Raw genomic sequence first — 57671 nt, forward strand, 5'->3', positions numbered from 1 at the left:
GATTCTCGGTAGGTTGCGTCATCCACGCTCTTAAAGGTGAAGGACTTTCCGGTCACCTTCCACAGGGTTTCCGCCAGGTCCGCGTAAGTCCGGGGTTCCCCACCGAATTCGTACACGGCCTTGGGGTCTGCCATCGTCATGACCCGCGCGGCACCTTCAGCATATTCCCGTTCGAGTGCGAAGCTAATCTTCCCATGACCCGCCGCGTAAACCGCGTTTTGGCCATGAACACCGGCCTTCAGGTAGTTGGTTTCATTTTCCAAGTACCAGGCGTTACGCAGAAAACTGTAACGCAGGCCACTGGCCTTCAGAAGTTTTTCCGTGGCGACGTGATCCACGGATAGTGGCGACTTCGCCGTGTCAGCGTGGGCAAAGCTGGTGTAGGCAACGAAGTCCACCCCGGCCTTTTGTGCTGCGGTGACCACGTTGGCGTGTTGCTGTTGCCGGGAGACCTCGCCCCCAGGGACGGATGAAATGAATAGGAGCCGGTCAATACCCGTCAAGGCTTGTTCTAAAGCAGCTTCGTCGTTGTAGTCGGCCTGACGAACGGTGACTTCGGCTGGTAAGACCTGTTGCCCCTTGCTGGCGTTACGGACAATGGCAATGATATCGCTAGCATCGACAGTCTTTAACAAGTCATTGATGACCAACTGACCAAAGCGGCCGGTTGCGGCTGAAATTGCATATTTCATAATTGATGATCTCCTTATTTTATTAAAGACTAAGCAGAAAACCTGCGATTTTAATCGCGGGATGAATGCCAGAACTTAATAATCCTCCTCGAAACATACGTTCCCCTGGGTAGCTAAATATGGTATACTAAATCCAATCTACAGGGGAGGTTTCCATTGGTTAAATTAGGGCGAACAATTAAGCTGAGACTCTATCCAGACACGAATCAAGCAAAACAATTTTTGGCAATGAGCCAGGAATACCAACGTGTAGCTAATATTGTCAGTCAATGGATTTTTGACCATGAATTTCAGTTAAGCTGGTTAAAAATCAACCACCAGCTGTACAAACAATTCAGAAAAGAATCACCGCTCAACAGCCAGATGGTCCAATCCGTTTTTCGGACAGTTGTGGCTCGCTACAAGACAGTTCAAGAACAGTTGAAACAGCATCCTTACCGTTACAAGAACGAGGAAAAAAAGTGGGTTCAAGTTCCTAGAGACCTGAACTGGTTGGTGACCCCCATCCAGTTTCGTCGGCCACAAGCAGATTTGGTACGTCAGAGTAATTACTCTTTTGTAGACAAGATGCAACAGATTTCAATCACCACTCTAGGCAAACGAACTAAGTTGGGGTTCACTGATAAAGGATTCGAGAAGTACTTCACTGACGACTGGAAACTGGGTACCGCTAAGCTAGTCCACACTCAGGGTAAGTGGTTTTTGCACATCGGTATCACAAAGGAAACTAGTGATTTCAATCCCAAGGATAGCCCTCAAATTGTGGGCATTGACCGTGGCCTGCGCTTTCTAGCGACTATCTTTGATAGTGAAGGCAAGACACTATTCTTTGATGGTCAAAAAATCTTACTTAGGCGAAAGAAGTTCCTGGAGATTCGTCGACAACTACAAAGTAAGGGTACTAAGTCTGCCAAGAAAAAGTTAAAACGGCTAGCGCAACGAGAGAACCGCTGGATGACCGATGTGAATCATTGGTTAGCTAAGACACTCGTTACACGATATGGCTCACACACACTTTTTGTCCTGGAAGACTTAACCAACGTAACATTCAACACCGATGATCTGCCTAAGTCCTTACGAAACAGCCATCGTTCCTGGTCTTTCTTCCAGCTAGAATCATTCTTAACGTACAAGGCTCAGGCTATTCAGAGCACCGTCGTAAAAGTGAATCCAGCATTCACTTCGCAGAGATGTCCGAAGTGTGGCCTAGTTGAGAAGACTAATCGTCATCACGAAACTCACGAGTATTGGTGCTCTCAATGTCAGTATCGTTGTAACGATGATCGATTAGGAGCAATGAATATTGAGATGCTTGGTCGAGATTGGTTGAATGGTGTCAAACGACCAAAGATTAAAAAGTTAACAGCTGCTGGGTAAACCTAGTAGTTAAACGGGTAGCCGTCAATTACCCGATGATGTTGCCACTACGAGTAGGAATGCCTAACCGGCATGTTGGACTACTGTGTCGCCAGACACGTGAGCGACAAGCCTCTGACTTCATTCAGAGGCAATTGACAAATAACAGAGATTAGTATAGTTACCTGTTACTTTAAAGTCAACAAGTTTGTCTCACCCAATTTTCTGGCCTGCTAAAAAAGACTGGAACTCCCCAGTCTTTTGTCATCAGTTATTTATGATACCAGCCCAGATAATCGTATTTACTGGACCAGGCATTCTTGAATTCGAGTTTTTTATTTTTCGTCACGATTTGGAGGCGGGCATCATTATCGGTCAGCTCCCCATTTTTGTAAATCCCCTTCAGTTTGTAAGTGTTCTTACCAACCTTTTGGTATTTTAGATTTGTCCAGGAGGTCTCCGCAGACTTCGCCCGTGACAGGTGGATGGTCTTGGCACTCACTTTGAAGTGCATGACAATCTTCGTCCCCTGGTCATGGTACTGTCGTTGCCAATTGCCCCGTAGCGCTTTGGGAGTGCCGGAGTGCCAGGCCGCCGCGTTCGCCGTACTAGACGCAACACCGCCGACCATCACCGTAGTTAAGGCAACCACCATCATTTGTCCCAACTTTTTCATGTTCTCATCCTCCAAGAGAATTCAATTCAGCTTTTAGTGACTTCCGTTGACTGGTCTTCGCCATTAGTATACCCCGAGCGGTTAAAAATTTCCGCTATTAACTACCACAAATTTTGGACAGAAAAAAGCGCGTTGCCCCTGGGAGGAAACGCGTCGACGTGATGCTTAGACCACTGTTAAATTTAGTGATTGTTGCCGGAGAAAATCAGCGGTTGCGGGCGCAATCCCGTCATCCGTAATGACCGTAGAAACGGCAGTCAGCGGAAACTGCTGAATCAGGCTCGGCTTTTGAAATTTGCTGGCGTCGGTCAGGACAATCAGGTCATCAGCCCGTTGCGCCATCTCTTGGGCCGCCTCGGTCCGGAGAATGTTAGCCCCCGAGAAGCCATTGGTCTGATCAAAGCCATCGGTGCCGACAAAGAGCTGTTCCACGTGGAAGGATTGGAGCAGTTGCTTGGTCAATGAGCCCACCACGACCTGGGATTCCGGCTGGTACTTGCCACCCAGGACGAAGACGTCCAGGTTCGGATAACTCGACACAAAGTTCGCAATATAGTAGGAATTGGTAACGATGGTCACCCGCTTTTCCTGCTGGCCTAACGTGTCTGCTAGAAGCGCGCAGGCCGAGCCGGATTCGATCATGATGGTCGTGCTATCGGCGACCAACTTAGCTGCAGCTACTGCAATGTGCTGCTTCTCCTCGTGGTGCTGAGCCAACCGGTAGTTCAAATCATCCGGATTGTTGACCACCGCAAACCCGTGCTGTCGCTGCAATAGGCCCTCCGCTTCCAATTCCGTGAGGTCCTTACGCATGGTCACCAGCGAGACCTGCGTCCGCTGGGCCAAGTCGGTCACCGCCACCTTGCGCTGCTGATTTACGATTTGAATGATCTGTTCGCGCCGTTCGTTGGCCATTAGGAAAAACTCCTTTCGATAGAAAGTAAAATTCGTCGTCTTTCCTTCTAGTCTACGCTAAAACCGGCGAGAACGGTAGGCTGGATTGACCGGCACCTATCACGCTAAGTGTCGCGAAAAATATAACCCGGGTTAATTTCTCGGACTGGCTCTCGAAATTTTGGCCGATATAACCTGGGTTAACTTACCAACCTCCATGCTGACCGGCGTTCCACCCAGCCCGGACGCTCCCCGGAATTGCGGCCATCGCGGCCGAAACGTCCATACTGATCATCGGTAGAACCATTAACGCGATTAGTCCAATGCTTAACCAGATGACGACTCGAGATAGTGGGACCCGGTGCTGCTTTTGATTGGCGTAAATGGCCAGTAATAAGCTCACAAAGACAATTATGAGCGGCAGTTGGACCAATTCCTCAGCATCTTCGTAACCAATGCCTAGCGCCCAGGTGATCAGAAAACCAATGGCCCCCCAGAATAGACCACCATAGATAATTCGACCCACCGGACCAATATCTTCGTCCTTTTTAACGGTCAACTTGGTCATCAACTCAGCGTCCCCACGAATCAGCTGGTCGATGGACAAGTGAAAGAGGTCGCTGATGGCAACCACATTGGCAAAACTTGGTAAGGCCGCTCCCCGTTCCCATTTAGAAATCGATTGCCGAGAAATTTGGAGTTGGTCGGCGAGTTCCTGCTGTGACCAGTGCCGCTGCTCCCGTTGTTGCTTTAACGCTTCACGAATTTTCATGATGCTGCCTCCTCTGAACATCTCCATCATACCAAACATTCCGGGCACGACACCGAACCGTCTAGTTGTCAGCAACATCACCCGTCATTTTGCTAAATATAACCCGGGTTAACCCGCCAATTCACCCCGTATTTCCGGTGCATTTCGCCCATTTTTCAGGTATACTAGGCGTATTAGCATTTTCGAAAGGAGCCGGTTCCCATCCACAAAAAACTCATTAAAAGTAGTCTCGGTTTGTTAGCCTTAGGCCTGGCAATCGGCAGTGGCTTACTAGCCGCCCGCGCCCAAACGGAAAAGCCCAGCGCCCTGGTCAAGGTCGGCGACTACACGGCCAGCACGGACTTTTTGAACCTCAGTGCTTACTACCAGACCACCCGGCCGGTGACGGTCAAGGTCGCCTACTTTCCAACCTACAAGTCAGGACACCCGATTCGGCAAAAGCTCACCCTGCCGGCGGGCATCACGGTAGCCGGTAACCTAACGACCACGAAGTCTGGCAGCTATCTAGTTCCTAGCCTCCAATTATTCTTAGCACGACTGAGTTACGCGGCGCTGGCCAACAGCGCCAAGGCCGGCTATACGATTGATCCCGGCGATAGCGCCTACGATCCCCAAGCCACCATCACCGATACCGCCAAGCTGTCCGCATTCAAGCGGGTCAAGGCTCCGGACTACATGCCGGGTTACAGCCACGGTGATCTCTACATTGGCGGTGCCGACGCGGCGTTGAGTCCCATTGAACCGGATAGCCAGAGTATTCGGGTCACCCCGGATGGCTACCTGGAAGTCCTAAAGTATGATGCCAAGGCCAACGCAGGACTGGGCTTCTACCAGAAACCCATTGGCATGGCCAAAATCACCAAGACAGACTTTCACGACCCCTACCGGACGTTGTACTTTAGTCATGATATCCAGGGGGTCAAGACGACTCGGGTTCACCACTCGGGTAACGCGCAATACAAATTAACCTTAAAGAACCTCCACACGCCACAGCATACCAAGGGCAACCCGGAGACGGGGACCGCGGGAACGTTTGATAGTCTCTACCGCATCGGCGGCCAGGCCTACTACACATTCATTGGTTACGATGGCGTCAGTGATTAAGCTCTCAACTGAGGGCTTTTTATTTTGCCGTCAACCGCTTCACAAAATAGGTCGTGGTGATCCCGGCAAACGGGAGATCTGCCAGCGTGCCGTAAATTTGGTACCCGCATTTTTCGTAAAAGCCGACCGCCTGATAGCTCCGAGTAGACAGCGTGATATTGATGATGTGCCGGTCACGCGCCACTTGTTCGGCGGCTTGAATCAACTGCGTCCCCAATCGTTGGCCGCGGTAGTCCCGAGCGACCGCCAGCTTGGCAATGTCCAAATGAGCGTAACGCCGGCGCATCAGAATTCCTCCGACCAAACGCTCGCCGTCATAGGCCCCAATGGCGAGGACCTCCCCGACCTTACCCTCATAATCAAAGTGATTCTCGGCAAACTGCTGGGTGAAGATGCCTTTGAGAAAGAGGTCTAGTTCCAGTGAATCGATTCGCTTGAGTGTGGCCATGGTGGTTCCTCCTTAATTGATGATGCCCCTATTTTAGCGGATTAGTCTTAACATTGCGATAACGGCTGTTTGGGTCAGCAGTCTGAACAGTCGACCAATTGATGGGTAAAACGATTCTTTCCCGCTGAGCCGCTGTTCGTGCTACACTCACAGCAAGTGAGCGAACCCACTCAACAAGCCTTCCTAGCCACTCGAAAGGAGTCCATTCCTATGCTGATTAAACTTATCACGTCCTTTGCTGCTTTATTTATCACAGTTTCCCTCGTGACGTTGGGTAGTTGTGGCAATGTGACAACCGCTAAGAAATCAAAGCCAAACGCCTAGCCTGCCACACCATCAAAAAGCCTCACCCCGACTTGTTATTGTCGTGGTGCGGCTTTTGCGTCTCTATGACTTTAACCAATCACTAATTAACGCTTCATACGTCTGGATCAACTGCTCCTGTTCCACGAATTTACCCAACAAGTTAATCGAGTTCATTTCCTTTTGGAAAACGGGATTCTGAACCGTGAGTTGGCACGTCCGCTGTGTATCCGACTTTCCCGCTAGCATCAGCCACCTAACCACATTTGCCGGTGACTGCAGGGCGGTAAACGTATCAATCGGCGTGGTCGTCAGCAGGTCAAAGAGATGATCCGCCATTTTTCTGTCGGTGATTGCCCTCAGTTGCTGGTCGGGTTCGCCAACGCCTTAAATATAGCAGAGCTTTCTTTCAGCCACCACATGCAGCTGCCTTTTAGTGGCTATATCATTGATATGCCACGGATAGTAACGTTATCACAAATCGCCAACAATTCTACGACCTATCCATGGTAACTGACTAAGGAAATTGTTGGACTTAACTATTGCTCTGTAAATGGACCCCAGATGACAGTCAGTTACCCATTATGTCCAACTTTTCTGGAAAAATCGGGCAATGTTAGCCGCCCAAAATAGCTTTTTACCGGATACCGGTCCCTTTTCGTGGTATACTCACTGCCAAAGAAGGGCGGCCCTCATGAAACGAATCCTTAAGATCATTCTTGCTATTTTGATTCTGGGCGCCACGGCTAGTGTGGTCCTGACCCATCGAACCACCACTACCGCGGTTAGTCCCAATGACTTGACTCAAAACGAAAAGGTCGTCTGAAAAAAATTCAGACGACCTTTTGTTTCACGTGAAACACTTTTAATTAATTTGACCTCGGCGCCGCATGCTCCAAACGTTTGGTAAAATTACCGCGCCAATGATGACCAGTACCCCTACGATTTGGGGCCAATCGACCGTCTCACCCAACAGGATAAAGGCCACCGTGATGGATGATGGCAATTCTAGTGACGACAGGATTGGGCCAATTCCTAGCTCCAAGTACGGCATAAAGATGGAGTAGGCCACCAGCGGAAAGACCATCGAGAACAGGGCAATCAACACGCCCCACAAAATGGTATTGCCGGTCACTTTGGCCGTCACAATCTGCGGTCCCCAGACGATGGAAATCAGAATGAATGCCCCAATACATAACAGCCAGGTCTTGCTCAAGGCATCCAAGTTATTGCCCAGACTGGCCGTAAACTGCATGGTGCAGGCGTACGCGCACGCCGCTAGGAAGCTGAAGAACAGCCCCAGTGGCGACAGCGCCTGCGTAATCGGGAAGAGTCCCGCCGCCAGGACCGTCCCTATCAGAACCAGGACAATGCTCAGTACCTGGACCCGTGACGGCCATTGCCGGTGAATCACCGCGCCCAGTAGAACGGACAACCAAACGGCCTGCATCAACATGACGGCCGCGGCCGCCACCGGAATTAATTTCAACGACTGGATATAGAACGTATTGGTAAACCCGGAAGCTGTACCCGCCGCAATCACCAGCCCAATCTGTTTCCAATTGGTGTGCTGATACCGCAGCCACTGCCGCCGCGCAAAATGAATCACGCCGAGAATAATGACGGCACTTAGAAACGACCAGAACAGGAGCGGTCCGTTGACCACGCCTTCACGCGCCGCAATTTTAAATAATGATGCTGGAATCCCAAAGCTCACCGCGCCTAACCCGACAAACAAGGGTGCTAATTTTTTCAAAAACTCACCTCATCTAAAAAATCTCACCTATCTATTATACATCACCAGCGCCATGCTATAATGGTGTCAGAATAAGTGAAGAGGCGAGCGTGATGGGTAAGATCAAAACACTGTTGATCATCTGGTTCACGGCCATTGCCGGAATCTGCGGGCTACTGAACGCCCAAGCGGCTCCGGTCGTGCGGGACCAGGCGAACCTGTTATCCCCCCAGCAGAAAAGCGAGATTAGACGAATCAATCATCAGTGGGCCCAGACCCGCCACCAGCCGCAACTTTGGGTCTACACCTACAGCCACCTCAGCACGCCCCTCGCCGGTTTTGACTACCAGGATCCCTTTAACACCGCGGGAAATGAGCTGGGCGACCGCGTTTTACACCGATTAGCCCAACAACAGTTAGCCGGCAAAACGACTGATGGCGACCACCAGATTGCCGTCATCCAACGGCAACAGCGGTTGCAACAACGAATCTCATTTATCCTGGTCTACCCGGACAATGGCTGGCATACGGTCATCTATCCCTCAGAAGACCTCTATCACAGTGTTTCTGACCTCAATAAGACCTTTCTGACCTGGCACCTGCCGAACAAGGTCGGCACCGCGGCCGCGACCATGGCCGTCTTCAACCGCTACCAGCCCTTCATCAGCAAGCACATCGCCAAGGTCAAAACGGTTAAAACCGGCCCAAACTGGGATCGGGTCACGTTCATCTTGTTCCTCCCGTTTCTCATGTGGGGCTTGATCAAGCTCTTCCGGCAGCCCATCTACCTGGAAACCTCGCCGTACGATTGGTTTGGCGAAGATGCCGTTTGGCGGGCGTCTGACCCGACCTATCCGCGTTGGTGGTATTAATGGCAAAAAACGGTTAGCCGTTTTAAGCGGAACTGGCTGCCTTTTGTCGCACGTTTCGGTCATATAAATAAGAACATCAAAAATGAGTCTGGAATTTTCTCCAGGCTCATTTAATTATTAATAATAATATATTAGTTATTAATTTTTAAATTGGCATATCGTTTAGCCAGCCGTTTGCTTTGGAAGGCGACCCCATCAGTCTTCAACTGTGCCCCGCTCTGAATCTCGAGGAGGGGCAGCCACTTTCCACCAACGCGCTGTTGGATTTGACGGAAGTACCCGCCATGACCGTCCCAGGTATTCCAGCCGGTCACCCGCGTCCAACGTCCGTGCTGGTAGCGCACCGGATAGGCAATGAGCCAGGTTGGATGGGCTCGGCGTTGCGCCGCGGACATCTTTAACGGCAACTTTTTTGCGTGAGTTCCGGCCTTAAAGCCGTCATCATTGAGACTGCGCGCAGATATCTGAATCCGCCGGTACCGGTGATATTCGTACCGGTACCAGGTCCCGCGCAACGCCTGTGGAAACGTCCGCAGCGTCTGTTGCGGCTTGGCTGCGCGGGCGTGCTCCATTGACGTGGCGACCTCCAGCCCAACCACCACAGAAAAGATAATTGCTAAGATGACTAACCACTTTGCCTTCATTTTCACTCGACCTCCCCGAATGCCTGTTGGAACTTCTAGCAAATCTATTACAGCATAGCACTAACGAAAATAACAGTGATATGTCCTATAAATTTGCTTATATTCACACTTATAGATTCGCTATATATCAGATTATAAGCTTGCTTATTTCTAGTGCAATCGACACGCCATCCACCCGTGCAACCTCCCCTTGAAACGTCGCCTCACACTCGTATACTGGAGACATATGAAAGGGGATTCATTATGAAAAAGATTGTTTATTCAACTTTGGCCATCAGCGCCGTCCTCACGGGGTTAGTGGCGCTGGCGCCTAGCACCACCGCTAGTGCCAAGACGAAGCTCTACACCAATAGTAAGACCCTTCGGAACCATAAGTATAGGTATTCTTATCAGAATGCCTATACTGGCACCGGTAAATGGGGCTATAAACGTCTACATTTTTCCAAACATAGCGTCCATTTTGCCACCAAAACCAAACGTAACGGCAAATGGAAACATGCTAAAATTGCTGCAAAGTATTACTACGTTCGCCACCATAATGGTTGGTACGAATTTGGCGCCCGTGAAAGCGACGACGTTTACTTGATCAAGCCTAGTTGGCGCTACCTCAACGGCCATAAGCACTGGACTCTTGGAGAGTTTGACCCGTCCAACGATCACGGCGGTTATGGTCAAGCGCCTTACAACGTCTGGACCTACACAACCTACATGAATAATAAAGGTTGGCACTACACAATCAATCATCAGCCTAGCTAAAGGAGCCTCTTAAAAATGAAACTAACCCATCTAGCTATCACCGGTCTTGCGCTCATCACCCTCGTCCCACTTGGCATCCCCACGACGGCCAACGCGAAAAGTACGACGCTGCCTCGGACCATCCGTAGCCACACCTGGTATCGCCTAACTGACGGCAGCCAAGGCGGCTTCCACGACAAGACGACGTTCAAGGGGAACCACTTCACCATCAAGGTCAAGGGGACTAACCTGCGCTACCACTGGCATTTCAGTGGGTTAAAGAAGCACACCGCCACCACTTACTATGGTCGCCTGCACTATGCCAAGAAACATTCTGCACTCGTCAAAATCAAGATTTTTAGCAAGTCACATTTCGATATCATTCAGAAACACACGCCTAATCTCGCCGGCAACTACACAGGCAATGAAACTTATGGCGCCACGATTTTTAAGCGTTAATCTGTAAAACTTAAGTGCTACGCAAAGATGGGCCACAACTGAAATCCAAGTTGTGACCCCTTTTATTATCCAATTAATTGCTACAACACCAGCAAAGACTTCGCCACCGCCTGATCCACGATCAACACGTTGGCGTGACCCCCGACCAATGCGGCGTGAATCGACTGCAGTTTGGCCTGACCGCCCGCGACTAAAATGGCGTAGCGTTTCTTGGCCAACTGCTCCAGCGAGATGGCGACCGTCCGGGCATCCAGGTCCGGCGCCGCCAATGCCCCGTCGGCCGTGATGTAGTGGGAGAGCACGTCCCCCACGGATGCGGTGCGCAACTGCGTGATCTGGTCCGCGTCGAGATACCCCGACTGAAACAGCATCGCGGTTGGCCGCGTCGTGCCGACCGTATACAGCGCGATGTCCGCGGCATTTCCCTTGGCGACGACCTGACTGATAAATTGATCCTGCATCGCCAGCTGCTTGACCTGCGCGTCACCAAAGATAATTGGCAACGGTAGGAGGCTCGCCTGCGTGTGAAAGGCCCGATTAAATTTCTGCGTAATATCGGCTGAATAGTTGGTTTCGCTGGCGTTGGTCACGCTCCCCTTGAGCTGCACCAGCTGTACATCGCGGTTGTGGCTCGGGTGTAGGTGATTGGCCACGGCCTCCATGGTCCGCCCCCAGTTAATGCCAATGGTGACACCATCCGTCACGATACGGTCCAAATAATCCGCCGTGACGGCACCGAGTTGTTCCAAGATGCCCTGTTCATCGTAGTTGGCCTGCTCGGCAATCACCACATCCTTCAGGTGATACTTTTCCTGAAGTTGCTCGCGGATGACCGCGGTATTTTCAAACGGGTCCTGAATCTTAATGGTGACGATCTGATTCTCGCGGGCTAGCTGAAGGGACTTGGACACCGTTGGCCGCGACAGGTTCATCTTCTGGGCAATCTCCTGTTGGCTGAGATCATCCTGATAGTAGTACCGGCTGACCGCGATGAGCCGTTCGATTTGTTTCTTAGACAATGCCATGTGGGTGCCTCCTGATAGTTATTTTGACCGGACTAAATACGTGTCTCTATTTTACCACACTTTACATTTGTTAAAAATAGTATTTTACATTTGTAAGGAAACGTGTTAGATTAAGACTGTCAATTAGACAAACACGAAAAGAGGACATTCACATGGAAAATTTAAATCGTACCATCGACCACACCTTACTGGCACCCGAAGCCACGCAAACGGACATTGATCGCATCGTTCGCGAGGCCAAGGAAAACAACTTCCGCTCCGTCATGATCAATCCCTACTGGGTCGCTTACGCCCACAAGCAATTGGCCGACACCGACGTCAATACGGACACGGTGATTGGGTTTCCTTTGGGCGCGAACACCACGGCTATCAAGGTTGCCGAAGTCTTACAGGCTGTTCAAGATGGCGTCGACGAAATTGACGTGGTCATGAACATTGGTGAATTCAAGAGTGGCCATTTAGATGCCGTCACCGCGGACCTCAAGGCCGTTATCGACGCCGCTCACGCCCACAATAAACTGGCCAAAGTGATCATCGAAACGGCTCTGCTGAGCGACGAAGAGATCATGCAGGCGTCCGAACTGGTTGCTAACGCCGGGGCCGAATTTGTGAAGACCTCAACCGGCTTCTCGACCCGTGGCGCCAGTGTTAAGGACGTTGTCTTAATGAAGAAGGGCGTGGGCGACCGCATCAAGGTCAAGGCCTCCGGTGGTGTGCACTCTAAAGAAGAAGCCGAAGCCATGATTGACGCCGGCGCTTCTCGTCTGGGGACCAGCTCTGGCTTAAAGGTTATCGGTAAGGCTTAAGCTTGCAAATGTTCCACGTGAAACAGCGATAAATTTTCGCTTGACTCACCCGCAACCACGTGCGATACTACTCGTGGTGCCAAACCACGGTGGGGGTACGCGATCGGTGCGCAAGCATTCCGAAGGTCGCCGCACCTCACCACAAGCAGTCTCGAGTAGAACGCGAGACTGTTTTTTTGTGCGACAAATTATTCAGAGATTGCTAACCGTAAATTAGTTGATTTTGCAACTAATCCACCCATTTTATCGTCATTCAGTCAACAAAACTAGTTTCTCGAGTATTATTCATATGTAACAGCTTAGGTATTGGATGTTTCTTGAGCTACTGACAATCCCGTGTTTAATAACCAATGAGACAATTTAATTGTGCTGTACGATCAGGCGGTCACTTTGTGGATATTGAATTTTCAACAAAATTCCACGTTCGCCTTTGTGAATGCAAAGGCACTGACCCACGACAACAGCAGACCTGCGTCAACAGTCTCGAATAGTCTGGGGACGGCTTGGAATAAGCAGTAACGTAACAATCATCAAACGTTTTTAATGAAATAATCATAATAAATTTCAATTAAAACGAAATCAAGCTGAGCTAGTGAGCTAGTGCAAATATGTCATGGCCAATTGGCAACACAGTAAACTTGAATGTCGATACCTGAGCTTTTCCCGTTCGATTAATATCAATGTTGGTGACGAGAATAAAATCGTTTAAGAAAACTGATTATGTGCATAGAAAGTTAACCTTGGGTGTGTATTCCTATGCACCTTTTTGGGGAGATTTTGCTAAACTGCGTAATGTTCCAAAAACTCCAATTCCTAAGATTAACCAATTTGAAATAGTTGATTGTATGGCTTCACCTTTAAATACAGGCCAAATTATTAATATAACAAGTCCAAGATTTAGCCAAAACGCCCACGTTTTATAAAAGTTTTTATTAAAAGTCAATTTCATTTCTTCATCTTCTTCAAGTGTTAAATCTGTAATCTACAATTTGATTATAATGTTATTTGTAATAGCGTATGTTCAATTAGCAACTTAAAAGTTAAGCCAACATGAAATCTGAAAACATTTAACTCAATTAACGCTAACGAAAAGTGAGCAAATGTGGACTGTTTTTTTTGAAATTAAATCTAAAATCAAGGCGCAAGCGCCTAGGGTCAGACATGTTCCATGAAAGGATAATGTTTGCACTTACTAAGGCAACACGTCCCAATCAACGGGCTATAAAACAGTTAAATTCATGACTCAAATTGACCGACAACGCGGCAATCAAGACCACGTGTGATAACCAAAATAACGACAACATCGCCCTATTCTCAGCGATTTTTCTAAGCTATTACAAACACGGATGCCGATACCCTACTCGCCCGTTACAACGAACAGGATGAACGCTTCTACACCGACCACTTCACCAGCAATGAAAAATTAGTCCAAGACTTTATCGCTCACGCAAAGCGTAATGCTGAATATGATGTCAGATAGGTGATTCACTGCAGTATACTTACTATCAGTAATCAATCACTGGCTAATCCCGTTTTGAAAGAAGGTTCCCCATGAAAATCATCATCGCTCCCGCCAAGAAGATGGTCGTCGATCCCGATACCTTTGGAATTGACGCACTCCCCCAGTACCTGACGCAAACGCAAGAGATTTTGGAACAGCTCCGGCAACTCGACTACCCCGCGGCCAAGGCCCTGTGGCACTGTAGCGATAAGCTGGCCCGTCCCAACTTTCAGTGGCTTCAGGAACTCGACCTAAAACGCCAGTTGACGCCCGCTCTCTTGGCCTTCTCTGGGATTCAATACCAATACATGGCCCCCGACCTTTTCACCGCACCGGCATTGGCCTACGTCCGCGACAACCTGCGCATTCTCTCTGGATTCTACGGCATTCTGCGCCCATTTGATGGCGTCGTGCCCTACCGGTTGGAAATGCAATCGAAGCTGCAGGTCGCGGGCACCCATAACCTGTACGATTTCTGGGGCGACCGCCTGTACCGCGCGCTGGTCACCGGCCCGGGGCCCATCATCAACCTGGCCTCGCAGGAATACGCCAAGACCATCACACCCTACCTGCAGCACCCCGAGCAGCTGATCACCGTGGTCTTTGGGAGCTTGGTCAACGGCAAATTAGTGACCAAGGCCACGCTCGCTAAGATGGCCCGCGGCGAAATGGTCCGGTACCTGGCGGAACACAATGCCCAGACCGCGGCCGACGTCACCGCCTTTGACCATCCCGACTGGGCCTTTGCGCCAGACCGGTCGACCGCAACATCCTTAGTTTTCATCTATCAAAAGTAAAAAAGAGGCCGTGGACAATTTGCCCACGGCCTCTTTCATTTGCCAAAATATTGGTTCAACGACTCCCTACTAAGTACCCCTTAACGCTTTCACTGATGATCTGGGCCACCTGTTCCCGGGCCAGATAAATCCCGACGATACCTAAGATGACAACGCCAACAGCTAATCCGAAGTGCCAAGCCTTTGCGTGGACCGTCATAAACTTGGAAGTCATGCGCTCATCCCCCTATTCGTGATTGCTGACAGTATACTGCGGCAATCACCGACTGGCTGTCAATAAAACCGCGATAGTAAAGTGGCTTCCCCAAACCTGACCATTCCGCCTACTTGCCGCCGGTCAACGCCAAGAACCCTTGCATCCCCTGCAGATTCAGCGTCACCATTCGCTGGCGGAACTCCGCCTTCGAGATACCCAATTGCTTGGTGATGTATAGCCGAAAGAGGGTCAGTGTGCTATCAATCAAGAAATTCACGCCTAACTTGGCATCGGTCGCACTCAGCTGATAATCCTGTTGGAAATCAGCCGCCAAGCCCGCCGCGACCCGGTGCTTGACCCGCCGTGATAGGAAACTGTAGTCGTCCGACGTCAAAATAAACGTATAAAATGTCGGCGCCTCATCAAAGTACGCACTCAGTCGATCGAACCAAACGCCTGGGTGTTGGAAGGGATCATGGTTGGCGGGCTCCCGCAAGAGAAGTCCCAACAATTGGTCGGCAATTTCCGCGGTAAAACTATCCGCTAAATCATCAATCGAGTCAAAATGTAGGTAAAAAGTTTTGCGGTTAATATTGGCCTCCGCCGTCAGCTGTTGGACCGTAATTTCACGAAACCGATACTGCTGCGCCAGCTTTCTGAACGCCGCTCGCAGCGCTTGGTTAGTTCTCACAACTCGCCTATCCGTCATCGAATCCCTCCCGTTAGACCCCAGTTGTGGCGAAAGTGCGGCTTAATCCACAAAGTGGTCCCATCTGTTGTGGACGACTCCCGGCCGACTCGGTATCCTTTAGCCACATGTGAGGCATATCCTTGCCCACAGGATACCACAGATTGGGGGCGTCGCCGATGATTCACGCAGAATGGCGATATTTATTTAAGCACAAATTACTATTGGTGGTGTTGGTGGTCATCATGTTGATTCCGTCCATCTACGCCGTCACTTTTTTGAAATCGATGTGGGACCCGTACGGCAAACTCGCCGACCTCCCCGTGGCCGTGGTCAATCAGGACCAACCGGTCACCTATCAGGGGAAACGCTTGACGGCCGGCCACGACCTAACTCAGAATCTGAAGACCTCCGACGCCATGAGATTTACGCCAGTGGCTAACGAAGCCACCGCGCAACACGGTCTGACCACCGGGAAGTACTACATGATTGTGACGATTCCCCACAACTTTTCCCACAACGCGACCACCTTAATGGCTAAAACGCCTCAGCAAATGGTGCTCCACTACCAGACCAGTGCCGGCCACAATTTTACGGCTTCCAAGATGACGGCCTCAGCAGCCCAGTCCGCCGCACAGACCGTGGGCAACCAGGTCACGCGAACGTATGCCCGCACACTATTTACCGACATCCAACGTCTGGGTCACGGCCTGACCACCGCTGGCACGGGGAGCCACCAGCTCGCGACGGGGAGTCAAAAGTTGACCGCCGCCGACCGCCAGATTGCCCAGGGACTGAACACCCTCGCCGCCAGTTCCGTCAAACTAACCAACGGCGAGCACACCCTGACCAGCAAGCTTAGTCAATACGTCACGGGCGTCAAGCAGGCCCAAACCGGTAGCCAACAACTGACGACCGGCCTTGACCAACTGCTAAGCCGGTCCCATCGCCTGATTACCGCCAGCCAGCAGCTTGCCAGTGGCGGTCAGCAACTCAGTAGCGGCGTAACCGCCTACACGGCGGGCGCGAACCACATCAATACTGCGGCAGAACAGCTTGCCAGCGGTAGTCACCGCGTTCAGGCCGGCACCAGACGATACATGAACGGCGTCACGACCGTCAATGCCGGCGCCCAAAACCTTAGCCGCCACCTAACCACGTTGAACGGCAGCACCCAGCAACTCAGCAGCAGCGTCGACCAACTGGCGAGCGGTAGCCAGGCTCTGGGCACGAATTTTGCCAAACTGACCACGGGAAGTGCCGCGCTGACCAGTGGCCTCAAGCAGATTCAAGCCGGCCTCAGTAGCTCGCAAAGCCAGCAGACCGCGTTAAAAACCGCCGCTAGCAAATTAGCCACCAGTGCTCAGAGCACCACCGCCGTTAAAGCCGATGCGACCGCCCTCCAGACGGCACTCACCACCCTTGCCAGCGCCGATGACCACACGGCTCTGCAACGCAAGGTGGCCGCGGCGGCCGACGCGCAGAATTTAAGCGCCACCCAGAAGGCTGCCATGGTCAAAGCCGTCAGCGACACCGGCGACAACACCGCGGTCACCGCCGTCCAAACCGCCGCCAAACAACTCGGCAATGATCTCGACAGTCTCGGGTCCCAAGCCAGCACCCTCAGTGACCTGCAAAGTGGCTTAACCGCGGCGGCCAGCGCACAATCTAAGCTCAGCAATGGCCTCACCACTTTGACGACCAATGCCCAAACGCTGACTAGCGGTCTCCAACAGGCAAATCAAGCCCTGACGACGCTCAATACGGGCTTGCAAGCGCTACAGGCTAGCACACCGACGCTGACCAGTAGTGTCGATCAGCTGGCCACCGGGGCCACGCAACTCGCTAGTGGGACAGCGCAGCTCACGACTCAGGGCAGCCAACTGACTACCGGCACTCACCAGCTCGCCACCGGGAGCACCCACCTAGCGACCGGGACCCACCAGCTAACCGCCAAGAACGCTAGCCTGACCACGGGGGCCACCACCCTCGCCAATGGTCTTGCCAACCTGAACGGCCAGACACCACAACTGACCCAGGGCGTCACCCAACTTGCCGACGGGGCCACGACCCTGACAACCGGGCTCACCACCCTGGCGACCAGTGGTCCGCAACTGACCACCGCGCTACAAACCGCCACCACGGGCACGACGCAGGTCACGACCGGTGCTGGCAAATTGGCCACCGGGGCTACTCAGGCAACCAGCGGCGCAGCGACGGTTCAGGCCGGCACCACCAAGCTGGCGACCTCGCTGAATCAGGCTGGTCAGCGGGCTGCGGTACACCCGTCTCAGTTAACCTACCGTCAATTTGCCCAGCCAACCACGACCACGCACACCGATCACGATGATGCGCCGGACAACGGCACGGGCATGGCCCCTTACATGATGTCTGTTTCCCTCTTCGTAGGCGCGCTGGCGTTTAACTTGATGTTTGATATGTACACGCCCCGGAAATACCCGCGGAGTGGCTGGCGTTGGTGGCTGGGGAAGGCCTCCATCATGAGTGCCTTTGTGCTCGGCGAAGCGCTCTTCATGACCGGCCTGCTCGCAATCATTGACGGCCTGAATCCGATTCATCCGTGGGCAACCCTGCTGATGCTCTTGATCACCGGGGCGGCCTTCATGAGTATCGTCTACTGGCTAAATCTGACCCTCGGCAAGCCCGGTGCCTTCTTCAGCATGGTGCTCCTGGTGCTGCAGCTCGGTGGGTCGGCCGGCACCTACCCGCTCCAGATGACCAACGGCTTCTTCCAGGCCATTCACCCGTACCTGCCGATGAGCTACTCGGTCGCGGGCCTACGAGAAACGCTGATGATTGGCAACTCGGCGCTTCCCAATATGTTGGTCTTACTCGTCATTGCCTTAGCCTTTTCGGCGATGGGCATTCTGTTCTATGCACGGCGACACGGACGACTCAACGAAATGGATATTTCTGAAATTTAGCAAAAAGGATCAATCGGAGTCAATTTCTCCGGTTGATCCTTTTATTTTGACTATTTTCAACCCCACACTAACTATTCACACGTTCTAAAGAAGCCCAATTAGCCAGACTTTGACCGCCTAATTTCAGATTTTATGTCCCCGCGACAATCAAAATCTTCACAATTTGTTAATGCATAAACCGCAAAACACTGGTACAATCTTTCTATTACGGAAAAAAGGTGGTCCCCAAAACAATGTCGTCTCTGAATCAAAAATATAATCATTTACGTTCATTAAAAAATCGCTATCAACGTCAATTACTCGTGGGGGCCATTCCGCTCCTGCTACTGTTAGGCGTCCTCTTGACCCTGCCCCTCTTCGCTGACCGCACGGCGGAAGCGGAAACCCTAACGATTGCTAATACGCCAACTGAGCGGGCAACCAGTCAACCGAAGCGGGTCGCTTATTTCCCAGCAAAGGCGACTGCGGCTGGTGAAAAGCCAACCCATAAGTTAGCCCTCACGACCGCAACCACAGCGGCAGCCAGCACAACGCCTAAGACAGCGGAAACCACCCAACCAGCCAAGCAAACGGCTGAGTGGGGCTGGCCTTACACGGGTGGTCAACACGTCACCTCAACCTTCGGCGACCGTGACCTGGCGGACTCCCCCTGGCATGACGGCGTGGACTTCAACGCAGGGGTTGGCAGTAAAATTCGTGCCGTCCACGCTGGTGAAGTGATTTTCGTGGGTAACCCCACGAAGCGCGGCGTGACCGACGCCTATCCTTTAGGACTGGGCAAGGACGTCGTGGTCACCGAGTCCGCAAACGGGGATCAGGTTATCTACCAAGAATTTGCGATGGATCACCCGACCCATACCGTGCACGTCGGCGATACGGTCAAGGTCGGTCAGGTCATTGCGACTCAGGCGACCGGTCATCTACACCTGGGCGTCACCAACCACAAGAGCTGGGTCAGTGCCCAAAATGACTGGCAGAATCCCCACGCACATTCGTGGAAAAACCCCTTAAAACTGATTAAAGCAGCGGCCTAATTGGCCTAAAAAAGCAGTGATTTACCCGAGTTGTTGGGAAATCACTGCTTTTCGTTTAGACTTTTTTCGCTGTTTCACATGAAACATTAGTCACCGGGCCAGCCCCACGGATCTTCGCGCCACTGTTGAAGTGAGGCAAACTCGGCTGGGGTCATATCACCCTCGGACCGGGCCACGTCAATCAACGCACTGTACGTGGTCAGGGGCGTCAGGGTCAAGCCCGCCGCCTGAAAATTCACGACACTGTCGGGTAACTCATAGGAAAAGATTGCCATAACCCCCAGGACTGTGGCGCCTGCGGCTTGAACCGACTTGGCTGCGGCCAACACACTGCCCCCAGTCGAGATTAAATCGTCGATCAAGACGACTTGGTCGGTTGGTGTTAGCTGCCCTTCGATTTGTTTGCCCCGCCCATGATCCTTGGGTTTTGACCGCACATAATTCATTGGTAAGGCCAGTCGGTCGGCCACCAGGGCCGCATGCGGGATTCCCGCCGTCGCCACGCCACCAATGACGGTCGCCGTCGGGTATTTTTCCTGAATCAACGCTGCCAGCCCATCCGCGATGGCTGCACGGACTTCCGGGTAGGCAATCGTCTGCCGGTTATCCGTGTAAATGGGGGCCTGCATCCCACTCGCCCATAGGAATGGGTCGTTGGGTGCTAGCGTCACCGCACCGATGTGCAAGAGGTCCGCTGCAATTTTATCTGTTAAAGTCATCATTTTCCTCGCTCCCATTCCGTCAAGACTTGGTGATACGCCGCGACCGGGTCCGCTGCCTGGGTAATGGACCGGCCCACGACCAGGCCATTACTGCCCAGTGCGGCCGCTCTAGCTGGCGTGACGACCCGCTTTTGATCATCGGCTGCGTCGGTGGCTAACCGGATACCCGGGTTGATGCAGAGAAAGTCCGAACTCGTGGCCGCATGAATCGCCGGGTCTTCCAGTGCCGAAGAAATCACGCCATCCGCCCCGTTTGCTTGGGCGAGTTGGGCCAGGTGTGCGACGGTTGTTGGCAGGTCGGCGGTCACCAGCTGTTCGGTCTGCATTTGGGCTTCGGTGGTCGAGGTCAGTTGGGTGATGGCTAATAACTTGGCCGGGGCCACGCCAGCAGCCTGACTCCCTTGGTCCAACCCCCGACGCGCTGCCGCTAACATTGCCGCCCCGCCGGCCGCATGGACCGTGACCATCGCCACACCCTGTCGACCCAGTTGACGCATGGCTTGCTCAACGGTATGGGGAATATCGTAGAGTTTCAAATCAAGAAAAATCTGGCGGCCCCGTTCACGTAATGTTCGTAAAATGCTAGGACCCGCTTCATAGAACAATTCCATCCCCACCTTGACCATCACCGGTTCCGATTCTGGAAATTGATCTAAGAAGTCGGTCACTACCTGCTGATTTTCAAAATCTAGTGCCACAATGACTGGTCGCATGTCTTGTTCCTTTCTCCAGAAAAAAATCCGGCTAGCCCCGTGTTGGACTAGCCGGATTTAGGCCCACTGCCAGCGTTTCTGGGGGGCATACCGTTCGTCGTTTTAGTCTCACAGGGCTAAGTTAACTGTTGTTTGTAATGAGTTTAGCTGATAAATCACCGACCGTCAACCGCGAATTTTAGGTTAGACGGTTTACCTAAGAAAATAAATTTCCGCTTAACCATGTCCAAAATAATTTTTCTTCCTAATTATTTAGCAATCGGTAAACCCGTATAATTAATTTAATATCCGGATTAACGGTTGCTTTTTCCTGACGAGCATGCCATAATATTGCCAACGCCCGGGTAACCGGCAAAAATAACGAATGTCAGTGAACATTCATTTTGGAGGAACTGAATATATGGAAACCACGACGCAGAACCACGCGCTCAGTAAGCACCAGAAGTGGACGATTGCCTCAACCTCAGCAGGATTCGCCTTGGAAAATATGGACGTTATGTTTTTATCCTTTGCCCTATCCTCAATCATCGCTGACCTACACATTAGCGGTGCGCAAGCCGGGTTGATCTCATCAATTACCAACCTGGGTATGCTGGCGGGTGGCGTTTTATTCGGCATTTTGGCCGACCGCTACGGCCGGGTCCGCATCTTCTCCCACACCATCTTTATCTTTGCCTTCGCAACGGCTGCCATGGCCTTTGCTAGCAACATCACCTGGATCTACATCTTCCGGTTTCTGGCCGGTGTTGGGGCCGGTGGGGAGTATGGTGTCGGCATCACGCTGATTGCTGAGAGCTTCTCTCGTGACAAGATTGGGAAGATGACCTCGGTTGCCGCCATTGGCGGACAGATGGGCGCCATTCTCGCCGCGGTTGCCGCCGCCATGATTATTCCAACGTTGGGTTGGAAGGCCCTGTTCGTCCTCGGCCTGGTTCCCGTCGCTTTGACCTACTTCATCCGGCGTCACCTGCGGGAAAGTGATGAATTTTTGGCCGAACAACGCGCACCCAAGTCCGAACGCAAACCGGTTCAGATTCGCGCCCTGTTCAAGACGCCACAGCTGGCCTACCAAACGCTAGCGTTGATGGTCATGGTTATCGTACAGATTGCCGGCTACTTTGGTCTGATGAACTGGCTGCCGGCCATCATGCAACAAAAGCTGGGCTTAACGGTCTCCGGCTCTTCCGTCTGGATGATTGCCACTATCCTCGGCATGAGCGTTGGGATGATGACGTTCGGGTCCATTCTCGACTACTTCGGTCCCCGGCGGGCATTTGGCATCTTCCTGATTGCCTCCGCCATCGCCGTCTTCAGCATTACTCTGGCCTTTAACCAACTGACCCTGATCCTGGCGGGGGCCATCATCGGGTTCTTCTCCAACGGGATGTTTGGAGGGTACGGCGCGGTCATTAGCCGACTCTACCCCACGGAAATTCGCTCGACGGCCAACAACGTCATCGTTAACGTCGGCCGGGCAGTCGGGGGCTTCTCCTCAGTCGTAATCGGCTTTCTGATGGATCACTACACGCTGACCGTCGTCATGGGCTTCCTGTCCGTGCTCTACATCATCAGTTTCACGGTCATGCTAACGATTCCAAGCCTACGGAAAATGGGTAAGGTCAACGAAGGCTAACCGGAAAATTTAACGCAATAACTAAATAAACCAGCAACGCCGAATACTGGCCGTTGCTGGTTTTTTATTTGCTTAATTTTCATTGCGCATCCTTCGGCAATTTTTGAGCGGCAATCGCATCAGTTAACGTTTGTGAAAAATTCAGTTTTAACTCATTCCCCAATTGGTTCGCCCATTTCGGAATCGTCAGCGTCTTCTTCACACTAACATTACCATCCAAATAACCATCTAAATTTACCAGAACCATCGACACAAATGAAGCACTCGCATCATAGTGTAATTCATCTGGGAACGGATTATCCTGTGCCAAAGATAATGTCGAGATTGCCGAGGGCTTAGGAAGCTCACGATTATTTTCAATCTCATCCGCAATTGTCAATCCTAACCAATCTGCCGCCATTGCCATTGCATCAGCAACGCTTTTACCCTGGGTCGCTGAATTTTCAAAATCTGGAAATGTCACAAAAAATGGCTCTTTTTCAGTCTGATCATAATAAAATAATGCCGGGTAACTCACTAACATGGGCGCACCCTCCTTTATATTTTTAAACAAAAAGAACCCGTCTATTTAAGCCCGGCTTCTTTTTTGATACCACGCTCAGTGTACTTATTAAGCTCACCGTGTGGAATCATTATTGGTCGCTTGCCGGGCTTGGACATCTTGATGTGTGAACCCTTACCACCAGATGTTTTAATCCAACCATGGACCTTCAGGAACTTAACCATTTCTTTTTGCGTCATCGGCATGTGCACGATACCTCCTGACAAGAATAACTTTACACGTGTTACACGTATTTGTCAACGATAGACATCGCTGCTACGCACATTGATACTTTTCGTGTCAAACAATTAATCCAATTAGTTTTTTTTGCTATCAGCTTTTCTGTTGCAGAACACCTTACTATCCACCCTAGAAACGGCTACCCCACACCGCTACAGTTAAACTGTCAGACATTTCGCATTACCTACATATTTAGGAGGCAGTTTATCCATGAAAAAACTTGCACCCATCGCTTTAACGCTGGCCACCGCACTCGGGCTACTGGTAGTTGGTCAACCGGCACCAGCTCAGGCCAAAACTATTAACCTCTATGGTGTCTTTACGCCAAAGATGAAGCTCATGCACCAAGTTCCCAAGTCCGTTCGTGGCACCTGGTACGCTTACAACAAGAAGCTCAAGAAGAACGTTAAACTAACTTTTACCAAAACAGCCGTAATTGAAACTACCAAAAATCATAAACGGCAGACCATCAAGTTAGCCAAGAAATCGTTCCAATCTGGCCGCGTCGACTTTAGAACTGTCACGCACGGCTGGTATCGTTACCAATATTATCTTCCTAGCGCCGAAGATTTCAAATCAGGTATACTCCGGCCAGCAACGTATAAACACAAGCAGGCTTTGCTCTGGTACCCTGATGTTCTCGGCAAGCACAGTTTGGTTGTCTACACCCACGCCAAGCAGAAACACGCTATTTACCGTTCAGCCAAACCATTTACAATCGTTAACTTCAACCCTGGCAAATAAGCCACTCAAAAATGCGTTGTCCACTTAATACGGCGGACAACGCATTTTTTATGACTCGTTTCACTCTTTTCGGTATCAACTTGACCTGAATGATACCGAAAGTTCTCGATTGCTTAGCTAACCTCATTCACCTAATCATGAGCCGCCAACCACCGCGTCAACCGTTCAAAATAAGCAGTCGGTTCATCAATGAAGGCCATGTGCCGGCTGTGGGCAAACAGCGACCACTCTGCATGCGGCAGGTGATCGACCATTGTCTTGGCAACTAGTGGTGTACTCAAATCGTTGGTCCCACTAGTCACCAATGTTGGCGTGGTAATTTCCGCCAGCTTGGTCGTGTAATCATAAGCCCGCAGCGTCCCAGTTGGACAGTACTCGTTCGGTCCCCAAGCCACGTTGTAGGCCGCGGTACCGGAACACTTAGGCCGCCGCAAGAATTCAGGTGAATCGGCTGTGACGGGGCCAGCTGCATGGGCCAGCATGTACCGGTCATTCGCTGCCAAATAGGCTGGCTGCGTATAGTCGCCACTGGCCTCAGCTTGGGCAATTGCCGCCTGGTCCGCTGAAGTCATGAAGCGAATCATCCGGTGCTGTTCCTGTTGCCAGAGCTTGGCCGAAGAAAGTGTACTGGCTAGAATCAAGCTTTGAATCCCCACTGGCTGGTGGTCGCACAGGTAAATAATGGCCAGCATGCCACCCCAGGATTGGCCGAGCAAGTGGACGCGTTTCAGATCCAAGTAGTCCCGCAATGCCTGCAATTCTGCCACCCAAGTTGACGCCTGCCACAGGCTGTCGTCTGCCGGCATAGAAGACTGCCCACAACCCAACTGGTCATACATCACAATTGGTCGCCCGGTCTTTGCCGCCAGCTGATCAAACGCTTCAAAATAATTGTGCGTCGACCCCGGTCCGCCGTGCAACAGTAACAAGGGCGTTGGCCCAGCCTGTAAGTCGCCGACCACGCGGTAATAGGTTTGGTACTCGCCAAACGGCATAAATCCTTCTTGAATGTCCATCTTCGTTCGTCAATCCCTTCTGGGCCACCATTCATTCGGCGGCAAATCCTACGTATCTCGGTAACTTAGCCTAGCTTACCACAACCCTGACCACCCTGTCGCAATGCGTCTAACCTAAAAACGCCCCCGCTTTCAGCATGGCTTCTCGCTGAAAATGGGGGCGTTCATCTATTCATTTAGATGTTTCACATGAAACATTACCGCCGGCGAATCTGTTGCATGTGGTCTCTGGTTTGTTTCATTTCCTTTTTGCCACCGAAGAACCGCTGAATCTTAGCATTTTCCCGTTCTCTGGCGCTCATGTCACTGTAGCTCATTTCCAGCTGGAGCTTGCGGTAACTGGCTAAACGTTCGGCGTCCAGGTCACCCGCCGCAATGGCCGCCTGCACCGCGCATCCCGGTTCCGTTTGGTGGGTACAGTTGCGAAACTTACACTGGTCTGCCAGCGCGGTGATGTCCGCAAAGGCCTTGGTCAGGTCCCCACCCTGGACTTGAAGCTCCCGCATCCCCGGGGTGTCAATGACCACGCCGCAACTAGGCAGCCGCAACAACTCCCGCGCCGTGGTTGTGTGCCGGCCCTTGTCATCGTCCGTCCGAATTTCTCGAGTAACCAACGTCTCGTGGCCCAGCAGCCTGTTGATCAGCGTGGACTTCCCAACGCCAGACGACCCGATAAATGACACGGTCCGATTGTCCGTCAGGTAGGCCTGCAAAGCCGCAACACCATCGCCCGTGGTGGCGGAACACGTGACCACGTCCACGCCCAGCGTCACGTCGGCCAACGCTGCCAATTTTTCAGCCACATCGGCACACAGGTCGGCCTTGGTCAGGACAACGACCGGCACGGCCCCGCTATCCCAGGCCATCGTCAGGTAGCGTTCCAGGCGGTGCCCGTTAAAGTTGGCATTCAACGACATGCAGATGAAGATGGTGTCGACGTTGGCCGCAATCAGCTGACCCGCACCGGTTTTGCCAACAGCGGCCCGTTCCAGAACACTCTGGCGGGGCAGAACCTGCTGAATCACGGCCAATTGGTCGTCTGGGGCTACGGTCGCCAGCACCCAGTCCCCCACCGTTGGCAGATCCGCGGCGACCTTCGCTGTGTGTCGGAACTTTCCGGCTAGTTCGGCAGCGACTGGTCCGCTCACACTGATAACTTGGTAGGCTTCTCTATGCTGCTCGGTCACCCGGGCCAGGGTCAATGCTGGTTCCATCGCGGCCAGTTGCGCAACCCGTTCAGTTAAGCCGTACGCTTGTAAATCAATTTTCAACTCGTTCAAATCCTTTCGTTCGTGACGGTACCCGAAAGGCTGACGACAAAAAAGGCGCAGTCGTGACTGCACCCCAAAAGCTTTATGAGGGCACAGATGTCTATTTCGTCGTTCAAGCATTTGCGGGCACACTAAAGTCAGCGGTGTTGAACCACTTTCTTAGCAACCTGCGTAACGCCTATTGAACGACTGACATCTGGCAATTCCTCCGATATATTAGTTGTTGGTAGATTACCACGGAGTCAATTGCCCCTGAATAAATTCAGAGGCTTGTCGCTCACGTGTCCGGCGACACAGTAGTCAAGCATGCCAGCTAGGCACTCCTACTCGTAGTGGCAACATCGTCGGGTAATTGACAGCTACCCGTTTAACTATCAGGATCTACCCAATAGCTGTTATTTTTTTGATTTTTGGTCGTTTGACACCACTCAACCATTTTTGACCAAGCATTTCGATATTCATGGCGCCTAATCGGTCATCATTACACCGATACTGGCATTGGACACACCAATACTCATGCGTTTCGTGATGACGATTAGTCTTCTCAACTAGGCCACACTTGGGACATCTTTGCGAGGTGAATGCTGGATTCACTTTTACAACGATGCTCTGAATGGCCTGAGCCTTGTATGTTAAAAAAGACTCTAGCTGGAAAAAGGACCAAGAGCGATGGCTATTCCGAAGGGACTTAGGTAAGTCATCGGTGTTGAATGTTACGTTGGTTAAGTCCTCTAGGACAAAAAGTGTATGCGAACCGTATCGTGCAACGAGTGTCTTAGCTAGCTGATGATTCACATCAGTCATCCAGCGGTTCTCTCGTTGCGCTAGTCGCTTCAGCTTTTTCTTGGCAGACTTGGTAGCTTTACTTTGTAGTTGTCGACGGACTTCTAAGAACTTCTTTCGCTTGCGTAAAACTTTCTGGCCGTCAAAGAACAATGTCTTGCCCAAGTGATCATAGATTGTTGCCAGAAAGCGTAAACCACGATCGATCCCGACAATCTTCGGACAGCCCTGTTTGTCAAAGTCATCAACTTCCTTGGTGATACCAATATGGAGAAACCACTTACCACGACTGTGGACTAATTTAACGGTACCGAGTTTCCAGTCTCCGTGAAAATAGTCTTCGAAGCCTTTGTCGGTAAAGCACAACTTCGTCCGCTTACCTAGGGTAGTGATTGAGATTCGTTTCATCTCATCTACAAAGGAATAGTTTCTTTGGCGAACTAAATCTGCCTGTGGTCGGCAAAAATGGATGGGTTTTTCCAACCAATTCAAGTCCCTGGGAACTTGAATCCACTTGTTGTCTTCGTTCTTATAACGGCGAGGATGTTGCTTCATTTGCTCCTGAACAGTTTTGTAACGCGCTGCGACCGTTCGAAAGACAGACTGAATCATTTGGCTGTTCAATGGTGATTCTTGTCTGAAAACTTGGTACAGCTGGTGATTGATTTTTAACCAACTTAACGGAAACTCGTGGTCAAAGATCCATTGACTGACGATATTAGCCAATCGCTGGTACTCTCGGCTCATTGCTAAGAAATCTGCTGACTGTTCGGCGTCTGGATAGAGTCGTAATTTAACCGTTCGACCTAGTTTAACCAATAGCTACCTCCCCTGAAGATTGGTCTAAGTATACCATGCTTAGCCATCCAATAGGGGAACGTGTGTTTTAGAAAGTATTAAGTTCTAGCATTCATCCCGCGATTGAAATCGCAGGTTTCCTGCTTAGTCTTTAATGAATTCCGCGTCAATTGACCGTTAGTTGACTAGCCTAACGCCTGTAGATCCGCGGCCGAGTAGGCATAATCCACGTGCGCCATCCCCGGCACCTCATCCCACGGAACGGGATAGCCGGCCCCATGCGCACAGAACACGGAGTCCGGCGTATTGGGCAGGTCGGCGACGGGCGCGTAGCCCTGGGCCGCCACGATTTCCGCTTGATTGTGACACGGCCGATAGCCATCGACCAGGCATTCCAGTTGGCCCTGACCATGCGTGTAAGCCAAGACCTCCTGCGAATACCCCTGCATTTCAGCGACGGGGGCGGTCCCGGTCAAAACGACCATGCCGTTGGCACTAGCGGTGTCGTCCGGGGTATCAAACTGCCCATGGAGCCGTTGAATATCGTTCATCGCCCGACCCACCTGGTCCTGACCAACTTCCAAGCGGAATTGGTACCAAGGCTCCAACAGTTGGCAAGCTCCTTGCTCGCGCAACATCATTAACCCCTGCCGCACGGCGCGCCACGTGGCCTCCCGGAAGTCTCCGCCAACCGAGTGGACGATGCTGGCCCGCCCCGTCACCAACGTGATTTTCACATCGGTGAGTGGCGAACCCGTCAAGACCCCCAGTTGCTTCTTGGCCCGCAGGTTGGTGAGCACCTGATGTTGCCAGTTCTTGCCCAGCACTTCCAGTGAGCAGTCGGCCGCAAACGTTAAGCCACTGCCGCGAGGCGCCGGCGTCATCAGGAGGTGGACCTCCGCGTAGTGCCGGAGCGGTTCGAAATGGCCAACGCCCTCGACCGCCTGGGTAATCGTTTCCTGATAGAGGATGCTCCCCTCGCCAAATCCAATATCCAGATTAAACCGGTCATGGAGCATCTGCTGCAAAATTTCTAGCTGAACGGCGCCCATGATCTGCACGCGAATTTCCTGGAGCTGATTGGACCAAGTCACGTGAAGCTGGGGGTCCTCATCCTCTAGCTCCTGCAGCACGGTCAGACAGTGGTGCAGGTCGGCGCCCTGGGGATCCACGGTATAGGTCAGCACCGGCTGAATCTCCGGTGTCCGGGCCGCCACCTGTTGCCCTAACCCCTGCCCTGGATGGGTACCCGTGAGATTGGGAATCGCACAGACCTCCCCCGCAGCCACCGTGGGCTGAATCGTGAATTTACTTCCATTGTAGACACGGAGCTGATTCACCTTTTGCTCGTCTAAAATGACATCCTTGTTCGCCAGCTCACCACCGGTCACCCGAACCCAGGTCAGCCGTTCATCCTGGTCATGGGAAATCTTGAAGACCTTGGCCCCAAATTCAGCTGGATAGGTGTTTTCCTGTGTCCAGTAAGATAATCCAGACAAAAAGTCGTCTACACCGTCTAATTTTAAAGCCGCCCCAAAGTAGCAAGGAAAGACTTTTCGCTGTTGAATCATTCGGCGAACCGTGTCGTCACTGAGGCTACCGGTCTCCAGATAATCCGTCAGCACCGCGTCGTCTTGCATGGCGACGTCTTCGGCTGATTCATCTGGTAAGCTCGTTCCAGCGAAGGCCACACAACCCGCTGAGAAGGTCTCCTGCAACTGGCTTAAAACGCGCTCGCGGTCAGCCGTAGGGGCATCCATTTTATTTACGAAGATAAACGTCGGCACCTGGTAGTGGTCGAGCAACCGCCATAGGGTCCGTGTGTAGCCCTGAACGCCGTCAGTGGCCGAAACCACCAGGACGGCATAGTCCAGGACGCTGAGCACCTGTTCCGTTTGTGAGGCAAAGTCCACGTGCCCCGGGGTGTCCAGCAAGGTGAGGTGCAGATCGTCATGCGTCAAACTAGCCTGGTGAGAAAAGATGGTGATGCCGCGTTGTTTTTCTAAGTCGTCCGGATCCAAGAAGGCATCCCCGTTGTCAACTCGGCCCAGTTGCCGCACCGCGCCGGACTGGTACAGTAGCGCTTCCGATAGCGTGGTCTTGCCGGCATCAACGTGGGCAACAATTCCCGCTACGATGTGTTTCATGTTGGTGTTCTCCTTTTATTAGCTTAACGTTTCTTGTGTTTACGCCGTTTGCGGGCTTCCTTAAACGAAAGCACGTTGCCGGTCTTTTTCTGATGTTTCGGTTGGCTCGCCGTGAGGGCCGCAATCAGTTTATCTCCTGCTTGGGGTGCCATGTAACCGGCGTCTTGCAGGACGTGAGCAATGGCGCGCATTAATTCCCGCATGCCATCTGGATCTGGCGTGGCGTCCTGAATCCATCGGCCAAACTCCTGCCAGATGGCTGGCGTCGACTGCTCCAACGTGATGAGGTGCTGACTATATAACATATCAGCAACACCGGCAACCATCGCCAGCGTATTCTCAGCTACCTGCCACTGCTGAGATAGCTGATAGTCTTGTCGACGTAACCACACTTGTAAGCCCACCACGATGCCAAAGACGTGCGCACTATCGGCATCGTCTTCCTGCCATTTTCGCCCGTCATAGGTCATAACGTGATGCTTTCGCAGGTAGTCTTGTCCTGGATCTGGCTCATACCTTTCCGCAAAGGTGTAGAGCAGATCATCGTCATCCAGCAGGAGGTTATATTCGTCAGCCGTCAGGTCAATGCCATCTGGCAGACGCATACCACCCTCGTATTTGCTATCTACCAATCCGCCTTGCGCTTTGATCTGTTCTAGAAAGGCTCTGACTGCCGCTTCGTCCTCGATGTCGATGCCCTGAGCAACCATGGCATTAAAGATTTGTTTATCCGGGCCGAAATTACTGTCATCCTTGGCCCGCTCAATCGTTTCCGGTGTAAGGTCCGTCAAATACCGTTGATACGTGCTGGCCTTCTTCGCGTTTAACCAGCCCTGCTCACCGGCGAATTCTAGCAAATGACCCATGGCCGGAATTGTCAGGGACAGTTCTGCCGCCGTCAAATCTAAATTAGCGACGACCTCGTCCAACACCCCGGCTAGCACTTTCTTACTCCAACTTTTCGGTGTCTTGCGGTATTTATCATACCCCTGCGTCACGACATACGTTAATAGTCTATCCAGCTGGTCTTCTGTCACGCCTGTCGCTTGATCCTGTGCCCATGCAGGACTGGTGAGGTACGCAGTTAACCAGTCTTGCGTGTAACGCTGAATGTCGTTCGCCGTGCGCTCCTGCCATTGTGCTAGCCAAGGTTGATCCGGAATTGGATCCTGGACTGATAGGGCATCCACATCAATCGGACTCCCATCCATCCCCGTCACCACTTCGAACTCTTTTAGAAATTGACGAATCGGTTTTACCTGCAGCTGGCTTTCCTTAGCCTTCGCCCAAAACAATAAGAACGGTTTTAACACGCTGTAGTTTAGCTTCAAAATTGTCAGGGCCAGCGGATCACTATCTTGTTGGGCCTGCTGATTCAAAACAGTTAATCCTTCCGCTACCATTTGATTATCCCATTGGCAAGCATCAACGTGATTGACCTCCTGGAGCATACTTGTAAAGGTAAACACAACTTGCTTCACAATTTGCTCCGGATATATCTCTAAGACCTTATATGCCGTGGCGGCCCGAAAAGTCGACCATACCGTTTCAATATCACTACTTGTCATACGATTCCCTCCCGAATGGTAAAACATCGTTACCGTTAAAAGTCATTACGCCAATCTTACCGTAACTACCGATAGAATGCACCTGCTAGGACCAATCTAAGAAAAAAGGACAGCCGCATCGACTGCCCTTACGAGGTTATTTGATTAGTGTTTCGCAAACTGCCGCGCCAATTTCTTGGTGGCGTAGTATTGATAATTGACGTATTTCTTATTCGCGGAAACTTCCTGAACGACGGTGACCTTGTGCCCCTTGATCTTCGTCGTGGTCTTCCGATAGTACCCGGCCAGTGGCAAGGTAACGTTACGATTCCAAGGTGCTACCTTCACTAAGCCGTGATGCTTCGTCGCGTAAGCCCATTCCAGATGGCCCTTCTTCGTGCCGTTGAATGGTAATTTATGGGCATGTAGTGGGAATCCGACAAAATTTTTGGTGACGTTGGCTTGAAAATAGAATTGCTTGGCCGTGAAGCGAACGCCGTTGTAGTAGTGATAGCCATCGATTTTCCCGGCATCCGCGTACCAGGTGCCGCGTAACTGTTTGGGAAAGGTCTTCAGGGTGGTCTTAGCTTTGGCCTGTCCAGTGGTTGCTGGCGTCAGCGCTACCCCGGCAACGCCTAGCGTTAGGGTCAGGAGGGTCGCGGTCACGAGAGTCGTCAGTTTCATGGGAATTCCTCCAATTATTAATGGTTATTTTTTGGTGACCTTGGTAAAGACATCTGTGCGGGCTGGATTAAACGCCGTTAGTACGAGCTGAGTCTTCCCCTTCAGCCGCCGTTGCTTGAGCCAGATACTTTGGTTGGGGAAGGCCATGTCGTTTAACCGATAATGGGCCTGCCAATGGCCACGCGTTCCCGTCAGAGTGAAGGTCCGCTGATTGATTGGCTTGGTTTGTCGCAGCTGGTACCGGGATTTATTCTTTGCGTGTAGCGCTTGGGTCTTCGTCCGACCGATCCGTTCCCGCCAGGTCGTGGCTGTGAAAATTTCTACGCCATAACTCTTGCTTTCGCGGTAGTGGGTCACCCAGGTGCCACGCAGGGCCTTGGGCACGACGGCCAGCTTGGTCGCCGCATTGGCCGTCGTTGGTTGTCCCACACTGAGCCCGGCCACCATTAGGCCCACCACGAGCAGGCCGCGTTGCCAGTTTTTTGTCATTAACTTGTCCTCCCCATTTTCTGAAATAAATGTGCCCCTTAACTAACTCCATCTAGTTGTCGGGGCCACGCTTAATTTCAGAATACGCTTTCAGATTTTGGCGGTCAACGCTTATCGTTCGGGAGTTTGTGGCGGATTGATTGGTCGACATTTGGTGTCGGATGGGTGGTGTTTTATTGCGTTTTTAATTGGAGAATTATTCGCCATCCCATAAAAAATAGCCGACATCACTGTCGACCACTTCATATTATTCAATTATGATGGTACATTCGAAATTGTCCAGTCAAGAGTCGTTGAATAGCTTCCCGTGTAGATAGCCTGACTAGGCATATTCAACAACAATTTCTGACCATGATCTGCATTAAGTGAACCAACTGCAATCCCGGGGCCCGCATTCAAAATAGGCTGAGAATCTTGACCTGTTAGAGGAATCACACGATTTCCATTAGTATAGCTCAGGGTCGCATCCAATGTATGACTACCATCCGCAGTTTCAAATGCACCTTCTTGCTTCAGACTAATCGTAGTTGTACCCGACTTGACTCGCCGATCATCTGAAATAGTCAACAGGTTGCCACCGCCCTCAACGTGACCTTCAATATCCTGATTGACGTTAGCATAAGAAAGCGACCCAAACGTCACATCCCCCGCCTTTGCCGTCAGTGTATTGGCTGAGAAGTTCAAACTAAGATTTTGGCTCTGATAGGTGTCCAGCATCGTACCTGCCGTAGCGCCATCATAGCCCTCTAGTTGCACACTAGTCGTAAAGTCCATATTGGTAGTTTCCAACGATTGAAAATCAATCTTATACGTATGTGTTTTTGACGTTGTAAAGTTCGTTCGCGTATTAACAACCAGGTAATAATCGGTTCCTCCTGATGAGTTCGTAACCTCCGTTGGAAAACCCGCTGGATTACCATAAAATTTTCTGTCACCGTCAATATAGATTGCTGTGTTACTAATATTAGCTGGCACCTTAATCTTAAGGACACCCGACTTCATCGTAGAGTCCGCATTAGAATCCGTGATAGTTCCAGTGATTTCAACGCTATCCCCAGCAACAATATTACTCAGGTAGCTGTCCGAATTTCCAGTGTTGTCCGTCAAATCGGTCGCCTTACTAGTGATAGATACCTTAGGCGACGTCGTATACGTCACGTTTAAATTGGCTGTGTTCGTAGTAATCACTTTTGACTGAGAACCAGAAGCAACCGTGACTTCGGCATAGTATTTCGCATTATCGTCCGCTGAGGTCGTAGCTGACGTCGTGTACGTCAAACTAGTTCCACTTGCGACTTTTGTTGCAGTACTACTGCCCGGATTCTCCCGGTACCAAACAACAGACTTAGGCGCCGTTGGAAAACTTCCTTGAACCTTGAAAGTCGCTGCCTTCCCCACATCGACAGTTTGGTCGTCTAACCCACCACCGACTTTAATATCAACGGAACCACTCTTGGTCGTGCCATCATCATTTTTAATTGTCCCGGTGATAGTCACTGTACCAGATTTACTGTCAGTGTTCGCCGTAACCGTTCCGCTATCTTTATCGACTGCAGCTAAGCTTGGGTTGCTACTGGTCCAAGTAATATCTCCGGTCGCATTAGATGGCGTTGGTTTGCCATGAACGGAAGTTGTTGCCGCAGTTGATTGATAGCTATCCATATCTCCTTGGTTGCTGTAAAGATAACTATCATCTGCTGTCACGGATAACCCCGTCGCGCTGACTGGATCTCCTAAGGCCGTGACGGAAGCTACCCGCGAGTAGTAATACGTCTGAAAAATGGATGGGAAAATACCAAGGTAGTACCCAAATCGCTCCTGATAATACGTCGTTCCTGGTTTAGTTGGCGTAACTGTTAGGCTAGAGTTCGTTGCTCCACTGATTGATTTCCAATTAGCCCCCGAATCAGTCGACTGGTACCACTGATAATGGTTATAAGACAAGGGATTGAAGAAAGTATCCAGAAATGAATACCCAACCCCAGTCGTTAACGTCTTAGACGTCCCCGCCGCCGTATACTCATCCTGTGGCTGCAGCCGAAATCCCGTACCCGTGTACCAAAACAAAAAACTACTAATATCTGGTGTTGGCGTGCCATAGCCGGTGACCGCGGCTTCCGCAACCGGCGCACGTTTCGTGCCATTGAAAAATCCGCCAGCAACGAACAATGCTGCTAACATCAGCAACACCCGTCCTAATTTCTTCTTTGTCATAGCATCGTCTCCCTTTACACACGCGAAGAGTGCCCCGGCAGCTTTTCCTGAACTGGCTGCCTTGACGTTTCCGTGTACCCACTATCTCAGTCGACCCCATCGAACTGTTTCTCAACCTAAAGTTCTAAATTTAAAAAGTTCAACCAAATAGTGGTTAAAACCGTCACACTTTTCGGTTATTAATGCCTAGTCCATTACCCAATAAGTCCTGACGATCATTCGTTTGCTGACCTAGTTTTCGGCAAACATCTGATGTCTATGTGAGATTTCGTCAATCAGCCATTTCTGGTGTTACAAATTAACGACTCTGTCTGGTTTTATTATACTTTTTATTTTTAACAAATACCATTTTAATCGTAAATTATTTTAACTATTTAAGCATAAGATGGGAGTTATTGGTTGACAAAAAGCGGCCAACCCTACGCGTGGTGGGATTGGCCGTTTCTGTAATCATTATGGCTAACGATGTTTCACGTGAAACATTTACACACTAGGAACTGTTGCAAACGTCCAGTTCAGCGTCGAGGTGTAGTGGCCAGCCTGGTAAGCGGCATATAACAGCTTCAGATTCAGGTGCTCACCCTTGGTCCCAATCGACTGAACCGCAATGCCGGCCCCAGCGTTGATGACGGTTTGAGCAACGTTCGACAACGGATAGGACAGCGAGCCACTGTCGTAGAACAGGTCTGCCGCCAATGGCCGGTCCCCACTGTAAAAGGGGGTGCTCTGTTGCAGTTGGACGGCCACCTGGTCGCGCCGGCGCCGATTGTCCCTGACGTCGAGCAGGTTCCCACCGTCCACGACTTGGCCCGCCACCGTTTGACCTAGACTGGTTTTATCTAGGGTCCCAAAGGTAATCGGATGGGCCGTTGCATCGATAGCGCCATCGGTAAAGTTCAGTCTAAGGCTGGGACCGCTGTAAGTCCCCAGTGATTGATTGTTCTTGTCACTTCCCCGCAACCGCACGCCGGTGGTGTAGAGCTGGTTAGTCGTGATGGGTGAGGTGAAGTCAATTTCGTACTCGTAACTTCCAAAAATCACCTGGCTGAAGTCAAGACCACTAACCGAAAATATCGTCTCTGCCCCGACCGTTTGTTTAGCAACTGCCTGTGGCTCACCATTGAGTTTAAACACCACCTGGTTACTTAAGCTACTAGGCAGTTCAAACGTCAACTCGCCGCTAGCCATCGTCGAATAAAACCAATTGGCATCCACGATGGTCCCTTTGATTTGGCAGTGGTCCCCCTGCACGATGTTGGTCAAATTATGGGCAGTATCATCATTTCGAATTGGATTAACAGTCCCAGACAGTTGTTGTGCAGTGGTGGTAGCTTCTGACGACGCGGTTAAGTTCGTCATTTCACTGGTGATAGTGACCTGGGGCGTCGTGCTTGGATTGACCGTCAGTTTAGCCTGACGCGTCTTAATCGTCTGTGTCTGCGGCTTTTCCTGTTCATCTAGCATAGTAACCGTGACCTCAGCGTAATACAGGGCACCGTCGTCCTGAAGCGTGGTCTTTGGGGTCTGGTAATTCAGGCTCTGTGTGTTGGCCACAACTTTATTCTGACCATTAGCGTCAACTCGGTGCCAGGTGACCTTGTCCGGCTTCTGATCGATATTCCCTAGTACGTGGAAATCGGCGAACTGCCCCTCTGTGACTGTTTGATCTGCCAACCCACCACCAACGGTCAGTGTGACCGAATCGCTCACGTCGGCCAGCCCATCATTTTGGACGGTCCCTGTGATAGTTACCTGGCCGTCTTTGTCTGATTTATTTGCCGTGACCTTCCCCGTTTTGGCATCCACCGTCGCGATAGTCGGATCACTACTGGTCCAGGTGATATTTCCCGTTGCGTTCGCTGGCGTTGGTTGACCGTGGACGAACGTCGAGGCCGCCGCATCCTGGTTGTTGTATAAATAATCGTTATCGATGGAAACCTTGACTGCACTAGCATCGATTGGCGCTGGTAAGGTTGTTACTGCGGCGACTCTAGAGAAATAGGTGCTCGTCACTGGCCAGATTGGCAGGACCGTATAATACTGAAATGTGGCTTGGTAATAGACGGTACCTTCTTGAGAGGGTGTCACAATTAAATCCGGCGTTGTCCCATACTTATCAGATGCTTTATTGCCATCCTGCGCTTTGGTCCAATTTTTCCCGCCATCAACCGACTGATACCACTGAAAATGATCCTTAGCTGTCAGATTAAATATTGCCCACATCGAGTGCGCCGTATCGGTCGTCAACAGCTTGGCGTTATTGACATAGGTATAGCGGTCTTCCGGCTGTAAACTGAATCCCGTATTCAAATAAAAGCCAAATAAGCCAAACGGCGCGGCGCTAGGCGTCCCCTTTCCTGGGACGGTCGTGGTCGCTGCTTCCGCCTGCACACGTGACCGTGGACGACGTAAAACACCGATTGCCAACACCACCAATAACGCTGCCACTAGTAACTCCTGCCATTGTTTCCTTGTCATCCATCGTCGCCCTTTCTCCCCAAACCAATTTTAATAAATCCATCATTTTGCTGGATTATAGGTAAATGCTATTGACCACTTTATCCCTATTTAATGGTTAGTCACCCATTATTATTTTTGCAATAGTTACCAGTAGTCAACTTGTCTAGCCCCATTATAGTTACCGTAATCATTAAATACCACCACTAGGTATAAATTATTTTTATTATCTACAATTAATCGTTTTACTGCACAGAAAAACGCGTACCTGGATACGGCACGCGTGGCATTAGTTATTTTGAAGCTTGTGCGATTTACTTTGAAAGTTGGGGGTCAAGTTATTAGTAACCACTGAACCCCTGGAGTAAACTCAAGGTATCACCTAAGCCAAAAGACTTAGGTGGCGATACATTTGGCGAGTTAAACCAGTGTCAGCCGCAGGGCTGGTGAAAATGGGCTCAGCCGTGGGAGTTGCCTAAGCGGGGAACCCGCTAAGGCAACTGCTATCTTTGAGACGCGATTTCCGGCTCAAAGTAAGCCCGAAGACCGCCCCTCAGGCTTCGGGCGGGCGCCCACAGCGCCACGGCCCATTTTTCACCAGCCCGGAGGCGAAGCAACAATCAGTTTAACCCGCGTCAAACGTGTCACCGGGAAGCTTGAGCAGGCGCGGCTTACTGAAGTAGTATCCCTGCTTCAACCGAATGCCCAGTCGCTTACTCAGCACGCTGTCCGCGTGATCTTCAATGCCCTCCAGCACCAAGCGCAACCCATACTCTGCCGTTATGGCGCGCCAGAAATGGACCTGTTGCTGAATCTTGGGGTCGCTGAAACCTTGGTTGAAGTTTTGTAACGCAAATTTAACTTCGGACGCCAGTGGCAATAAATCTTGGATATCTGTGAAATAATTATCACCCGTACCAACGTCATCTAGCGACAGTTCCATCCCCTGATCAATGAATTTTTTCAGCTGGGGAATCAGGTCTTGAACCGCATACTTTTGTGGTCCATCATCTTCGGTGAGTTCAACGACTAAACGCGTCGGATAAATCTGTTCCTGGCTTTTTGTGATAGCGGACGCAATTGACGTCGTCATTAATTGCTCACGGTTGACATTTACTGAACAATACCGAACCTTAGGCGACAGAACTTTCGTGGTTGCCACGAGCAGATCTGCCACAATCTGTGGATCGATAGCGGAAAAAGATTCCGGTAAACGCCAACCGTCAGGGGTCAATTGCTTCATCAAGAGTTCATAACCAAAAACTGTTTTCGTTTCCGTATTAATCTGTGGTTGCACAAAATACCGATAGATTGGTTCCAAAAAATACTACCCCCTCATGAACAATTTGCATTGCTTTACCTTACTGAACAGTATACTATAATGAAGTCAATTAGTAATAGAAAGAAATGATTAATCTTATGAAAGTCGTCGTCATCGGCTGTACCCACGCAGGTATTGCTGCGGTCAAACAAATTTTAACTTATTATCCTGACGCTGAAATCACCGTTTATGAACGGCAAAACACGATTTCATACCTGTCCTGTGCCACGTATTTACATATTGAAGGCACCGTGGAAGCCCTTGCCGACGCGCGTTACGCCGAGCCCGCAGACTTCGTTAAGCAAGGCGTGAACATGGCCACCAACCACGATGTCATTCGCATCAACACGAAGACCCACTGTTTGTTGGTCCAGGATTTAATTACCAAGAAAATCGAACGCGACACCTATGACAAACTCATCATGGCCACCGGCTCCGTCACGGCCATCCCCGCCATTTCCGGCGTGGAGAATCCCAAAGTCCTGCTGTGCAAGACCTACGACGAGGCCCATGACCTGTGCACCTACGCCGCTGGTCAGCAGAGCGTCGCCATCGTTGGCGGAGGCTACGTCGGCGTTGAGCTCGCCGAAGGATACGCGACCGCTGGCTATCAAGTCCTGCTGATTCAGAAACCAGCTCATTTGCTCAACACTTACGTCGAACCAGCTATCGCGGACAAGATTACCGAGCTCTTAACGGCCAAAGGCGTCCACGTCTTAACGAACACGGTCGTCACCTCCTTTCAGGATGCCGAAAATAATCAGCTGTTGATTGAGACCAACCATGACAGCTACCACGTCGACATGGCCGCCATTAGCGCCGGCATGATTCCCCAAACGGATCTGTTGGCTGGCCAGGTTAAAATGGCTAAGAACGGCGCAATTTTGGTCGACGACTACCTGCAGACCTCCGACCCCGATATTTTTGCGGCCGGCGATGCGGTGCTCAGTCGCGATAATCCGTCGACCGGTGCCACGTACGCGCCACTGGTTTCCAGCGCCGTGCGGCAAGGCACCGTGGCCGGCATCAACGTCGGCGACCGGCGTTTACGGACGCTCGGCACCCAGGTCACCACGGGCATGCAAATTTTCGATGACACCATGGCTTGCACCGGGCTGACCCTGGCACAAGCGCAGGCGGCGGAACTGAACGTCGGGCACGTCGAGTATACCGGAACTTACCGGCCAGGCTTCATGCCGGACCCCCACCCCATCACGGTGGAGCTGCTGTACGATCGCAATAACCGGAAAATTCTGGGCGCACAACTCCTCTGCAAGCACGACGTTTCCCAGGCAGCCAATACAGTGTCCGCACTGATTCAAAACGGCGGGACCATCGACCAATTGGCCCTGCTGGACATGCTGTTTTCGCCTAATTTCAGCGAACCTTTTAACTACCTGAACCTGGCGGGACAAATGGCCGTGGAACAGGAGCATGGCTACTGGCGAAGCTAAAGAACCGTCCCGGCTTCAAACGACAATTAGACTGAATCAAACTAAAAGGTCCGTTACTACTAGAGGCTAACTCTAGCAAGTAGCGGACCTTTTAACATTTCAAATCAATGTCACGTTAATTATATTGCACGGCCGAATTAAGTTTACGCCGATTACAAAGATAAATGACCTTTCCTTAATAATACTTATGTGCCCGACCGTAGTAATGATTGATGCGATCATTGCTGTCCTTCGTCAATTGCCCCTGAATAAATTCAGAGGCTTGTCGCTCACGTGTCTGACGACACAGTAGTCCAACATGCCCATTAGGCACTCCTACTCGTAGTGGCAACATCATCGGGTAATTGACGGCTACCCGTTTAACTATCAGGATCTACCCAACAGCTGTTAGCTTCTTAATCTTTGGTCTCTTGACACCGCTTAACCATTCTTGACCCAGCATTTCAATATTCATTGCCCCTAATCGGTCGTCGTTACAACGAAACTGGCATTGTTTACACCAATACTCATGAGTCTCGTGATGTCGATTGGCCTTCTCAACGAGTCCGCACTTAGGACAGCGTTGTGAAGTGAATGCTGAATTCACTTTCACTACGGTGCTTTGAATAGCCTGAGCTTTGTATGTTAAGAAAGATTCCAGCTGGAAAAAGGACCAGGAACGATGACTATTGCGTAGCGATTTAGGTAAGTCGTCGGTATTGAATGTCACGTTGGTTAAGTCTTCCAAAACAAAAAGCGTATGCGACCCATATGCCGCAACAAGTGTCTTAGCTAGCCAATGATTCACATCGGTCATCCAGCGGTTCTCTCGTTGAGCTAGTTGCTTCAACTTTTTCTTGGCAGATTTGGTACCCTTACTTTGTAATTGCCGACGGATCTCTAAGAACTTCTTCCGCTTAAGTAAGATCTTTTGGCCATCAAAGAATAGTGTTTTTCCTTCACTATCAAAGGCGGTTGCTAGAAAGCGAAGACCACGGTCAATACCTACAATTTGCGGGTTATCCTTGGGATTGAAATCGCTAGTTTCCTTTGTGATACCGATATGCAAGAACCACTTACCCCGATTGTGGACCAACTTAGCGGTACCTAGTTTCCAATCCTCGGTAAAGTATTTTTCAAATCCTTTGCTGGTGAATTCCAACTTAGTCCGTTTACCTAGAGTGGTTATCGAGATTTGTTGCATGTCTTCTACGAAAGAATAATTGCTATGGCGAACTAAGTCTGCTTGTGGTCGACGAAACTGGATGGGTTGCACTAACCAGTTCAGGTCTCTAGTAACTTGAACCCATTTATGTTCTTCGTTCTTGTAACAGTAAGGATGCTGTTTCATCTGTTCCCGAACTGTTTTGTAGCGAGCCACCACTGTCCGAAAGACAAACTGGACCATCTGACTGTTGAGCGGTGATTCTTGTCTAAACATTTTGTACAGATGGTGATTGATTTTTAACCAGCTTAACTGAAACTCATGGTCAAAAATCCATTGACTGACAATATTAGCTAAGCGTTGATATTCTTGACTCATTGCTGAAAAATCCGCTGCTTGATCAGTGTCCGGATAGAGTCTCAGTTTGATTGTCCGCCCTAATTTAACCAATGGATACCTCCCCTGTAGATTGGATTTAGTATACCATATTTAGCTTTTCGGGGGAACGTATGTTTCGAGAAAAATTATTAAGTTTTGGCATTCATCCCGCGATTAAAATCGCAGGTTTTCTGCTTGGTTTTTAATAAAGTCCCCGATTGGCATCTAAACTTTCACCATACTTGAACTGTTTTCGCAGTGATGCGTCATCACAGTTATTCTCCTGACAGTAACGTTCATCTGCCCGCCGAATCCGTTTGCCTAAGGCTAGGATACGATAATTGTGATACATGGCCCAGGGTTGAGAAAAAGGTAGATGAAACTTGGCCGCTATGTATAACAGTGGGAAGCCCACCATGCCAATAATCATTAGTAGCAGCAGTGGTAGTCCGGTAACTATCCAATTCATCAAGAAATTGTTATGGAAGGTCAAAATATAGCACGCCGCAAAGCTCACAACCGTCCCAATCTTAGCCACCTTGGTGCTCCGATTATTAATCGGCTTCGTTGTGGGCAAACTCTTCACGTGGTGAGTTCGGCAGTAGGCGATTTCACCTGGATGTTGATTCAGATAGGCGTATTGTTTAAATTTATCATCTAAATCGCTCACGTGATTATTAAAGGCGTTCAAGAAGTTGTCCGTCTTTCGTTGATAGGCCGTATTTAAATTGTCCATCGCCACTTTTGTTGCGACAACCGCCTGTAAATGTTCAATTAATTCCGGCAGCGCCATTGCCTGCAGGGTTTGCAGCTTGTCGACGGTCCAATCGTGCTGGGCCATCCGCCATTCCCGTGATTTTTTAAGTTTCTCTGCTTCATGGTAAACCTGCTGAACGTCCGCGTTAGTCCGGACCTGTGCTTTCTCTTCGCTCATATTGCTGATTCCCTTCAATCATCTTAGTTTTAACAATTCTCAATTTGTGCCAACTGATTATGCACCTATCGTACAATAATGGCATGACACATCATGTCGTTTGCTACTAGCAAGGGGATATTTTTATATTTATGAAGCGAAAAACGACCGATACTGCGTAAAAAACTAGGGATAACGTTGTCCTTGATGGAGGACGTTATTCCTAGTTTTTGAGTCGACCATTACTTGTTAAAGTGAGCTGCTAATTTCTTTGTGGTGTAGTACGTACTGTCAACATGGCCGCCTGAAACTTTTTGAAGCACCTTAATCTTCCGGTTCCTATAAGTCTTGGTTCTAACCCGGTAGCTACCTTCTAGTGGCAGCGTTACACTCTTATTCCACAGGCCAATGTGAACTGTGCCGTGTTGCTTTTTGGCGTAAATCCATAATGGCTTATATTTATTCTTATTATTAGGAAATGGCCGCTTGTGCGCGTGCAGGTTAAATTTAACAAAACCTGTGTCCGTGTTGTAGCGCATACGATTTGTCTTAGCCGTAATCTTCATGGCATTACCACGCTTTCCTGCTGTCATATACCAGTTATGCCGAAAGGCCTTGGGAAAGGTCTTCAGCGTCGACTTAGCCGCTGCCTGTGTGGTGTTGCCGGGCAACGTAATGGCTCCGGCGAGGCCCAATCCGGTGGTGACGGTGACGAGGGCTAGTGCTTGGGTTAATTTCATTTTTCTCTCTCCTCCAATTTATGTAATCGTTACACGATTAGCGTACACCTCTGGCATGACACATGATGTCGTTTGAAAAAATTACCTGCATTTCATTCAAAAACGCCAGCTCCGGCACACGCCTGAAGCTGACGTCATTTCTATTTTTCAAATAGGTTTGGATCAATTCGGCGGTCCTTAAAGTAAAACTCGCGGTCATGCGCATTGACTGGCCGGAGCACGTGGCACGGGTTGCCCACTGCTACCACGTTGTCCGGTAGGTCCTTGGTGACGATGCTCCCCGCCCCCACGACGACGTTATCGCCAATCGTGATGCCTGGAAGCACAATAACCCCAGCGCCCAGCCAACAGTTGCGGCCAATGTGAATCGGCATGTTGTACTGATAGTTATGGGAACGCAGCTCGGCGTTGATGGGATGGCCGGCCGTGGCCAGCGTCACGTTGGGCCCAATCATGGTATGGTCGCCGACGTAAATGTGGGTGTCATCGACCATGGTCAGGTTGAAATTGGCGTAGACGTTGGTGCCAAAATGAACGTGATGCCCACCAAAGTTAGCGTGAAATGGCGGTTCCACGTAGCAGTTTTCCCCCAGGTCGGCAAATAACTCATGGAGAATCTGTTGCTGCTTCGCTGGCTCGCTCGGCCGGGTATGGTTGTAGTCGTAGAGCCGGTCGAGGTAGCGCTTCTGCTCCACTTCAATGGCGGGGTCGTCCGGCAAGTACAGGTCGCCGGTATGCATCTTGTCACGGTTAGTCATCAGGGTCATCCTTTCAGATTTTGATACCGTTATCATACCATATCTCCTGTTGTCAAAAAACGCCCGGTCACAGACGAAATCCGTGTGGTCGGGCGCTCATTAATTCTAGTGTTTCACGTGGAACATTAGCTATCTTGGCGGGTCGCTGCCAAATCAATCTCGCGAATGTTAACCTCTTGCGGCATGTCGTAGATGAACTTCACGGTCTGCGCCACGTATTTGGCATCCAACGTCAAACCACCCATGGTCTGCTTCCAGGCTTCATAATCCTTTAATGCCGCGGCATCGGTCACGTGGGTCAACAGCTCCGTTTCTCCCGCTCCTGGAGCTACCAATGAGATCCGGACGTTATCGCCGGCGACCTCCTGGCGAATCGTTTCGGACAGGCCGTGGACACCGAACTTACTAGCAACGTAGGCCGCATGATTGGCAAACGCCTTGAAACCAGCGATTGAAGACATGTTGATGATGGTCCCGTGCTGGCGGTCAATCATGCCGGGCAAGACAATTTGGGTACCGTTGAGCACACCCATCACGTTGGTGTCGAGCATCGTTTGCCATTCCTTGGGGTCCTGCCGCGTGACGTTTCCCAGCAGCATCACGCCAGCGTTGTTGATCAACAGGTCGGTTGGACCATACTGAGCTTCGGCAGTGTGAATGGCCTCGGCCAAAGCGGCCTGGTCCGTCACATCGACAGCAGCGGTCAGGACGTTGGTGAAGTCGAGTGGGAGTGCCTGAATCTTGGCTAAACGCCGGCCCAACAGCAATAATGGGTAACCCGCCGCGTTGAATAATTTGGCATCTTCGGCCCCAAAGCCAGAACTGGCTCCGGTAATAACAACTAATGGTTTCTTTTCGGTCATGAAATGTTCCTCCTAAATGTTCGCTTGTTTAATCAATGGCACAAGTATAGAATCTAGAGTTAACTCTAGGTCAAGCCTAAATTTCAAAAAGAAGGTTTTTTCATGACATACTCGATTGGACAGGTCGCTGATAAGCTCGATATTAGCCCCTACACCCTGCGCTACTACGATAAGGAGGGGCTCCTGCCCTTCGTTGACCGCAACGCTGCTGGCCGGCGCCGGTTTAAAGATAACGATTTTAATTTTCTGGAGGTCATCGTCTGCCTCAAGGAAGCCGGCGTTCCCGTTAAACAGATTGGCCACTTCATTGATCTGTGCATGACCGGTGACAGCACGTTACACGACCGCTACGATTTTCTAGCGGAGCACGAAGCCCAGCTGGAAGCTAAAATGGCGCGACTCCAACACACACTCGACTTCTTGCGTTGGAAAAAGTGGTACTACAAAACGGCACTCCAGGCTGGGACCGAGAGCATTCACTACCTCCCCGGCACCAACCACGTCGACCCAGCCGTCCACGCTGAGTTCAATCGACTGGTGGCGAATGGGGCACGGCCGAAGGACCTGGGGGCACTGTAAAAAACACCCGTTACCCATTTTTTCAGGGTACCGGGTGTTTTTATTTAGCTTGTAAATTCTGCACTAACAATCGACCAACGGCCTTAGCCGAGAACGGATTTTGTCCAGTGATCAGCCGGTCATCCTGTACGGCATATTCGCGGTAGGCCCGGCGTTTCAGGAAATGTGCCCCCCGCTTCTCCGCCTCAATCTGATTAAAAAATGGCACAACGCGCTGCTTGCCAGCCAGAATTTCTTCTGCCTTGGTGAAGCCCGTCACTTGATGATCAGCAATCAGATAATTACCAGCCGCTGTCTTAATGTTCAATAGGCCAGCGATTCCGTGGCAAACGGACGTGACATAGCCCCCATTGGCGTAAATACCGGCAGCTATGTCCTGCAGCGGTTGGTTGTCGGGAAAGTCCCACATCACCCCATGACCGCCGGCATAATAAATGGCTGCATAGTCCGCCAAATCAATCTGTTCCGGTGCCAGCGACGTCGTGAGTGCTTTGCGCTGAAAGTCAGGTGTGGCGTACATTTCCATGATTTCGGCGTCGGTGTACTTCATGCTCCGCGGGTCCAACGGGACAAACCCACCACGCGGACTCACGTAGTCGACCACATAACCAGCCTGCTCCAAAATCTGAGCAAACTCGGTTGCCTCACCTAGCCACAAGCCGGTTGGATCATCCGTCTGGCCGTAGTGTAACGTATTCGTTACAACGATTAAAATTTTCTTCATAGTTGTTGATTGCATGTCATAATCTCCATCACGTGGTCCAAGAGCGTCTTCAATTGATCAATGGCAGTGGTATCGTGCGTCAGGTAGTAGAAATTTTTCGTCCCTTCACGGCGATAATCCACCAATTTTGCGTCCCGTAAAATTTTTAAATGGTGGGAAACTGCTGGCCGGGACAACCCAGTGACTCCCACTAAATCAGTAACCTGTAGACCCGGATGAACCACTTTTTCGTCCAACAAGGCAATGATAATGGTTTGCCGCTTTTGATCACCCAATGCCACAAGAAAGTCGCTAGATTGGGTAAATTCATGCTTTAATTTTATCAAACTTGACAAAGTGAATCGCCTTCTTTGGTTTACTATTTTAAACCATTAAAGCATGTATCAATCCGCTTGTCAACTGAATGTATTCACCAATTAAAAGGTTGATATTTTTAAACCAATATTCTATAATGCCTTTTATCCGTTTAAAAATATAAACCATAAAAGAGGTTATTTTCATGACAAAAACTATGCGTGCCGCTCTAATTACCCATTACCGTCAGGCTGTGCCGGTCATTCAGCGCGTCCCCATACCCACACCAAGTGCCAACGATGTCCTGGTCCAAATCAAGGCGGCTAGCATTAATCCAATCGATTTAAAAACAATGGCCGGCGGGCTCAAATTCTTGCTACCTTATCAAATGCCACTGATTATCGGCAGCGATTTTGCCGGAACCGTGGTCGCAGTCGGTACCCATGTGACTGACTTTCAAGTCGGCGATGCTGTTTACGGCCGTCCCCGCAAGCACCGCATTGGCACCTTTGCCGAATATCTAGCTGTTGACCAGGCTGATATCGCATTGAAACCCCACAACCTCAGTTTTACCGAAGCCGCAGCGATTCCCCTGGTGGGACTGACCAGCTATCAAGCACTTCACGACCTGTTGCACCTGCGACCGGGACAGCGCGTCCTGATTCAAGCCGGCGCCGGTGGCATTGGGACGGTGGCAATCCAGTTGGCCAAAACACTAGGCGCCAAGGTCACGACCACGACTAGTCAGAAAAACACGGCGTTTGTCAAATCACTGGGGGCCGACAAAATCATTGACTACCATCATGAGGACTTCGCAACGACCTTGTCAGGTTACGACGCGGTGTTCGATACGCTGGGGGGACCCAACCTGTTGCGGGCCTTCCAAATCGTGAAACCGGGCGGCCGTGTCGTCAGTATTTCAGGCCTGCCGGATGCTAAATTTGCCCGGTCGTACGGATTGCCATGGTGGAAACGCCAGCTCATCCAGTTGGCAAGTCACCGGCTAACCCAAACGGCTAAGCGTGCTCACGTCTCGTATCATTTTCTATTCATGAAACCCAGCCACGCCCAATTAACGATTCTCACGGACCTGATTGCGCAAGAACGCCTGCGCCCCATCATCGACCGAACCTTTCCGCTGACTGAACTGCCTGAAGCGTTAGCCTACTCACATCAGGGACATGCACGCGGCAAGATTGTGGTAACGATGGCTTGACGGGATTATCGTTGTTGTCGGCGCCAACCGCGCTACTTTTCAGGCGAGATTAGGGTCTTAATTTCACTAAAAAACAGATTGGTGTGTAGTACGTCACACCGCCCAAAGAATAAGGCTGTCAAAGACATAGACCTCACCACGATCTGTGTATGACCGGCAACAGCACGTCACACGACTGCTACAATTTTCTAGCGGAGCACGAGGCTCAGTTGGAAGCCAAAATGGCGCGGCCCCAACATCCCCTCGACTTTTTGCGCTGGAAAAAGTGGTACTACAAGATGGCGCTTCAGGCCGGTACCGAGAGCATTCACTACCTCCCCGGCACCAACCACGTCGACCCGGTCGTCCACGCTGCGTTCAATCGACTGGTGGCGAACGGGGCGCAGCCGAAGGACTTGGGGGCATTGTAAAAAACACCGACACCGACTGAGTTCTACATGCAAAATGTGAATCCGTTGAACGCTCACCAGCAGAGGACTATACTGAAAAGGCATTAAGAGATTACGCGGGGAAATTAACATATCTTAGCAACAATTGGCATTAGACACATATATCCAGGGAAATAGAGGGGACTAACTAAATGCATAAAAATTGGATTAAATTAACAGTCGCGGTCGCTTTACTAGCTGGCAGTTCACTAGCTTTAACGACCACTGCTGACGCAAAAGCTACTTATCAAATGACGGACACTCAGACCGTCACACCGAAACCTTATCACATTACCAACCCACAAAAGGCTTTATATTCTTGGGACAAGACCCATACCAAACGTATGGCCAATCTGGCTAGCTTGGAGTACTTGAGTTGGTTTGTCATCGAAAAAGATACAATGATACACAGTGGTAAAACCACGACTTACTTTAAAGTTGCCGATAGTTATGGCACACAATACGGCTACGTTTACGCAAAGGGACTGACGAAAGGCTTTGATCCCAAGGATGATGAGAAGCTAGCCTACAAGCCTGAAACAAAAGTAGCAGGAACTGCAAAAATCCAGCGCGTAAGTGAAGCCGCCTTTGCCAAAGCCACGCCTACCTTAACCAAGAACACGTACTATCGCACCACAAAACAGGTCAAGCTCACAGCTGGATTTACGCCTTACTTCGACGATATGGGGTCTATCAATAAAACTGTAACGCTTCCTAAAGGGACAGTCGTTGAAGCTCACCGGTTTTACAATCAATACAATAATTTAGCCATTGGTACCAACTACTTAAGCCGAAATATCTTAAGCCCAGGTTACCAACAGAATTTATGGGTATCAAGCGATGGTGCGTCAACTTCAAGCGCTGCCAAAATAAACGCCTTTACTAAGACTAAACGCCCAGCCTATCTACCAAAGAACGGTAGCCATGGTGACTTTTACTTAGGTGGTGTCACGGCACTGAAGAACAAGAATAAAGCTTTATCCAAGCAATCCGTCCAAATCACTTCGAACGGTTACGTTGAAGTTCGTAAAAACAATCCAGCTGGCAAGTCCACTGAGTATCGGGCAAAACCAACCGCTTCCGTAAAAATTCAACGGACGACAGTTAAGGGACACACGCGCTACCTCTACTTGGCTAAATCACTAAAGGGCTTTAAGACGACTAAGGTCACTTACCACGGCAAGAAGCAGTACCGGCTGTCTCTCGTTAACCAACTCAAAACGTACGCTGAGCCCAACTACAGTGAGGAGTGGGACTTAGCGCCTTCGTACTATGGCCTCATGTCACTGGGTGGTAAGACCTTCTATACCCCTTATGGCGCAACGCCTGAAGATCACTAATCGTCACTACTAAAAATAAGGAAGTCCGATGGTCATAATGTGTTATGACTCTTGGACTTCCTTATTTTTATAGTTCTTGACTCAAAACAAACTGCTCGCCGTATTGACCGTATCGTCGTCGACCTGTGTCTTCATAACCGGCTTTCTCGTAGAGTTTCTGTGCCGGTAAATTTCCATGATCCACTGACAAGGTTAAGCTGGTTGCACTCGGAAAACGTTCCCGCACAAACTGCGGTAACGCCTGTAGCATCTGACGAGCAAAGCCTTGTCCCCGGTGATTCTCTGCAATTGAAAGCGAGCGAATTAAAATCGCGGTTGTCGGATCAGCCCCGACCTCTTGGACATCCTCATTTCTAATCAGAACGAAAAAACCAACCATTTCATCATCGGCTAAAACCATCAGTGGAAACCGGTCCGGATTATCCAATGCAATCGCCAAAGCTTGTTGTGGCGTGGCCGTGAAGGTGGCATCTGCTAGCTGGTAGTTGGCGATTCGGTCGCGGTCTTCTTGATTATTTTGATAAACTTCTAATTTTAGCATGCCATTTCTCCACTCGAATGTTCCACATGAAACATTCACTCTGTTTTAGTTATCTTGATTCTAGTGAAATTAGCACCTAAAAACAAGTAAGCTATTCTCCTAAAGTACATCAAAGGCCCAATCCATCTGCGTGGATTGGGCCTTTACTTGATCAAAAATGCTATTGCTTATAGAGATAAGTCGTGTGGTTATCAACTCGCGGATACATCTCTAACGCCTTTTTTCCATTATGACGAACTAGCTTCAAGTAGAGGATAGAGGCATATGCAAGCTTACTCTTCGTCTTGACCGCCGTTGGATAAATCTCGTATCGCTTGGTCTTGTAGCGGTAGTCAATGTCACGAATTTCTTTCTTTAGAAAGTGAATGGTCTTGGACTTCCGCTTCCCTTGAAAATCCACTTTCTGTGAATACGTATGCTTTTTGAACGAGTAGCTCCAGCGCACCTTTTTATTATTCTCGCCATTGTACTCGGTATATCCCTTAGTCCGCCACGTCCCCCACAATGGCTTAGGAATGGACTTGTACGTCTTGTAGTTCTTGGCGTTATTAGTAGCGGCGCTGGCTGGTTGAGAGACTGAAGTCACAGCTCCAACTAGTCCTAGGCTTAAGACTACTGCCAGTACTAAATGCTTGATTTTCATGATTTCCCCTCCAATGGGTTACTTAATAGATAGAATCTACTTTCGGTAGAAATAAGTCATCTTGGTACCACCAATTGGGTAAAGGGCCAGAGCTCGTTTTCCATTACGACGGACTGGCTTTAGCGTTAAGTATGATGCGTAGGCCTTCTTGGCATCGGACATCTTCCCGCCTGGAAAAACGTCGTAAACCTTTCTTTGCTTCTCATACCACATACCACCAACTTGGTTCTTGGGGAAGTGAATGGTCTTAGACTTTACGCTACCACCTTTAAACTTCATGATTAGTGTATATGAGTTCTTATTAAATTTGTATGTAGCATTAGACTTGATTCCCTTACGATATTTAGTGTATCCCTTGGTTTGCCAAGTACCACGCAAAGCTTTCGGCATGGTTTTATACTTTCGAAAATTCTTATTACTAGTAGTCACGGCACGCGCTGGCTGTGCAGCTGATATAGTCGTAGCCATCCCCGCAACACCAAAACATACTGCGACAGCAGCTACAAGATGTTTAATTTTCATTGTATATCCCTCCATCTAGAAATGATTGTTACTTACCAACTCACGCCATAATTATAGCACAACGTTAACTGTCGAAATGTAAAAATATTTTCGTACTCATATTCTACAAATAGAGAAATACTTAGCTTTCTTACTTTTGAATGACACATTAATTCAAATAATTGGACTTACAATTAATCGCCCCCACATCCGTGGGGAATACTAAGGTTAGATGGACTTACACCTTTAAAAAGAAGGATCACCCCCGCATCCGCGGGGAATACGGTCAAGCTGACGCATCGCATCGACCACCTCAAGGATCACCCCCGCATCCGCGGGGAATACCCTTTCCATATTTTCGTAATTTAAATTTAGATAGGATCACCCCCGCATCCGCGGGGAATACACTAAGCAAACGCCGTCATACCGCACTTTAAAAATCACCCCAACCCGGTTTTCATTTAACTTGTGTTCCAAGCATACAGCAGCCCTCCCCCAACCACAATCAATTTCTTTGCCGCTATAGCGAAAGCCTTAACCACTTTAAGCCAACATCAATTTCTCAGTGTTTAACCTCAGATTTTTTTACCTCAACAGCGTATACTTAGAGTAGTTAAGGTGCCACTTTTAGGAGGAGCTACATATGAAACTTAAGAACATTCTAGTTACTATAGGTGCAATTGGACTCGGGTTAGCCCTAACCGGTGGCGTCACAGCAGCGGCTAGTACCAGCTACGTCAACGCCAAGTCTGGGAATTTTTTGATAGCTAAGAAAAAAATTGTTCTTGCTAAAACCAAGTACAAAAAGGCCTTCACTATTCTCAAAGGCACCATCGTTCAAATCAGCGGTGTCACCACGCTTAACGGAAAACGCATCATGGACATTCAAATGAATTCGCTCAGTTACCATTTACGAAAGAGCTATGTTGGGAAAAATGAGACCTCGACGCGAAATATCGTTATGAAAAAAACTAATTTCAAAAAAGTCTCAGTTCCCCAGTATCTCCGGTACTACAGTACACAAAAATCCTATCCAGAAAACATTGGATTAAATGCGACTCAGGATGGCAGCCTCTTTGCCGGACTGAAGTATCCAGACGCTAACGACGAAAGCACGGCTAAAGCCGCTCGCATTCACGTCAGCAGTGATGGTTATCTCGAGTACTACGCTAACACTGATGTCTTTAGCGTAGGCGTCGACCCCAAACCCACGACTTCCGTCAAAGTTACCAAAGCTGCACTCCCTTCAGGCAGTGGAAAAACCTACCTCTACACCAAGCAAGCCGTTCCTAGTGCAATTGGTAAGCGTATCAGCAAGTCTGGTAGCGCTCAGTATCTGACAGTGATTAAGCGCCAGTATACAACTTACACGACAACTTACACCACTGAGCGTAATAAGGACGTAACCAGCAGCGTCCACGTCTCTTGCGGCTATCTGGTAAACGGCACGCATTACTACATGCCGACTGCTATTTTCTTCCCTCAATCCAACTAATCTTGTTTGTAAAAGGCCAGTTCTCTGTGTGAGGACTGGCCTTTTGATTCACCCCCACATTCGCGGGGAATACAAAATTGAAGAGAACTTTGACCGCTACATCAAGGGATCACCCCCGCATCCGCGGGGAATACTGCCCACTTAGCACTGCTAAGGGCTTCATCTGAGGATCACCCCCGCATCCGCGGGGAATACACTAAACAAACGCCGTCACACCGCACTTTGAAAATCACCAAAACTCGGTTTTCATTTAACTTCTACCTAAGCATACAGCAGCCCTCCCACAACCACAATCAATTTCTTTGCCGCTATAGCGAAACGTTCTTCCAGCCCGCGATTCCTCCATTTTTGACAGCTTACCAGCAAATTTAACGGTATCCGTTCACATAACTGCTATACTAATACATGTCTTTCATAAATCCCATAACGGCATAAGGAGTTCCAGTATGAATAAAATTTTACAAGAACAGTTCTTCGTCGATGACCTTTCCGACGACCAGAAGACTGTCATCACCAATATCAACGACTACATCAAACAAGGCCTGAAGGGCGACACGGCTTCCGTTGCCGTCATCGAAGGCGCGGCTGGGACCGGGAAGTCCGTCGTTTTGATGGAATTGGTCCGTCAGTACATGACCGACCGCCACTACCGGACGTCACTGGTGGTCAACCATCCCGAGCTGTACAAGGCCTACCGGGACCTGGCCGAATCCATCCCCAACATGAAGGCTAGTGAGATTCGCCGGCCAACCTCTTTGATCAACTACGCGCAAAAGAATCACAAAAAATACGATATCATCTTCGTGGATGAAGCCCATCTGCTTTACTCCAAATCAGAACCCTACGCGCACTACCGCGGGCAAAACCAGTTAACCGACTTGATGGCTTTGGCCAAGGTCGTCGTGGTCGTTTACGATTTCGACCAAGTCTTCCAGTCCAAGATGTACTGGGACCGGCCACTGCTCGACAAGACCATTGGCAATCATCCCCACAAGCAATTTAACATGAACTTCCAATACCGGATGGTCGCCAGCGACGAACAGGTCGACTGGATGGACGATTTGACCGCTGAAAAGCCCCTGAAGCCCTTCCCCGACAACAGCGACTTCGAATTTAAAATGTTCGACACCGCGGGCGAGCTGTTTGAAAATATCAAGAAGCGCAACAAGGAAGTCGGCATGAGCCGGGTCGTTGCCACCTCTGGTTTCCCTCGAATCGACGGACGCCACAACGTGGAAATGGATTCGTTCAGCCTGCCCTGGGACGAATGGGACCCGCAACGGACCCACTGGGCCAAGCGGGAAGGCTCCATCACCCAGGTCGGCACGATTTACACGCTGCAAGGCTTCGACCTGAACTACGTCGGCATGATCATCGGCCCCTCATTCGGTTACGACAAAGCGACCGATACCATGACCATTATCCCCGAAAAATATTCTCACAAGGAAATTTTCAAGAAGCGTAAGGATATGAAATTCTCACGCGACGAATACAAGGACTTCATCGCCAACGTCCTCAACGTGTTGATGAAGCGCGGGAAGTACGGCCTGTACTTGACGGCCTACGATGACGACCTGCGCCAACGGTTGTTGGAATTGGGACAAGAAACCAAGTAATTTACAGTTGAACGAATAGCCCCGCTGCGTTTTTTCTACGCAGTGGGGCTATTTGATTACGGATTTAATTTTAAAACCAAACTCATTCATCCAAAACAACAATCACAATTTCCATCGCAATCGCAAAAACCACGATTGCCAGCAGGACCACCCCCACCAGAATAACCAGCCACCATTGCCGGTGACGCACGCCATAGACGATAGCGAGGACTAGCAGAATCAGTACAAGCACCACGACAAACACCATGGGCGACTCCCCCTTTTATTCAATCTATTATTGATTCAAATTGTACACCTATTTACCAATTATCAATCGTTAATTTTTCCAATTTCGGTTCTCCGTCCTTGACTGTAACGTTACGGCATAGTTTAGACTGAGTTTATCTTGAACAAACAAAGGAGACCGCTCATGACAAACGAAACTGATACCTTAACCGCTAAAATTATCGACCTGGAAAAGGGAGCCCTAGACAAATGGTTCAAGGGGGATACCTCTGGTTACCTCACCCTATGGTCACAGACCAACTTTTCCTACTTCGACAGCTCTAAGCCGCACCGCGTCGACACCTATGCCGAAATCAAGCAGTTTGTCCTGGCTCACGTTGAGGGCAAGCTCTTCGCTGACTCCTACGACTTCGAGAACCCCCGGGTGCAGATCAACCGCGATATGGCCGTCTTGACCTACCAGCTGTACGCCAAGACCTCGCTGAACGACATGCGCTACAACTGCATTGAAGTCTACGAACGCGAGGGTGACGACTGGAAAGTGGTCCACTCCACTTGGTCCTTCATCCGGCCAATGGACATGAACTTTGGTCAAACGAAAACTTTAGTCTAAACCATGACAAAGGGCGTTGCAGAAAATCCTGCAACGCCCTTTTCGTTTACCCATTCTGTTGATGCCAGGCTTTAATCTGCGCCAACCGGTCCTTGAACCGCTGCTCATGACCTTCACTCGTTGGCAAATAATATTCATGCCCTTCCAAGGAAGGCGGCATGGTCTTCATCGTCGTCAATTTATCCTTGGCGTAGTGCGCCAGCTCGTAACCCTTGCCATACCCTAAGTCTTTCATCAGCTTAGTTGGGGCGTTGCGAATCTGGAGCGGCACGGGATCATTGGCCGTCTGTTTCACGTCCTTGGCCGCCGCGAGCCGCGCCTTGTAAATGGCGTTGGACTTCGGCGCCAGCGACAGGTACGTCACCGCCTCCACTAGGTGAATGTCACACTCGGGCATCCCCAGAAACTGGCAGGCTTGGAACACATTGATGGCCACGTTAAGCGCATTGGTATCCGCCAACCCAACGTCCTCGCTGGCAAAGCGCACCAACCGTCGCGCAATGTACAGCGGGTCTTCGCCGCCCTCCAGCATCCGCGACAGCCAGTAAATGGCCGCATCGGTATCACTGTTACGCATCGACTTGTGGAGCGCGGAAATGATGTTGTAGTGCTCTTCGCCATTTTTATCGTAGAGCACGAACTTTTTCGTGATCAATTGACTCAGGTCGGCCATGGTAACCGTCGTCGCCTGCTCGCCCTTGTCGCCGTTTAAAATGGCCATCTCCAGGACGTTCAGCGCCATCCGGGCATCCCCGTCCGCAAAATTCGCGATGGCCTGAATCTCGTCGTCGCCAATCTTGATTTTCTGTTTACCAAAACCTTCAGGGTTGTGGAGCGCATTTTCAATCAGCGTGACGATGTCAGCTTGCTTCAACGCCTTGAGCACAAACACCTTGCAGCGTGAGAGCAAAGCCGAGTTGATTTCAAACGACGGGTTCTCCGTGGTCGCGCCAATCAGAATGATGCTCCCGCGTTCAACGTACGGCAAAAAAGCATCCTGCTGGGCCTTGTTAAACCGGTGGATTTCGTCCACGAAGACCATGGTCTGCTGGCCAATCTCGCGGTCCAGCTCGGCCTGTTTCATAATCTTTTTAATTTTACTGATGCTACTGTCGACTGCACTGAAGCTCAGGAAACTGGACTTCGTCTTGCGGGCAATGATCTCCGCCAGGGTCGTCTTCCCCACACCCGGTGGCCCCCAGAAAATCATGGACGACACTTGGTCATTTTCAATAATTTCGCGTAAAATCTTGCCCGGTCCTAGCAAATGCTGTTGCCCAACGAACTGGTCCAAGTCCTTGGGCCGCACGCGACTCGCCAACGGCGTATTCTCTGGTCGACCGGCAAATAATGATTCTTGTTTCATGGCACATCCACCCCACTTTCAAACCCAATAACCGACTCACTATCTGCCATACTAAACTATGACGTTACGTGACAGTCAATGAATTGGGTGGGGGTTTAGCTAAAAAGTTACGACGAACCATATTTCTGCAGATCCTTATTTCCATTTATTCTGTCTCAAACTTTATCTCCTAGCTCAAAGCAGACTTCCCAGCAATCCGCATTTTAAACAAGCACTTAACTTTCGTATACTAAAGCCACTAAGGAGGGGAATCATTTTGAAAAACTTACATATTAAGGTACTGCTGGTATTACTCGCCACCACCGGTCTCCTGGGGGTCACAACGACCTCGGCCAACGCAGAAACCGTTTGGACCTTTGGCACGAAACGCAGTCTGCGCACGGCACCAAAGGCTTTGCGCGGTACCTGGTACGGGTTTGAACTTTCCCAAGATAAGCACCCCAAGAAGCTAGTCGTTAACAAGAAATCCTTCACCGTGAAGACAACTAAAGGTATTCGTACCATCAAGTATGCCAAATCAATGATGTGGTCGCGTAAAGCGAAAAACCACCCTAACGTTGATTTGCGCAAACCGTTCAAAGGCTGGTACTACTTCGCCATCAATCTAAAACCTAGCTCAGATCTCAAAGCTTCACAATTCTACTGCGGGCAAGTTCTCCCAGTTACGTACAAGCATCACCCAGCTCTAGCCTATGTGCCCGTTGTCAGCGAAAACTCGTCTAAGGTCATGCTCCTAACCAAGAAGAAATATAACCATCCCGTTTACAAGAGCACTAAGCATATGACTGTCATCAATTTTTACGGTGGCAAATAAGGTTATCTTAATTACCAAAAATCC

59 protein-coding genes (1 of these 59 only partly in view) are annotated in these 57671 nt (G+C 50.2%); 21 read left to right on the forward strand and 38 right to left on the reverse strand.

The annotated features are described in order from the left end of the window. Positions 1-692, reverse strand: the 5' portion of a protein-coding gene (locus JUF13_RS06210; RefSeq protein WP_203638504.1) for an SDR family oxidoreductase. The gene continues 166 nt to the left of window position 1, outside the view; the window shows 692 of its 858 coding nt (coding positions 1-692); it begins with the start codon at positions 690-692; its stop codon lies beyond the left edge, outside the window. A 156-nt stretch (positions 693-848) separates the two neighbouring features. Between JUF13_RS06210 and JUF13_RS06215 the strand changes: the two genes are divergently transcribed. Next, positions 849-2069: an RNA-guided endonuclease InsQ/TnpB family protein gene (locus tag JUF13_RS06215; protein WP_203638506.1), complete on the forward strand. Its 1221-nt coding sequence runs from the start codon at positions 849-851 to the stop codon at positions 2067-2069. A 250-nt stretch (positions 2070-2319) separates the two neighbouring features. On the opposite strand, the gene JUF13_RS06220 is transcribed toward JUF13_RS06215, so the two are convergent. The 3 genes from JUF13_RS06220 to JUF13_RS06230 all read right to left on the reverse strand — a co-directional run bounded on the left by JUF13_RS06220 (position 2320) and on the right by JUF13_RS06230 (position 4390). Beyond that, a complete protein-coding gene (locus JUF13_RS06220; protein ID WP_203638508.1) occupies positions 2320-2724 on the reverse strand; it encodes a hypothetical protein in 405 nt (134 codons plus the stop codon). Positions 2725-2889: 165 nt separating this feature from the next. Beyond that, positions 2890-3639, reverse strand: a complete 750-nt coding sequence (locus JUF13_RS06225) for a DeoR/GlpR family DNA-binding transcription regulator (protein ID WP_203638510.1) — start codon at positions 3637-3639, stop codon at positions 2890-2892. Positions 3640-3823: 184 nt separating this feature from the next. Beyond that, a complete protein-coding gene (locus JUF13_RS06230; RefSeq protein WP_203638512.1) occupies positions 3824-4390 on the reverse strand; it encodes a helix-turn-helix domain-containing protein in 567 nt (188 codons plus the stop codon). A gap of 234 nt (positions 4391-4624) precedes the next feature. Between JUF13_RS06230 and JUF13_RS06235 the strand changes: the two genes are divergently transcribed. Then, positions 4625-5494, forward strand: a complete 870-nt coding sequence (locus JUF13_RS06235) for a hypothetical protein (RefSeq protein WP_225893622.1) — start codon at positions 4625-4627, stop codon at positions 5492-5494. A 19-nt stretch (positions 5495-5513) separates the two neighbouring features. Here the strand turns inward: JUF13_RS06235 and JUF13_RS06240 are convergent, their stop codons facing one another. Further along, complete coding sequence (locus tag JUF13_RS06240) at positions 5514-5942, reverse strand: GNAT family N-acetyltransferase (RefSeq protein WP_203638514.1); 429 nt, start codon at positions 5940-5942, stop codon at positions 5514-5516. A 387-nt stretch (positions 5943-6329) separates the two neighbouring features. Continuing rightward, entirely contained in the window at positions 6330-6584 is a 255-nt protein-coding gene (locus tag JUF13_RS06245) for a hypothetical protein (RefSeq protein WP_203638516.1), read from the reverse strand. A gap of 355 nt (positions 6585-6939) precedes the next feature. On the opposite strand from JUF13_RS06245, the gene JUF13_RS14495 reads away from it, so the two are divergent. Then, complete coding sequence (locus JUF13_RS14495) at positions 6940-7071, forward strand: hypothetical protein (RefSeq protein WP_263972798.1); 132 nt, start codon at positions 6940-6942, stop codon at positions 7069-7071. Between the two features lie 39 nt (positions 7072-7110). Here the strand turns inward: JUF13_RS14495 and JUF13_RS06250 are convergent, their stop codons facing one another. Continuing rightward, positions 7111-8001: an EamA family transporter gene (locus JUF13_RS06250; RefSeq protein ID WP_203638518.1), complete on the reverse strand. Its 891-nt coding sequence runs from the start codon at positions 7999-8001 to the stop codon at positions 7111-7113. Between the two features lie 92 nt (positions 8002-8093). Between JUF13_RS06250 and JUF13_RS06255 the strand changes: the two genes are divergently transcribed. Continuing rightward, positions 8094-8852 carry a hypothetical protein gene (locus tag JUF13_RS06255; RefSeq protein WP_203638520.1) on the forward strand — a complete coding sequence of 253 codons (759 nt, stop codon included), beginning with the start codon at positions 8094-8096 and terminating at the stop codon, positions 8850-8852. A gap of 131 nt (positions 8853-8983) precedes the next feature. Here the strand turns inward: JUF13_RS06255 and JUF13_RS06260 are convergent, their stop codons facing one another. Then, the gene (locus tag JUF13_RS06260; protein WP_203638522.1) at positions 8984-9496 is read right to left on the reverse strand and encodes a hypothetical protein; all 513 of its coding nucleotides are present in this window, start codon (positions 9494-9496) and stop codon (positions 8984-8986) included. Positions 9497-9739: 243 nt separating this feature from the next. On the opposite strand from JUF13_RS06260, the gene JUF13_RS06265 reads away from it, so the two are divergent. Together JUF13_RS06265 and JUF13_RS06270 are read left to right on the forward strand one after the other, a co-directional pair. Beyond that, the gene (locus JUF13_RS06265; protein WP_203638524.1) at positions 9740-10252 is read left to right on the forward strand and encodes a hypothetical protein; all 513 of its coding nucleotides are present in this window, start codon (positions 9740-9742) and stop codon (positions 10250-10252) included. A gap of 15 nt (positions 10253-10267) precedes the next feature. Beyond that, positions 10268-10690: a hypothetical protein gene (locus JUF13_RS06270; RefSeq protein ID WP_203638526.1), complete on the forward strand. Its 423-nt coding sequence runs from the start codon at positions 10268-10270 to the stop codon at positions 10688-10690. A gap of 80 nt (positions 10691-10770) precedes the next feature. Here the strand turns inward: JUF13_RS06270 and JUF13_RS06275 are convergent, their stop codons facing one another. Beyond that, positions 10771-11715, reverse strand: a complete 945-nt coding sequence (locus JUF13_RS06275) for a sugar-binding transcriptional regulator (RefSeq protein WP_203638528.1) — start codon at positions 11713-11715, stop codon at positions 10771-10773. A 152-nt stretch (positions 11716-11867) separates the two neighbouring features. Here JUF13_RS06275 and deoC point away from each other — a divergent pair, with 152 nt between their 5' ends. After that, positions 11868-12521: a deoxyribose-phosphate aldolase gene (gene deoC, locus JUF13_RS06280; protein WP_203638530.1), complete on the forward strand. Its 654-nt coding sequence runs from the start codon at positions 11868-11870 to the stop codon at positions 12519-12521. A 754-nt stretch (positions 12522-13275) separates the two neighbouring features. Here deoC and JUF13_RS06285 read toward each other — a convergent pair. Further along, positions 13276-13470: a hypothetical protein gene (locus JUF13_RS06285; RefSeq protein WP_203638532.1), complete on the reverse strand. Its 195-nt coding sequence runs from the start codon at positions 13468-13470 to the stop codon at positions 13276-13278. Between the two features lie 602 nt (positions 13471-14072). On the opposite strand from JUF13_RS06285, the gene yaaA reads away from it, so the two are divergent. Next, on the forward strand, positions 14073-14819 hold the full coding sequence (yaaA, locus tag JUF13_RS06290; protein WP_203638534.1) for a peroxide stress protein YaaA: 747 nt from the start codon (positions 14073-14075) through the stop codon (positions 14817-14819). Between the two features lie 55 nt (positions 14820-14874). Here the strand turns inward: yaaA and JUF13_RS06295 are convergent, their stop codons facing one another. Together JUF13_RS06295 and JUF13_RS06300 are read right to left on the reverse strand one after the other, a co-directional pair. Next, positions 14875-15033, reverse strand: a complete 159-nt coding sequence (locus JUF13_RS06295; RefSeq protein WP_203638536.1) for a hypothetical protein — start codon at positions 15031-15033, stop codon at positions 14875-14877. Positions 15034-15142: 109 nt separating this feature from the next. Beyond that, positions 15143-15724 (reverse strand): TetR/AcrR family transcriptional regulator, encoded by a 582-nt coding sequence (locus JUF13_RS06300; protein ID WP_203638538.1) that lies wholly within the window; start codon positions 15722-15724, stop codon positions 15143-15145. 158 nt (positions 15725-15882) lie between these two features. Between JUF13_RS06300 and JUF13_RS06305 the strand changes: the two genes are divergently transcribed. Beyond that, positions 15883-18648: a YhgE/Pip domain-containing protein gene (locus tag JUF13_RS06305; RefSeq protein WP_203638540.1), complete on the forward strand. Its 2766-nt coding sequence runs from the start codon at positions 15883-15885 to the stop codon at positions 18646-18648. A gap of 233 nt (positions 18649-18881) precedes the next feature. After that, positions 18882-19682: a M23 family metallopeptidase gene (locus tag JUF13_RS06310; protein WP_203638542.1), complete on the forward strand. Its 801-nt coding sequence runs from the start codon at positions 18882-18884 to the stop codon at positions 19680-19682. Between the two features lie 86 nt (positions 19683-19768). On the opposite strand, the gene pyrE is transcribed toward JUF13_RS06310, so the two are convergent. Both pyrE and pyrF read right to left on the reverse strand, forming a co-directional pair. Continuing rightward, on the reverse strand, positions 19769-20404 hold the full coding sequence (gene pyrE / locus JUF13_RS06315) for an orotate phosphoribosyltransferase (RefSeq protein WP_203638544.1): 636 nt from the start codon (positions 20402-20404) through the stop codon (positions 19769-19771). After that, on the reverse strand, positions 20401-21117 hold the full coding sequence (gene pyrF / locus JUF13_RS06320; protein ID WP_203638546.1) for an orotidine-5'-phosphate decarboxylase: 717 nt from the start codon (positions 21115-21117) through the stop codon (positions 20401-20403). Before pyrF ends, pyrE begins: the two co-directional genes overlap by 4 nt. Before the next feature lie 400 nt (positions 21118-21517). Here pyrF and JUF13_RS06325 point away from each other — a divergent pair, with 400 nt between their 5' ends. After that, the gene (locus JUF13_RS06325; protein ID WP_203638548.1) at positions 21518-22750 is read left to right on the forward strand and encodes an MFS transporter; all 1233 of its coding nucleotides are present in this window, start codon (positions 21518-21520) and stop codon (positions 22748-22750) included. A 79-nt stretch (positions 22751-22829) separates the two neighbouring features. Here the strand turns inward: JUF13_RS06325 and JUF13_RS06330 are convergent, their stop codons facing one another. Together JUF13_RS06330 and JUF13_RS06335 are read right to left on the reverse strand one after the other, a co-directional pair. Then, positions 22830-23273 carry a type II toxin-antitoxin system HicB family antitoxin gene (locus JUF13_RS06330; RefSeq protein ID WP_203638550.1) on the reverse strand — a complete coding sequence of 148 codons (444 nt, stop codon included), beginning with the start codon at positions 23271-23273 and terminating at the stop codon, positions 22830-22832. Between the two features lie 41 nt (positions 23274-23314). Beyond that, complete coding sequence (locus JUF13_RS06335; RefSeq protein ID WP_203638552.1) at positions 23315-23497, reverse strand: type II toxin-antitoxin system HicA family toxin; 183 nt, start codon at positions 23495-23497, stop codon at positions 23315-23317. 244 nt (positions 23498-23741) lie between these two features. On the opposite strand from JUF13_RS06335, the gene JUF13_RS06340 reads away from it, so the two are divergent. Further along, positions 23742-24275, forward strand: a complete 534-nt coding sequence (locus JUF13_RS06340) for a hypothetical protein (protein ID WP_203638554.1) — start codon at positions 23742-23744, stop codon at positions 24273-24275. A gap of 131 nt (positions 24276-24406) precedes the next feature. Here JUF13_RS06340 and pepI read toward each other — a convergent pair whose 3' ends face one another. From pepI to JUF13_RS06390, 10 genes are all read right to left on the reverse strand, one after another. Then, positions 24407-25291, reverse strand: coding sequence for a proline iminopeptidase (pepI, locus tag JUF13_RS06345; protein ID WP_203638556.1), 885 nt, complete (start codon positions 25289-25291; stop codon positions 24407-24409). Between the two features lie 197 nt (positions 25292-25488). Continuing rightward, positions 25489-26562 (reverse strand): ribosome small subunit-dependent GTPase A, encoded by a 1074-nt coding sequence (gene rsgA / locus JUF13_RS06350; RefSeq protein WP_236002678.1) that lies wholly within the window; start codon positions 26560-26562, stop codon positions 25489-25491. A 381-nt stretch (positions 26563-26943) separates the two neighbouring features. After that, positions 26944-28164, reverse strand: a complete 1221-nt coding sequence (locus tag JUF13_RS06355; protein ID WP_203638558.1) for an RNA-guided endonuclease InsQ/TnpB family protein — start codon at positions 28162-28164, stop codon at positions 26944-26946. A 164-nt stretch (positions 28165-28328) separates the two neighbouring features. Then, positions 28329-30290 carry an elongation factor G gene (locus tag JUF13_RS06360; protein ID WP_203638560.1) on the reverse strand — a complete coding sequence of 654 codons (1962 nt, stop codon included), beginning with the start codon at positions 30288-30290 and terminating at the stop codon, positions 28329-28331. A gap of 23 nt (positions 30291-30313) precedes the next feature. Further along, positions 30314-31858: a hypothetical protein gene (locus JUF13_RS06365; RefSeq protein ID WP_203638562.1), complete on the reverse strand. Its 1545-nt coding sequence runs from the start codon at positions 31856-31858 to the stop codon at positions 30314-30316. 144 nt (positions 31859-32002) lie between these two features. Further along, positions 32003-32521 (reverse strand): hypothetical protein, encoded by a 519-nt coding sequence (locus JUF13_RS06370; protein ID WP_203638565.1) that lies wholly within the window; start codon positions 32519-32521, stop codon positions 32003-32005. A 24-nt stretch (positions 32522-32545) separates the two neighbouring features. After that, entirely contained in the window at positions 32546-33010 is a 465-nt protein-coding gene (locus JUF13_RS06375) for a hypothetical protein (protein ID WP_203638567.1), read from the reverse strand. 255 nt (positions 33011-33265) lie between these two features. After that, positions 33266-35224, reverse strand: a complete 1959-nt coding sequence (locus tag JUF13_RS06380) for a hypothetical protein (RefSeq protein ID WP_203638571.1) — start codon at positions 35222-35224, stop codon at positions 33266-33268. Positions 35225-35707: 483 nt separating this feature from the next. After that, positions 35708-37702, reverse strand: a complete 1995-nt coding sequence (locus JUF13_RS06385) for an Ig-like domain-containing protein (RefSeq protein ID WP_203638573.1) — start codon at positions 37700-37702, stop codon at positions 35708-35710. Positions 37703-38306: 604 nt separating this feature from the next. Continuing rightward, complete coding sequence (locus tag JUF13_RS06390; RefSeq protein ID WP_203638575.1) at positions 38307-39002, reverse strand: EAL domain-containing protein; 696 nt, start codon at positions 39000-39002, stop codon at positions 38307-38309. A gap of 86 nt (positions 39003-39088) precedes the next feature. On the opposite strand from JUF13_RS06390, the gene JUF13_RS06395 reads away from it, so the two are divergent. Next, complete coding sequence (locus JUF13_RS06395; RefSeq protein WP_225893624.1) at positions 39089-40456, forward strand: FAD-dependent oxidoreductase; 1368 nt, start codon at positions 39089-39091, stop codon at positions 40454-40456. Between the two features lie 373 nt (positions 40457-40829). On the opposite strand, the gene JUF13_RS06400 is transcribed toward JUF13_RS06395, so the two are convergent. From JUF13_RS06400 to JUF13_RS06420, 5 genes are all read right to left on the reverse strand, one after another. Continuing rightward, on the reverse strand, positions 40830-42050 hold the full coding sequence (locus JUF13_RS06400; RefSeq protein WP_203638579.1) for an RNA-guided endonuclease TnpB family protein: 1221 nt from the start codon (positions 42048-42050) through the stop codon (positions 40830-40832). Between the two features lie 130 nt (positions 42051-42180). Beyond that, on the reverse strand, positions 42181-42912 hold the full coding sequence (locus JUF13_RS06405; RefSeq protein WP_203638583.1) for a hypothetical protein: 732 nt from the start codon (positions 42910-42912) through the stop codon (positions 42181-42183). A 221-nt stretch (positions 42913-43133) separates the two neighbouring features. Further along, positions 43134-43631 carry a hypothetical protein gene (locus JUF13_RS06410; RefSeq protein WP_203638588.1) on the reverse strand — a complete coding sequence of 166 codons (498 nt, stop codon included), beginning with the start codon at positions 43629-43631 and terminating at the stop codon, positions 43134-43136. 140 nt (positions 43632-43771) lie between these two features. Next, a complete protein-coding gene (locus tag JUF13_RS06415; RefSeq protein ID WP_373300818.1) occupies positions 43772-44425 on the reverse strand; it encodes a sugar O-acetyltransferase in 654 nt (217 codons plus the stop codon). 89 nt (positions 44426-44514) lie between these two features. Beyond that, positions 44515-45252, reverse strand: a complete 738-nt coding sequence (locus JUF13_RS06420) for an SDR family oxidoreductase (RefSeq protein WP_203638592.1) — start codon at positions 45250-45252, stop codon at positions 44515-44517. Positions 45253-45354: 102 nt separating this feature from the next. Here JUF13_RS06420 and JUF13_RS06425 point away from each other — a divergent pair, with 102 nt between their 5' ends. After that, entirely contained in the window at positions 45355-45831 is a 477-nt protein-coding gene (locus JUF13_RS06425; RefSeq protein ID WP_203638596.1) for a MerR family transcriptional regulator, read from the forward strand. 40 nt (positions 45832-45871) lie between these two features. Here JUF13_RS06425 and JUF13_RS06430 read toward each other — a convergent pair whose 3' ends face one another. Together JUF13_RS06430 and JUF13_RS06435 are read right to left on the reverse strand one after the other, a co-directional pair. Next, positions 45872-46555 carry a type 1 glutamine amidotransferase domain-containing protein gene (locus tag JUF13_RS06430; RefSeq protein ID WP_203638675.1) on the reverse strand — a complete coding sequence of 228 codons (684 nt, stop codon included), beginning with the start codon at positions 46553-46555 and terminating at the stop codon, positions 45872-45874. Beyond that, positions 46552-46890, reverse strand: a complete 339-nt coding sequence (locus JUF13_RS06435; RefSeq protein WP_203638601.1) for an ArsR/SmtB family transcription factor — start codon at positions 46888-46890, stop codon at positions 46552-46554. Before JUF13_RS06435 ends, JUF13_RS06430 begins: the two co-directional genes overlap by 4 nt. Before the next feature lie 164 nt (positions 46891-47054). Between JUF13_RS06435 and JUF13_RS06440 the strand changes: the two genes are divergently transcribed. The 3 genes from JUF13_RS06440 to JUF13_RS06450 all read left to right on the forward strand — a co-directional run bounded on the left by JUF13_RS06440 (position 47055) and on the right by JUF13_RS06450 (position 49833). Continuing rightward, entirely contained in the window at positions 47055-48065 is a 1011-nt protein-coding gene (locus JUF13_RS06440) for an NADP-dependent oxidoreductase (protein ID WP_203638605.1), read from the forward strand. A 209-nt stretch (positions 48066-48274) separates the two neighbouring features. Then, entirely contained in the window at positions 48275-48475 is a 201-nt protein-coding gene (locus JUF13_RS06445) for a hypothetical protein (RefSeq protein ID WP_203638610.1), read from the forward strand. 170 nt (positions 48476-48645) lie between these two features. Further along, complete coding sequence (locus JUF13_RS06450) at positions 48646-49833, forward strand: hypothetical protein (RefSeq protein WP_203638611.1); 1188 nt, start codon at positions 48646-48648, stop codon at positions 49831-49833. 67 nt (positions 49834-49900) lie between these two features. On the opposite strand, the gene JUF13_RS06455 is transcribed toward JUF13_RS06450, so the two are convergent. The 3 genes from JUF13_RS06455 to JUF13_RS06465 all read right to left on the reverse strand — a co-directional run bounded on the left by JUF13_RS06455 (position 49901) and on the right by JUF13_RS06465 (position 51539). Next, positions 49901-50374, reverse strand: coding sequence for a GNAT family N-acetyltransferase (locus JUF13_RS06455; RefSeq protein WP_203638614.1), 474 nt, complete (start codon positions 50372-50374; stop codon positions 49901-49903). 160 nt (positions 50375-50534) lie between these two features. Continuing rightward, positions 50535-51017 (reverse strand): hypothetical protein, encoded by a 483-nt coding sequence (locus JUF13_RS06460; protein WP_203638618.1) that lies wholly within the window; start codon positions 51015-51017, stop codon positions 50535-50537. A gap of 36 nt (positions 51018-51053) precedes the next feature. Further along, positions 51054-51539: a hypothetical protein gene (locus JUF13_RS06465; RefSeq protein WP_203638620.1), complete on the reverse strand. Its 486-nt coding sequence runs from the start codon at positions 51537-51539 to the stop codon at positions 51054-51056. A gap of 622 nt (positions 51540-52161) precedes the next feature. On the opposite strand from JUF13_RS06465, the gene JUF13_RS06470 reads away from it, so the two are divergent. After that, on the forward strand, positions 52162-53013 hold the full coding sequence (locus tag JUF13_RS06470) for a hypothetical protein (RefSeq protein ID WP_203638622.1): 852 nt from the start codon (positions 52162-52164) through the stop codon (positions 53011-53013). A gap of 446 nt (positions 53014-53459) precedes the next feature. Continuing rightward, a complete protein-coding gene (locus JUF13_RS06475; RefSeq protein WP_203638624.1) occupies positions 53460-54629 on the forward strand; it encodes a DUF2075 domain-containing protein in 1170 nt (389 codons plus the stop codon). 82 nt (positions 54630-54711) lie between these two features. On the opposite strand, the gene JUF13_RS06480 is transcribed toward JUF13_RS06475, so the two are convergent. Then, the gene (locus JUF13_RS06480) at positions 54712-54876 is read right to left on the reverse strand and encodes a hypothetical protein (RefSeq protein WP_203638626.1); all 165 of its coding nucleotides are present in this window, start codon (positions 54874-54876) and stop codon (positions 54712-54714) included. 162 nt (positions 54877-55038) lie between these two features. On the opposite strand from JUF13_RS06480, the gene JUF13_RS06485 reads away from it, so the two are divergent. Then, complete coding sequence (locus JUF13_RS06485) at positions 55039-55467, forward strand: nuclear transport factor 2 family protein (RefSeq protein ID WP_203638628.1); 429 nt, start codon at positions 55039-55041, stop codon at positions 55465-55467. 46 nt (positions 55468-55513) lie between these two features. On the opposite strand, the gene JUF13_RS06490 is transcribed toward JUF13_RS06485, so the two are convergent. Next, positions 55514-56833, reverse strand: coding sequence for a replication-associated recombination protein A (locus tag JUF13_RS06490; RefSeq protein WP_203638630.1), 1320 nt, complete (start codon positions 56831-56833; stop codon positions 55514-55516). Between the two features lie 256 nt (positions 56834-57089). Between JUF13_RS06490 and JUF13_RS06495 the strand changes: the two genes are divergently transcribed. Beyond that, entirely contained in the window at positions 57090-57647 is a 558-nt protein-coding gene (locus JUF13_RS06495) for a hypothetical protein (RefSeq protein WP_203638632.1), read from the forward strand. Positions 57648-57671 lie beyond the last annotated feature (24 nt).

The sequence above is a fragment of the Levilactobacillus wangkuiensis genome (genome assembly GCF_016861605.1).
GTDB classification, from domain to species: domain Bacteria; phylum Bacillota; class Bacilli; order Lactobacillales; family Lactobacillaceae; genus Levilactobacillus; species Levilactobacillus wangkuiensis.

Excerpts from the sequence above, each read along its gene's own strand:
- JUF13_RS06220 (WP_203638508.1), bottom strand. The coding sequence starts at position 2,724 with ATGAAAAAGTTGGGACAAATGATGGTGGTTGCCTTAACTACGGTGATG.
- JUF13_RS06225 (WP_203638510.1), bottom strand. The coding sequence starts at position 3,639 with ATGGCCAACGAACGGCGCGAACAGATCATTCAAATCGTAAATCAGCAG.
- JUF13_RS06230 (WP_203638512.1), bottom strand. The coding sequence starts at position 4,390 with ATGAAAATTCGTGAAGCGTTAAAGCAACAACGGGAGCAGCGGCACTGG.
- JUF13_RS06240 (WP_203638514.1), bottom strand. The coding sequence starts at position 5,942 with ATGGCCACACTCAAGCGAATCGATTCACTGGAACTAGACCTCTTTCTC.
- JUF13_RS06245 (WP_203638516.1), bottom strand. The coding sequence starts at position 6,584 with ATGGCGGATCATCTCTTTGACCTGCTGACGACCACGCCGATTGATACG.
- JUF13_RS14495 (WP_263972798.1), top strand. The coding sequence starts at position 6,940 with ATGAAACGAATCCTTAAGATCATTCTTGCTATTTTGATTCTGGGCGCC.
- JUF13_RS06255 (WP_203638520.1), top strand. The coding sequence starts at position 8,094 with ATGGGTAAGATCAAAACACTGTTGATCATCTGGTTCACGGCCATTGCC.
- JUF13_RS06260 (WP_203638522.1), bottom strand. The coding sequence starts at position 9,496 with ATGAAGGCAAAGTGGTTAGTCATCTTAGCAATTATCTTTTCTGTGGTG.
- JUF13_RS06265 (WP_203638524.1), top strand. The coding sequence starts at position 9,740 with ATGAAAAAGATTGTTTATTCAACTTTGGCCATCAGCGCCGTCCTCACG.
- JUF13_RS06270 (WP_203638526.1), top strand. The coding sequence starts at position 10,268 with ATGAAACTAACCCATCTAGCTATCACCGGTCTTGCGCTCATCACCCTC.
- JUF13_RS06275 (WP_203638528.1), bottom strand. The coding sequence starts at position 11,715 with ATGGCATTGTCTAAGAAACAAATCGAACGGCTCATCGCGGTCAGCCGG.
- deoC (WP_203638530.1), top strand. The coding sequence starts at position 11,868 with ATGGAAAATTTAAATCGTACCATCGACCACACCTTACTGGCACCCGAA.
- JUF13_RS06285 (WP_203638532.1), bottom strand. The coding sequence starts at position 13,470 with ATGAAATTGACTTTTAATAAAAACTTTTATAAAACGTGGGCGTTTTGG.
- yaaA (WP_203638534.1), top strand. The coding sequence starts at position 14,073 with ATGAAAATCATCATCGCTCCCGCCAAGAAGATGGTCGTCGATCCCGAT.
- JUF13_RS06295 (WP_203638536.1), bottom strand. The coding sequence starts at position 15,033 with ATGACTTCCAAGTTTATGACGGTCCACGCAAAGGCTTGGCACTTCGGA.
- JUF13_RS06300 (WP_203638538.1), bottom strand. The coding sequence starts at position 15,724 with ATGACGGATAGGCGAGTTGTGAGAACTAACCAAGCGCTGCGAGCGGCG.
- JUF13_RS06305 (WP_203638540.1), top strand. The coding sequence starts at position 15,883 with ATGATTCACGCAGAATGGCGATATTTATTTAAGCACAAATTACTATTG.
- JUF13_RS06310 (WP_203638542.1), top strand. The coding sequence starts at position 18,882 with ATGTCGTCTCTGAATCAAAAATATAATCATTTACGTTCATTAAAAAAT.
- pyrE (WP_203638544.1), bottom strand. The coding sequence starts at position 20,404 with ATGATGACTTTAACAGATAAAATTGCAGCGGACCTCTTGCACATCGGT.
- pyrF (WP_203638546.1), bottom strand. The coding sequence starts at position 21,117 with ATGCGACCAGTCATTGTGGCACTAGATTTTGAAAATCAGCAGGTAGTG.
- JUF13_RS06325 (WP_203638548.1), top strand. The coding sequence starts at position 21,518 with ATGGAAACCACGACGCAGAACCACGCGCTCAGTAAGCACCAGAAGTGG.
- JUF13_RS06330 (WP_203638550.1), bottom strand. The coding sequence starts at position 23,273 with ATGTTAGTGAGTTACCCGGCATTATTTTATTATGATCAGACTGAAAAA.
- JUF13_RS06335 (WP_203638552.1), bottom strand. The coding sequence starts at position 23,497 with ATGCCGATGACGCAAAAAGAAATGGTTAAGTTCCTGAAGGTCCATGGT.
- JUF13_RS06340 (WP_203638554.1), top strand. The coding sequence starts at position 23,742 with ATGAAAAAACTTGCACCCATCGCTTTAACGCTGGCCACCGCACTCGGG.
- pepI (WP_203638556.1), bottom strand. The coding sequence starts at position 25,291 with ATGGACATTCAAGAAGGATTTATGCCGTTTGGCGAGTACCAAACCTAT.
- JUF13_RS06360 (WP_203638560.1), bottom strand. The coding sequence starts at position 30,290 with ATGAAACACATCGTAGCGGGAATTGTTGCCCACGTTGATGCCGGCAAG.
- JUF13_RS06365 (WP_203638562.1), bottom strand. The coding sequence starts at position 31,858 with ATGACAAGTAGTGATATTGAAACGGTATGGTCGACTTTTCGGGCCGCC.
- JUF13_RS06370 (WP_203638565.1), bottom strand. The coding sequence starts at position 32,521 with ATGAAACTGACGACTCTCGTGACCGCGACCCTCCTGACCCTAACGCTA.
- JUF13_RS06375 (WP_203638567.1), bottom strand. The coding sequence starts at position 33,010 with ATGACAAAAAACTGGCAACGCGGCCTGCTCGTGGTGGGCCTAATGGTG.
- JUF13_RS06380 (WP_203638571.1), bottom strand. The coding sequence starts at position 35,224 with ATGACAAAGAAGAAATTAGGACGGGTGTTGCTGATGTTAGCAGCATTG.
- JUF13_RS06385 (WP_203638573.1), bottom strand. The coding sequence starts at position 37,702 with ATGACAAGGAAACAATGGCAGGAGTTACTAGTGGCAGCGTTATTGGTG.
- JUF13_RS06395 (WP_225893624.1), top strand. The coding sequence starts at position 39,089 with ATGATTAATCTTATGAAAGTCGTCGTCATCGGCTGTACCCACGCAGGT.
- JUF13_RS06405 (WP_203638583.1), bottom strand. The coding sequence starts at position 42,912 with ATGAGCGAAGAGAAAGCACAGGTCCGGACTAACGCGGACGTTCAGCAG.
- JUF13_RS06410 (WP_203638588.1), bottom strand. The coding sequence starts at position 43,631 with ATGAAATTAACCCAAGCACTAGCCCTCGTCACCGTCACCACCGGATTG.
- JUF13_RS06415 (WP_373300818.1), bottom strand. The coding sequence starts at position 44,425 with ATGATAACGGTATCAAAATCTGAAAGGATGACCCTGATGACTAACCGT.
- JUF13_RS06420 (WP_203638592.1), bottom strand. The coding sequence starts at position 45,252 with ATGACCGAAAAGAAACCATTAGTTGTTATTACCGGAGCCAGTTCTGGC.
- JUF13_RS06425 (WP_203638596.1), top strand. The coding sequence starts at position 45,355 with ATGACATACTCGATTGGACAGGTCGCTGATAAGCTCGATATTAGCCCC.
- JUF13_RS06430 (WP_203638675.1), bottom strand. The coding sequence starts at position 46,555 with ATGAAGAAAATTTTAATCGTTGTAACGAATACGTTACACTACGGCCAG.
- JUF13_RS06440 (WP_203638605.1), top strand. The coding sequence starts at position 47,055 with ATGACAAAAACTATGCGTGCCGCTCTAATTACCCATTACCGTCAGGCT.
- JUF13_RS06450 (WP_203638611.1), top strand. The coding sequence starts at position 48,646 with ATGCATAAAAATTGGATTAAATTAACAGTCGCGGTCGCTTTACTAGCT.
- JUF13_RS06455 (WP_203638614.1), bottom strand. The coding sequence starts at position 50,374 with ATGCTAAAATTAGAAGTTTATCAAAATAATCAAGAAGACCGCGACCGA.
- JUF13_RS06460 (WP_203638618.1), bottom strand. The coding sequence starts at position 51,017 with ATGAAAATCAAGCATTTAGTACTGGCAGTAGTCTTAAGCCTAGGACTA.
- JUF13_RS06465 (WP_203638620.1), bottom strand. The coding sequence starts at position 51,539 with ATGAAAATTAAACATCTTGTAGCTGCTGTCGCAGTATGTTTTGGTGTT.
- JUF13_RS06470 (WP_203638622.1), top strand. The coding sequence starts at position 52,162 with ATGAAACTTAAGAACATTCTAGTTACTATAGGTGCAATTGGACTCGGG.
- JUF13_RS06475 (WP_203638624.1), top strand. The coding sequence starts at position 53,460 with ATGAATAAAATTTTACAAGAACAGTTCTTCGTCGATGACCTTTCCGAC.
- JUF13_RS06480 (WP_203638626.1), bottom strand. The coding sequence starts at position 54,876 with ATGGTGTTTGTCGTGGTGCTTGTACTGATTCTGCTAGTCCTCGCTATC.
- JUF13_RS06485 (WP_203638628.1), top strand. The coding sequence starts at position 55,039 with ATGACAAACGAAACTGATACCTTAACCGCTAAAATTATCGACCTGGAA.
- JUF13_RS06490 (WP_203638630.1), bottom strand. The coding sequence starts at position 56,833 with ATGAAACAAGAATCATTATTTGCCGGTCGACCAGAGAATACGCCGTTG.